This is a genomic window from Nostoc sp. FACHB-152 (assembly GCF_014697475.1).
GTDB lineage: Bacteria > Cyanobacteriota > Cyanobacteriia > Cyanobacteriales > Nostocaceae > Nostoc_B.
Window position 1 is genome coordinate 1 of record NZ_JACJRV010000029.1, and the last position, 57,671, is coordinate 57,671.

40 protein-coding genes are annotated in these 57,671 nt (G+C 39.5%); 22 read left to right on the forward strand and 18 right to left on the reverse strand.

Annotation, left to right across the window (positions count from 1 at the left end; genetic code table 11):
- Nucleotides 1–163: 163 nt before the first annotated feature.
- The 3 genes from H6G76_RS19250 (at nucleotide 164) to H6G76_RS19260 (ending at nucleotide 1,647) form a co-directional block, all read left to right on the forward strand.
- Entirely contained in the window at nucleotides 164–550 is a 387-nt protein-coding gene (locus H6G76_RS19250) for a hypothetical protein (protein ID WP_190704033.1), read from the forward strand.
- Complete coding sequence (locus tag H6G76_RS19255) at nucleotides 550–882, forward strand: hypothetical protein (RefSeq protein WP_190704036.1); 333 nt, start codon at nucleotides 550–552, stop codon at nucleotides 880–882. Before H6G76_RS19250 ends, H6G76_RS19255 begins: the two co-directional genes overlap by 1 nt.
- 213 nt (nucleotides 883–1,095) lie before the next feature.
- Nucleotides 1,096–1,647 (forward strand): alpha/beta hydrolase, encoded by a 552-nt coding sequence (locus H6G76_RS19260; protein WP_190704039.1) that lies wholly within the window; start codon nucleotides 1,096–1,098, stop codon nucleotides 1,645–1,647.
- Here the strand turns inward: H6G76_RS19260 and H6G76_RS19265 are convergent.
- The 3 genes from H6G76_RS19265 to H6G76_RS19275 all read right to left on the reverse strand — a co-directional run bounded on the left by H6G76_RS19265 (nucleotide 1,644) and on the right by H6G76_RS19275 (nucleotide 3,643).
- Nucleotides 1,644–2,084: an NUDIX hydrolase gene (locus H6G76_RS19265; RefSeq protein WP_190704042.1), complete on the reverse strand. Its 441-nt coding sequence runs from the start codon at nucleotides 2,082–2,084 to the stop codon at nucleotides 1,644–1,646. The genes H6G76_RS19260 and H6G76_RS19265 overlap by 4 nt on opposite strands.
- An 8-nt stretch (nucleotides 2,085–2,092) precedes the next feature.
- Complete coding sequence (locus H6G76_RS19270) at nucleotides 2,093–2,545, reverse strand: DUF3531 family protein (RefSeq protein WP_190704044.1); 453 nt, start codon at nucleotides 2,543–2,545, stop codon at nucleotides 2,093–2,095.
- Nucleotides 2,546–2,695: 150 nt separating this feature from the next.
- The gene (locus H6G76_RS19275; RefSeq protein WP_190704047.1) at nucleotides 2,696–3,643 is read right to left on the reverse strand and encodes a Sll0314/Alr1548 family TPR repeat-containing protein; all 948 of its coding nucleotides are present in this window, start codon (nucleotides 3,641–3,643) and stop codon (nucleotides 2,696–2,698) included.
- A 301-nt stretch (nucleotides 3,644–3,944) separates the two neighbouring features.
- Here H6G76_RS19275 and H6G76_RS19280 point away from each other — a divergent pair, with 301 nt between their 5' ends.
- Together H6G76_RS19280 and rsmG are read left to right on the forward strand one after the other, a co-directional pair.
- Nucleotides 3,945–4,619, forward strand: coding sequence for an ABC transporter ATP-binding protein (locus tag H6G76_RS19280; RefSeq protein WP_190704052.1), 675 nt, complete (start codon nucleotides 3,945–3,947; stop codon nucleotides 4,617–4,619).
- Between the two features lie 58 nt (nucleotides 4,620–4,677).
- Complete coding sequence (rsmG, locus tag H6G76_RS19285; RefSeq protein WP_190704054.1) at nucleotides 4,678–5,427, forward strand: 16S rRNA (guanine(527)-N(7))-methyltransferase RsmG; 750 nt, start codon at nucleotides 4,678–4,680, stop codon at nucleotides 5,425–5,427.
- 231 nt (nucleotides 5,428–5,658) lie between these two features.
- On the opposite strand, the gene H6G76_RS19290 is transcribed toward rsmG, so the two are convergent.
- Nucleotides 5,659–6,372 carry a Uma2 family endonuclease gene (locus tag H6G76_RS19290; protein WP_190704056.1) on the reverse strand — a complete coding sequence of 238 codons (714 nt, stop codon included), beginning with the start codon at nucleotides 6,370–6,372 and terminating at the stop codon, nucleotides 5,659–5,661.
- Between the two features lie 156 nt (nucleotides 6,373–6,528).
- Entirely contained in the window at nucleotides 6,529–8,106 is a 1,578-nt protein-coding gene (radA, locus tag H6G76_RS19295; RefSeq protein ID WP_190704059.1) for a DNA repair protein RadA, read from the reverse strand.
- 176 nt (nucleotides 8,107–8,282) lie between these two features.
- Here radA and rpaB point away from each other — a divergent pair, with 176 nt between their 5' ends.
- From rpaB to H6G76_RS19315, 4 genes are all read left to right on the forward strand, one after another.
- Nucleotides 8,283–9,011, forward strand: coding sequence for a response regulator transcription factor RpaB (gene rpaB / locus H6G76_RS19300; RefSeq protein ID WP_190704062.1), 729 nt, complete (start codon nucleotides 8,283–8,285; stop codon nucleotides 9,009–9,011).
- A gap of 94 nt (nucleotides 9,012–9,105) precedes the next feature.
- Nucleotides 9,106–9,759 carry a cofactor assembly of complex C subunit B gene (locus H6G76_RS19305; protein WP_190704065.1) on the forward strand — a complete coding sequence of 218 codons (654 nt, stop codon included), beginning with the start codon at nucleotides 9,106–9,108 and terminating at the stop codon, nucleotides 9,757–9,759.
- Between the two features lie 19 nt (nucleotides 9,760–9,778).
- A complete protein-coding gene (locus H6G76_RS19310; protein ID WP_190704067.1) occupies nucleotides 9,779–10,297 on the forward strand; it encodes a DUF456 domain-containing protein in 519 nt (172 codons plus the stop codon).
- 443 nt (nucleotides 10,298–10,740) lie between these two features.
- Complete coding sequence (locus H6G76_RS19315; RefSeq protein ID WP_190704070.1) at nucleotides 10,741–12,528, forward strand: serine/threonine-protein kinase; 1,788 nt, start codon at nucleotides 10,741–10,743, stop codon at nucleotides 12,526–12,528.
- Between the two features lie 196 nt (nucleotides 12,529–12,724).
- Here H6G76_RS19315 and H6G76_RS19320 read toward each other — a convergent pair whose 3' ends face one another.
- Nucleotides 12,725–19,138, reverse strand: coding sequence for a CHAT domain-containing protein (locus tag H6G76_RS19320; RefSeq protein ID WP_190704073.1), 6,414 nt, complete (start codon nucleotides 19,136–19,138; stop codon nucleotides 12,725–12,727).
- A 246-nt stretch (nucleotides 19,139–19,384) separates the two neighbouring features.
- Nucleotides 19,385–20,263, reverse strand: a complete 879-nt coding sequence (locus tag H6G76_RS19325; RefSeq protein ID WP_190704076.1) for a trypsin-like peptidase domain-containing protein — start codon at nucleotides 20,261–20,263, stop codon at nucleotides 19,385–19,387.
- Nucleotides 20,264–20,884: 621 nt separating this feature from the next.
- On the opposite strand from H6G76_RS19325, the gene H6G76_RS19330 reads away from it, so the two are divergent.
- Nucleotides 20,885–22,693, forward strand: a complete 1,809-nt coding sequence (locus H6G76_RS19330; RefSeq protein ID WP_190704080.1) for a ShlB/FhaC/HecB family hemolysin secretion/activation protein — start codon at nucleotides 20,885–20,887, stop codon at nucleotides 22,691–22,693.
- A 15-nt stretch (nucleotides 22,694–22,708) separates the two neighbouring features.
- On the opposite strand, the gene H6G76_RS19335 is transcribed toward H6G76_RS19330, so the two are convergent.
- The 7 genes from H6G76_RS19335 to H6G76_RS19365 all read right to left on the reverse strand — a co-directional run bounded on the left by H6G76_RS19335 (nucleotide 22,709) and on the right by H6G76_RS19365 (nucleotide 35,386).
- The gene (locus H6G76_RS19335; protein ID WP_190704082.1) at nucleotides 22,709–23,371 is read right to left on the reverse strand and encodes an FHA domain-containing protein; all 663 of its coding nucleotides are present in this window, start codon (nucleotides 23,369–23,371) and stop codon (nucleotides 22,709–22,711) included.
- On the reverse strand, nucleotides 23,349–25,481 hold the full coding sequence (locus H6G76_RS19340) for a substrate-binding domain-containing protein (protein WP_190704085.1): 2,133 nt from the start codon (nucleotides 25,479–25,481) through the stop codon (nucleotides 23,349–23,351). Before H6G76_RS19340 ends, H6G76_RS19335 begins: the two co-directional genes overlap by 23 nt.
- 53 nt (nucleotides 25,482–25,534) lie before the next feature.
- Nucleotides 25,535–26,212 (reverse strand): response regulator transcription factor, encoded by a 678-nt coding sequence (locus H6G76_RS19345; protein WP_190704087.1) that lies wholly within the window; start codon nucleotides 26,210–26,212, stop codon nucleotides 25,535–25,537.
- 11 nt (nucleotides 26,213–26,223) lie between these two features.
- Complete coding sequence (locus H6G76_RS19350) at nucleotides 26,224–27,342, reverse strand: sensor histidine kinase KdpD (protein WP_190704090.1); 1,119 nt, start codon at nucleotides 27,340–27,342, stop codon at nucleotides 26,224–26,226.
- A 955-nt stretch (nucleotides 27,343–28,297) separates the two neighbouring features.
- Entirely contained in the window at nucleotides 28,298–29,428 is a 1,131-nt protein-coding gene (locus H6G76_RS19355) for a YbjN domain-containing protein (RefSeq protein WP_190704093.1), read from the reverse strand.
- Between the two features lie 51 nt (nucleotides 29,429–29,479).
- Nucleotides 29,480–30,163: an SMI1/KNR4 family protein gene (locus tag H6G76_RS19360; RefSeq protein ID WP_190704095.1), complete on the reverse strand. Its 684-nt coding sequence runs from the start codon at nucleotides 30,161–30,163 to the stop codon at nucleotides 29,480–29,482.
- A gap of 39 nt (nucleotides 30,164–30,202) precedes the next feature.
- A complete protein-coding gene (locus tag H6G76_RS19365) occupies nucleotides 30,203–35,386 on the reverse strand; it encodes a DUF4157 domain-containing protein (RefSeq protein WP_190704098.1) in 5,184 nt (1,727 codons plus the stop codon).
- A 202-nt stretch (nucleotides 35,387–35,588) separates the two neighbouring features.
- Between H6G76_RS19365 and H6G76_RS19370 the strand changes: the two genes are divergently transcribed.
- A complete protein-coding gene (locus H6G76_RS19370; RefSeq protein ID WP_190704101.1) occupies nucleotides 35,589–36,188 on the forward strand; it encodes a Uma2 family endonuclease in 600 nt (199 codons plus the stop codon).
- A gap of 176 nt (nucleotides 36,189–36,364) precedes the next feature.
- On the opposite strand, the gene H6G76_RS19375 is transcribed toward H6G76_RS19370, so the two are convergent.
- Nucleotides 36,365–37,591, reverse strand: coding sequence for a DUF4157 domain-containing protein (locus H6G76_RS19375; protein WP_190704104.1), 1,227 nt, complete (start codon nucleotides 37,589–37,591; stop codon nucleotides 36,365–36,367).
- Nucleotides 37,592–37,781: 190 nt separating this feature from the next.
- Between H6G76_RS19375 and H6G76_RS19380 the strand changes: the two genes are divergently transcribed.
- From H6G76_RS19380 to H6G76_RS19425, 10 genes are all read left to right on the forward strand, one after another.
- Nucleotides 37,782–38,015 carry a hypothetical protein gene (locus H6G76_RS19380; protein WP_190704106.1) on the forward strand — a complete coding sequence of 78 codons (234 nt, stop codon included), beginning with the start codon at nucleotides 37,782–37,784 and terminating at the stop codon, nucleotides 38,013–38,015.
- A gap of 2 nt (nucleotides 38,016–38,017) precedes the next feature.
- Nucleotides 38,018–38,530 carry a phage tail protein gene (locus tag H6G76_RS19385; RefSeq protein WP_190704109.1) on the forward strand — a complete coding sequence of 171 codons (513 nt, stop codon included), beginning with the start codon at nucleotides 38,018–38,020 and terminating at the stop codon, nucleotides 38,528–38,530.
- Between the two features lie 24 nt (nucleotides 38,531–38,554).
- Nucleotides 38,555–42,025, forward strand: coding sequence for a hypothetical protein (locus H6G76_RS19390; protein ID WP_190704112.1), 3,471 nt, complete (start codon nucleotides 38,555–38,557; stop codon nucleotides 42,023–42,025).
- A gap of 28 nt (nucleotides 42,026–42,053) precedes the next feature.
- Nucleotides 42,054–42,572 carry a hypothetical protein gene (locus tag H6G76_RS19395; protein WP_190704114.1) on the forward strand — a complete coding sequence of 173 codons (519 nt, stop codon included), beginning with the start codon at nucleotides 42,054–42,056 and terminating at the stop codon, nucleotides 42,570–42,572.
- 39 nt (nucleotides 42,573–42,611) lie between these two features.
- Nucleotides 42,612–44,378: a VgrG-related protein gene (locus tag H6G76_RS19400; RefSeq protein WP_190704117.1), complete on the forward strand. Its 1,767-nt coding sequence runs from the start codon at nucleotides 42,612–42,614 to the stop codon at nucleotides 44,376–44,378.
- A 124-nt stretch (nucleotides 44,379–44,502) separates the two neighbouring features.
- On the forward strand, nucleotides 44,503–45,015 hold the full coding sequence (locus tag H6G76_RS19405) for a PAAR domain-containing protein (RefSeq protein WP_190704120.1): 513 nt from the start codon (nucleotides 44,503–44,505) through the stop codon (nucleotides 45,013–45,015).
- A 141-nt stretch (nucleotides 45,016–45,156) separates the two neighbouring features.
- Nucleotides 45,157–45,564, forward strand: a complete 408-nt coding sequence (locus H6G76_RS19410) for a GPW/gp25 family protein (protein WP_190704122.1) — start codon at nucleotides 45,157–45,159, stop codon at nucleotides 45,562–45,564.
- Nucleotides 45,565–45,566: 2 nt separating this feature from the next.
- A complete protein-coding gene (locus tag H6G76_RS19415; protein ID WP_190704125.1) occupies nucleotides 45,567–47,765 on the forward strand; it encodes a putative baseplate assembly protein in 2,199 nt (732 codons plus the stop codon).
- 134 nt (nucleotides 47,766–47,899) lie between these two features.
- Nucleotides 47,900–48,934: a phage tail protein gene (locus H6G76_RS19420; RefSeq protein ID WP_190704128.1), complete on the forward strand. Its 1,035-nt coding sequence runs from the start codon at nucleotides 47,900–47,902 to the stop codon at nucleotides 48,932–48,934.
- A gap of 94 nt (nucleotides 48,935–49,028) precedes the next feature.
- The gene (locus tag H6G76_RS19425; protein WP_190704131.1) at nucleotides 49,029–50,231 is read left to right on the forward strand and encodes a DUF4159 domain-containing protein; all 1,203 of its coding nucleotides are present in this window, start codon (nucleotides 49,029–49,031) and stop codon (nucleotides 50,229–50,231) included.
- A gap of 62 nt (nucleotides 50,232–50,293) precedes the next feature.
- Here the strand turns inward: H6G76_RS19425 and H6G76_RS19430 are convergent, their stop codons facing one another.
- The 3 genes from H6G76_RS19430 to H6G76_RS19440 form a co-directional block, all read right to left on the reverse strand.
- Nucleotides 50,294–51,559, reverse strand: a complete 1,266-nt coding sequence (locus H6G76_RS19430) for a hypothetical protein (RefSeq protein WP_190704135.1) — start codon at nucleotides 51,557–51,559, stop codon at nucleotides 50,294–50,296.
- A gap of 179 nt (nucleotides 51,560–51,738) precedes the next feature.
- Nucleotides 51,739–53,727 carry an ATP-binding protein gene (locus H6G76_RS19435; RefSeq protein ID WP_190704138.1) on the reverse strand — a complete coding sequence of 663 codons (1,989 nt, stop codon included), beginning with the start codon at nucleotides 53,725–53,727 and terminating at the stop codon, nucleotides 51,739–51,741.
- Complete coding sequence (locus H6G76_RS19440) at nucleotides 53,724–54,998, reverse strand: DUF4255 domain-containing protein (RefSeq protein WP_242056461.1); 1,275 nt, start codon at nucleotides 54,996–54,998, stop codon at nucleotides 53,724–53,726. The genes H6G76_RS19435 and H6G76_RS19440 overlap by 4 nt, the downstream gene beginning before the upstream one ends.
- Before the next feature lie 601 nt (nucleotides 54,999–55,599).
- Here H6G76_RS19440 and H6G76_RS19445 point away from each other — a divergent pair.
- Complete coding sequence (locus H6G76_RS19445; RefSeq protein WP_190704141.1) at nucleotides 55,600–57,603, forward strand: serine/threonine-protein kinase; 2,004 nt, start codon at nucleotides 55,600–55,602, stop codon at nucleotides 57,601–57,603.
- The last annotated feature ends 68 nt before the right edge of the window (nucleotides 57,604–57,671 follow it).

Here is a 57,671-nt window from a genome sequence, read left to right on the forward strand (position 1 = left end):
ATTCGGTTTATAGCTTGGGTTTTCTCTATTAACCAATCTAAATTATCTAAGTTTTATTTAATTTTCTTATATTATTTTACCATAGTTACTCTGGGAGAGCCATGATTTATAGCTTTAAGCTATATTAAAGTAAGTTTATTATTCTGATTCAAAAATTGCTTAAATGGAAATACTCATTGAATCAACTAAAGAATTTGAACAAGATTTAGAGAAATTTACGAATAGAGAAAAATTCAAAGTTATTAAAAAGCTAAATCGGTACGTTGAGCTTATTTCCAAAAATAAAAAACTCTTAGAAAATCAAGCCTTTAAGTTAAAAGATATTAAATTTAGTGCTGAGTATGATTCTTCTCTTTACGCTTTAGTTATCGATAAAAATTTAAGAATAATACTTACTATTGATGACGATCCAATTTTTGATGCAACAGTGGTAACTTTGTTTAGAGTTGTCTGTACTGAAGATGCTTCCAAAGCTTATGGCTCTATAGCTGAGTCTCTCTACCAAGATTTTAGTATGAAAAATCAAGAAATTGAGGTTCACTCTAGCTAATGCCACAGATTAAACCACTTTTAGATGAGCATGGTGTTATTTATGAAGCTATGAAAATTTTACCTGAGAACTTAAAAATTGACTTTTTAGAAGCGTTAGCAGAATTAGAAGATAATGAATGCCATAGAACAAGGAATTTTCCGAAAACTAGACTGCGTAAAGTTAAAGGTATTAAACAAGCAATATACCGTGCTGATATCGATAAGTTATCTGGATGGCGTATTCATCTGCAATATATTGAAGGCAAAATTCATTTAAACGACATTATTGAAGGTCAACGTCATGATGATGTTATTGAAGTGATTAAATCTAAAAAGCATAGATATGAGTAGCTTTATATTTTACAAAATAGAACTGTTGATATTTTTAATATTTTATAAAAAATATTTTAAATCTATTATGCATAGCATATCTACCAAAGGTAGGCTATCTTGAGAAATATAAAAATATATTCTGTCTAACCTTCGACTGATGATTAATTAGATTAATTAAATTAAGTTTTAGGTATTATTATATATAAATTATGTATTAATTTGAAAAAAATAATGAACCACCAAAACTTTCAATTAAAAGTCACTTTTTCTCTAATAGCTAGTGTTACTGCTGTTTTGTTTGCTAACCATGCGATCGCTGCTGAAAAAGTTATCTTTAAATATCAAAGCTTCCGCCCATCTATATCAGTTGATGAATTAACAGATCTTGCCGAGACTGGGAAAGTTTCGCAAAACTTGAATTTTTATTTTAATCAGGCTCGTCAAAACCCAGAAACAGTTCGCAGTATCTTAACAAAAGAAGTAAAAGCTGAACCTGTAATTTTAGATCGTGTATTAAATAGCCGCGTAGGTGAATTGATCCTAGATAGAATTGGTAAGTCCGTTAGTACATCTTCTGGTAAAGCAAACCAGCAGGCTTTACGTTCAGCTATAGTTTTATCCGCTAACAAAGACAACAAAGTGTCACTAATGGAAATTATTCAGAATTACCCAACCACAGAAGTTGTTGTTGATGGCGAACGTTTAGCGCAGACTTATCAGCAACTATACATTCTGGCAGAAAACTTACAAAGAATTTTGCCAAGTCCAACATCTTCAAATTAGTTATCTAGTAAATAATCAAAAAACTCTTCCGGGACTAACCTGAGTTCACCAGACTTAAAGCGGTCAATTTCTAACCACAAAGCCCGGTGATGATGTGTTCCCGATTCCGAAAACATGAGGCTTTCTATTTGGTAAAACTTGGGTTCGGCAAAATCACATTGATAAAGTTGAATGATTTCATGCCCTTGCCGACCATTGTATATAAATATGTTTTCAATACAACCTAAATAGCGGATATTAGTTAACTGGGCTTGAATTTCTTCTTGAAATTCTCGCTGTAAAGCTGTATGACTAGTTTCACCAAAATCAACACCACCACCCAAGGCGCGGTAAAACTTAGACTGCTTAACAGGATCATAGCCTTCAGAAACAAAAATTCGTTCGCCATCTCGAATTAGTCCTAAAGCTATGACCCGAATTTCCCCTGATTTACCCATTTTGACCACTAATTATCGTAAATGGAGTAAGACCGGCTATCGCTGTCTTCGATAGGCCAATCTTCATTTTCGCCGCCAATATACAATTGTTCAATAGTGACATATTCTTCACTTAGCTGGGTGAGGGCGTTGATTAAAATATCTAAAGAGATCGCATCACTAGTTCCCAAGTCAAACCAGCAACGCGCCCATTGTCCTTCGTACTCAATCTCACCCATGTTGTGCATCAGGGCTAACAAGCTTTTGTCATAACCTTGGGGGTCATAATCCATATAGCTGATTTCTAAGCCTGTTTCTTGAATTTGCAGGTTTTCAGCATTAAATGCACCTAATTTGCCCAAATAAAACCAGGAGTTAAAAACTTCTTCTATATATTCTTTTTCTCGTTGCGAAGGTATAGTACTAAACTGCAACCAAATCCATACATCAAAGGGGTTAAATTCACGAAATTGAATGTGCATTCAACTATCTCATTTACTTTTACTCAAAATAAGCATATCAAAGAGAGGGTTAGAGGTTAGGGATTAGAGGCTAGAGGTTACAGGTTAGAAGTAAAGGATGGGCTAATATTTTCACCTAGTCCCTCATCTCTAATCCCTAGCCTCTAGTCCCTAATTTTTAGCCCCTACGCCCTGCTTATTTAGTTGGTTGACAGCACTATTGCGTTCTCGTTCAATTTGTTTAACTAAACTAGCTGGTAGTTGAGATCTTTTAGTCAAAGCTTTGTCAAAATTAGCGATCGCATCTCGAATTAACTGCTGACTTTTTTCTCTTCTACTTTGCTCTTTTAAGATTTGGGCTTTGAGATAATATAACTCTGGATTATCTGGCGTAGCTTTGATCGCCCGATTTGCGTAAGTTAAAGCCTGAGAATATTGTTTTAAATCTCGGTAGCCAATTGCAATCCCTCTATCTGCTAAATACTCAGGCGCAGCATTTCTGTCTAACCTTTCAATTGCTTCATCAGGATTAGCAAAAGGTAGACTGACAGATAGCATTAAATCCATGAAACCTCTAAGTAAATTCAGTTCTGGATCTTGAGGAGAAATTGCTTCTGCTTTATCTAAATATTGGTAAACTTGCCGCAACCGACTTAAAGCTTGAGGCGCACCTTTAACTGTACCCTCACGCGTAAGAATTACCGCCCCTTCAAAAAAATGTCCGACAGCCGTGTATATATTGCCACGTAGCGGGTCATTTGCAATTAATTTTTCTCCAGCTGCTAAAGTTTGCTTGCTGTAGTTATTTACTCCTGTTAAATCTCCTTTAGTGTATGCCAATGATGCTTGCATCGCATAAGCTAGAGGTTCATTTGGCTCTTTCTCTAATGCTTCTTTCAGGTGGCGTTCGGCTTCTGGATAATTACCTTGCTGGAAAATAGCTTTAAAAGCCGCTTCTGTTTTATCGCCAATTTGATGGGGTTGACTACGCCCAAAGGGATCGCCCGCTAGGGATGGAAGCAGCGAAAAATTAAGTGCGATCGCCACTGTAAAACTTGTCTGAGCCAGCCTAGTTAATTTAGTAAATACTATTTGCGAAGCAGTAAATAGTTTAGTCATCAGCACCCTCAGAATAATTGCGGTTGAAATGGTTGTATATGTTACTTAAAATGCAAAAAAGAATTTATGTTTAGCTAATTCTGTTTCAGTGAACACATTCTAAACAGGTTGACTTGGGTTATTTTTTCAAGTTCCCCTATATTGTTGCAGCTCTGATTGAAGGGTTATTCTGCCAAAATAGAGATATAGCCTGGCTGTGAGATCACGCTTGAAAGCAGGTAATATGGCATAAATTCATTCGGAATTCTTCAGTGGTATTTGGTGTAGTTAATTATTCGCCAACTTTTGGTAATCTTAACAAATGCTCTATCTCAGAAATTTAATTTATCATCCCACAGCTTGCCCAACAGCAATTCTCAAATCTATTAATCTAGAATTACCGCCTCAGCAGCTAGGTTTAATTATTGGCCCCAGTGGTTCTGGTAAAAGCACCTTATTAGAAATTTTGTCTGGACTTGCCGAACCAACTTCTGGTGGAGTGTTTTGGAGAGAACAAGAACTCATTGCTGAACAGTTACAACAATTAGCTGGGTTAGTATTTCAGTTTCCCGAAAGGCACTTTTGCGGTGGTACGATTTTAGAAGAATTGCGATTAGGGCATCCTGAGTTAGGGTCAGAGCGAGTCAGACAAGCGTTAAGTGAAGTGGGATTAGAGCATTTATCCCTTTCTGCTGCACCTTATGCTTTAAGTGGAGGACAGCAGCGACGTTTGGCTTTAGCAGTGCAATTAATTCGTCAGCCAAATGTACTGTTGTTAGATGAACCAACGGCTGGGTTAGATTGGTCAATGCGCCAGCAACTAGTAAGTTTATTGGCGAAACTCAAAAAAGACTGGACACTGTTAGTAGTAACCCATGATGCGGGAGATTTGTTAGCGATCGCTGATTGTTGTTGGACACTCAATCACGGCGAACTAAAATCAGTAGATCCGGCAACACTTAGTAGTAAAGTGAAAGAACCCCAACCAGCAGCCTGAGGGCGGATGAGGGTATGCGGGGAGTAACGAAAGACAAATGACCATTGACAAATGACTAATGACTAATTCCACAACTCCCTTGCTGCCAGAAATGGCAGAAATCTGGCAGCAAACTCTCAATTGGCAACCGACTATTCAACAGCAGTCACAATTTCAGCAGCTTTACGAGTTAATTTTAGAAGGTAACGCTCAGTTAAATTTAACTCGCATCACTGAACCTCAAGAATTTTGGGAAAAACATCTCTGGGATTCCTTGCGAGGAATTGCGCCTCAAGGGAAAATTATCCCATCCTTGCAAGCGGGTGCATCTGTAATTGATATTGGCACAGGTGCGGGTTTTCCAGGTGTTCCGGTAGGAATGATTGCACCAAATAGTACAATTACTCTGCTTGATTCAACTCGTAAAAAAATTAATTTTCTTGACCAAGTATTAACTAAACTAGAACTCAGCAATTGCAAAACTCTAATTGGCAGATCTGAAGAAATTGGTCAGCAAACCCAACACCGCCAAACTTATGATATTGCCCTTATTCGCGCCGTTGGTAATGCTTCTGTATGTGCGGAGTATACCTTGCCTTTGCTCAAACAAGGTGGTTTAGCAATAGTTTATCGCGGTACTTGGACAGAAGAGGAAACTAAAACTTTAGACAATGCTGTCAAACAATTGGGTGGCGAAGTTGAATCAATTGAACAGTTCGCTACTCCTCTCAGTAATAGTAATCGTCACTGTTTATATTTGCGGAAGGTGGCAAGTACGCCAAATAAGTTTCCTCGTGCTGCTGGTGTACCTACTCAAAAACCATTATGATTTAGCGATCGCTTTTATAGCAGGGGACAGGTGATAGGTGACAGGTGACAGGGTTAAAAGTCTTTAAGTATCTAAGTTTTCTCGTCTACTGAGGTCTTAACACTACTGGCTATAGCTTTTATCTGGCATTTGAGCAAGTACGATTTTTCTAAATTAACGTGAGTCTCCAACGGAGGCGCACGTTAATTTAAACAGAATTGCGATCGCAATCCTAGATTATTTACAAACAGTCTAATCTTGTGGTTCAATACCTGCTGCTCGTAATTGTGCAGCTAGGCGTTCAGCACGTTGTTTTTCTTGTTCGACTAATTCAGCACCCCAAAGTAGTAATTGTTCGCTTTCATCCCACCAGCGCAACCAATTTCCTGTGCGATTTTCATGTGTACCTTGCCATACGCCCAAGTAGAGATTCATTTCTGCTATCCAATAATGTTGACTATTATTGGGCGTTTGTATTGTGTACCTACCTGTATTTTGATCTAGGCGATAAACTTCTAAGTTGCCACTGGCTGGTTCAAAAATGGCATAATTAGGTACTTTTAAAATGCACTCATAAAAAAACCATTTACCAGGGGGATAGGTAGGTTTAATAGAATATTCCCCACCATCTTTGTCAGAAAGAAATTCCATGACAATTACGGGGAGGTCTCCTTCTAGTTGAGGGGTGTAACTGCGAATTACTTCTTCTCTAGTGACAATAATTTTGGGAATATATGCCCAGTCTGGGGCTTTAACTACTGTTTGACCATTTAAATTAGCACAGATGCCGTAATTTGTTGGCGTAAGCGCATTAGGTGGGAGTTTTCCTGCAAGTTCTAGGCTTTGGGTTAATGCTGCGGCTAAGGCTGGTTGGTTGATGTTGTCCACTGGCTCATCTGGAAGAATGTAATCCTCAGGTAGTTTTTCCCAAGTGATTTGGTAGTTTTGGGTGATGGTGGCTGTCATAAGTAAGGGGTGTAGGGGTGTAAGCAATACGGTTCGGTTAAAGGGGAAAGGCGAAGGGGAAAGGGGAAGAAAAAACCTTTAACCCTTACCCTTTAACCTTGTCCCCAAACAAGGGTTTAGGGGAAATTCTGTAACCTATCCCCTATCACCTGTTACCTATTCATCGTCTGGATCTAAATCGCTTTCTTCTATTGTGTGATGGGGGATGGCTGCAATAATTGCATCAATTACTTTGGAGACTGGTAAAATCTCAATATTATAATCGGGAAATTTTTGACCTTTTGGAACGATCGCTCGTTTAAATCCCAATTTAGCAGCTTCCTTTAACCGCAGTTCCATCTGAGAAACTGATCGCACTTGTCCCCCTAATCCAACTTCACCAATTAATACTGTACCTGGATCAACAATGCGATCGCGGAAACTAGCAACAATCGCAATGGCTATACCTAAATCAACCGCAGGTTCTCCAACATTTAACCCCCCAGCCGAAGCTACGTAAGAATCTAGCTTTGACATCGGAATTCCCACGCGCTTTTCTAATACGGCGAGAATTTGGACTAATCGGTTGTAATCTATACCAGTTCCCGCCCGTCGGGGTGAGGGATAACTCGTAGGACTTACTAAAGCTTGCAACTCAACGACAATCGGGCGTGTACCTTCGCAAGCTACAACAATGGCTGTACCGGGTGCAGGATCGTCACGATTGCCTAAAAATAACTCTGAAGGGTTAGAAACTTCTCGCAGCCCTTGTTCCACCATTTCAAAGATGCCGATTTCGTGGGTTGCACCGAAGCGGTTTTTAACTGTTCTTAATAAACGGTGGGAGGCAAAGCGATCGCCTTCAAAATACAATACTGTATCTACTAAATGTTCTAAGACTTTCGGCCCGGCGATCGCACCTTCTTTAGTAACGTGTCCGACAATTAACATCGTGATATCTTCGTGTTTTGCCACTTTCATCAAGGCGGCGGTACATTCCCGCACCTGCGCTACAGAACCGGGTGCAGAAGTCAGGGCTGGAAAAAACACGGTTTGAATACTATCAATTACTGCCACATTTGGCCTGAGGGAATCTATTTCTCGCAAAATTTCTTCCAAATCTGTTTCTGGCAAAACATACAAATTTGCACCTATACCCTCAGTTGGGACTATTTCTATTTCTGCTGGCAATACTTCAGTATTTACAGGGACTTCTGATTCTTCTGTATCTACTGCTGCTTCAGCTTTTTTTCCGTTCCCATTACCAACCACGCTTAAAGATTTGGAGACACCTAAGCGCAAAGCCCGCAATTTTACTTGTTGTCCTGATTCTTCGCCAGAAACGTAGAGGATGCGGTATCTCTGCGCCAGTTGATTTGATACTTGCAGCAATAAAGTAGATTTACCAATCCCCGGATCACCACCAATTAATACCATCGAACCAGGAACTACACCACCACCCAATACCCGATCTAATTCTCCGTAACCAGATTCCCAACGGGTGACTTGGCGATCGCTAATTTGATCAAATGTTAGAGAGGCTCGTGGTTTTGCTGGTTTTGTAGTAGACTTTCCATTGCTTTGCTCTTTATGCCAACTGCCGACTCCCCCTCTAGTGGGTACATCAACGGATGATTGAATGGCAATCTGTTCTTCTAAAGAATTGTAAGTACCGCAATTAGGACATCTACCAAACCATTGGGAGGATTCTGCCCCACATTCGTTACAAATATAAAAGGTTTTAGGCTTTGGCATTCTTAAATCTTAATTAAGTTAATTAATCTTAATTTTTTCTTAATTCTCAAAAAAAACTAAAGTCGAATAATAGTGGTTTTTACAGCATTTTTCAAATCAATTGGGAGAATGATATCTTAATATTATGGTATTAAAAATTAATCATGAAAAATTTTAGTTAAGGAGCGTTGAGAAACTTGGAAACTCATAAAGAAAAAATCCTAGTAGTAGACGATGAGGCCAGCATTCGTCGGATTTTAGAAACGCGCCTTTCTATGATTGGCTACGATGTTGTTACTGCTGGCGACGGCGAGGAAGCGTTAGATACTTTTCGCAAATCCGAGCCTGATCTGGTTGTTTTGGATGTGATGATGCCAAAGCTAGATGGCTACGGTGTATGTCAAGAGCTACGTAAAGAATCGGATGTCCCTATTATTATGCTAACAGCCTTAGGGGACGTTGCCGATCGCATCACTGGCTTAGAATTAGGTGCGGATGACTACGTAGTTAAGCCATTTTCCCCCAAAGAGCTAGAAGCGCGGATTCGCTCAGTATTACGCCGCGTAGATAAAACTGGTGCTTCCGGAATTCCCAGTTCTGGAGTCATTCATGTAGGAAATATCAAAATTGATACCAACAAGCGGCAAGTTTACAAAGGTGATGAGCGCATTCGTCTGACAGGAATGGAATTCAGCTTGCTAGAGTTGCTGGTTAGCCGTTCTGGAGAAGCTTTTTCCCGTTCTGAAATTTTGCAGGAAGTTTGGGGATACACTCCAGAACGCCATGTAGACACTCGTGTGGTAGATGTGCATATATCTCGGTTACGGGCAAAATTAGAAGACGATCCTAGTAATCCAGAATTAATACTGACTGCACGAGGTACAGGTTATTTGTTTCAACGCATAATTGAACCCGGAGAAGAATAAATAGGCAGAGAACCAGGGGAGCAGAGGAGTAAGGGAGAATAACTTTTGGCTATAAACAAATGACCAATGACAAAGGACAATTGACCATTAACTAATGACAAAACCTGATCCCAATCGAGTTCTGCGCCGTTTACCCATAGTTGTCGGTGGGTTAGGCGCAATACTTTTGCTGATTAACCGTTTATTAACACCAGAACTTACAGAGTCTCAATCTCGTGGTGATGTGTTGGGTGTAATTTTAAGTGCTGTGTTAATTTTAACAGGTTTAATTTGGCAGCAAGTACAGCCGCGATCGCCTGATGCTGTCGAACTAATTGGGGAAGAAGGTTTTGTGCTGGCAGCCGAATTACCAGAAGCCGTGAAAACCGAACTAGCTTGGGCATCTCATTTGATATTAACTAACACAGTCACGCGATCGCTGATAGTGATATATCAAGGCCAAGTTTTGTTACGTCGCGGTATTCTGGGTTCTAAATCTGAAGTCGTACCTGGACCAATCTTAAAACGTGTATTAGAAAAGCAACAACCAGTTTATTTAGTTGCTTTAAACGTTTATCCCGGCAGAATTGAATTTGATTATTTACCCGAAAATACTCAAGGCGTAATTTGTCAACCCATTGGCAATCAAGGTGCAATGATTTTAGGAGCAAATGCGCCGAGAAGTTACACCAAACAAGATGAAAATTGGATTGCTGGCATTGCTGATAAATTAGCGGTAACTCTCCAACAATTAGGAATAAAAGCTTAATAATTAAAAATTAAAAATTATGCTAATTATTTATTGGTTATTAGTTGCCTTAATGGTTGTCGGAATTATCGGTGCTGTAGTGCCGGCAATTCCTGGGAGTAGTTTGATTTTAGCAGCAATTATTATTTGGGGACTTGTTAGTGGTTCTTTTGCAGCGATTAAGATACCGTTAATAATCACAGTGATTGTTTTGCTTTTAAGTGTCGGAGTTGATTTTTTAGCGAGTTACATAGGAGCAAAACAAGCAGGTGCTAGTAAATGGGGACAAATTGGCGCAGTTGTCGGGTTAGTTTTAGGAATTTTAGGCTTATTACCAGCTTTACCCTTTGGTGGGCCATTATTAGGAATGTTATTTGGGCCTTTAATAGGAGCAATTATTGGTGAATTTATTTACCGTCGAGAATTATGGCCAGCAGTCAAAGCCGGTATTGGAATTGTCGTTGGTACATTAGTTGGTAATTTGATTCAAGGTTTGTTAGCAGTTGCAGCCGTTGCAGTTTTTCTCGTCACAACTTGGCCGCAAATATATGGCGGATAGCCTCAACTTAAACCCCAGAAAGCAAAGCTTAACTTTGAGAATCTTACTTATTTTTATCAGCTTGCTCAATACTCTGCTTAATTGCTTCTTCCGCTATCCGAATATTCTCTTCAATTGGTGTACGAAGCCATTACACTCACCATGTACACTTCTTGTTCTTCACTGCACATAGACCATCTGAGGCGATTGCTTTGAAGTAGAAGCACATCATCAATAGTGCAGTTAAGTTTCGAGAATCGGTTGTTGTCTCCGAAGCTGGCTTAATCTTGAAGGGGGGACTGAAAACCCAAAGAAAGCTCTATTTCCTGATTAATTCAGAATTTCTAGAGATTTTAAATGAGGTTAGTTCAGAAGAACCATTACCTGAAGCATTAATTTTTACCAGCTTAAAAGGAAAATTTATAATGTGTTAAAATTATCTGATCAGTGGCAGTAAAATTACCATGAACGGTCAACTCTTGGACGGGCGTTATGAAATAGTTCAAGTCTTGGGCGAGGGGGCTTTTGGAAAAACGTTTTTGGCAAAAGATCTCAAGCGTCCCGGTCATCCCGAATGTGTGGTTAAACAACTGATCTACTCTAGTAATGACACACAAGCCTTAGAAGCAGTCCGGCGTTTATTTAAAGCCGAAGCAGAAACGCTCGAAAGATTAGGGCAACACGATCGCATCCCTACACTGTTAGCTGAATTTGAATATAATCACGAGTTTTACTTAGTTCAGCAATTTATTCATGGTCATACTTTAAACCAAGAAATTTTACCTAATCAACCTTGGACAGAAGAACAAATTCTTAAGCTGTTAACAGATATTTTGCCAATCTTAGCATTTGTCCACGGACAGGGTGTGATTCACAGGGATATTAAACCAGCTAATTTGATGAGACGCACCTCGGATGGTAATTTAGTGTTGATTGACTTTGGTGCAGTTAAAGAAATTGACTCTAAAATTTCCCAAATACAATCAGACCCCAGCGTTGCTATTGGCACAGCCGCATATATGCCTGTGGAACAATTTCAGGGGTTTCCCAAATTTAACAGTGATATCTATGCTTTGGGAATGATATGTATTCAAGCACTGTTGGGTGTAACCTCTAATCAGCTAACAAAACTTATAGGTAATAGTATTACCAACACAAACCAAACCCCTTGGCGTAAACAGGCCAATATCAGCCCTGCGTTAGCAGACGTGATTGAAAAAATGGTGGTTTTTGATTGGCGACATCGCTACCAATCAGCAGTGGAGGTCTTGCATGATATTAGCGAAATTATTCAACAATCAGAAAATTTAACACCAGAACCTGTCTTAAGTTCTCAAAATATTGTTGTACCAAAGACTAAGCCAGCACTTCCTATAAAATTGCCACTTTTGTTAGGAATAGCAGGATTAATCATGGCTGGTGGTATAGGTTTTATAGTTTATAATCAACTACCTCAGACTAAAGCTATAGGGTTTTTCCAACAAGGGCTGAAAAAGTTAGATGAAAAAGATAAACAAGGAGCAATTCAAGCGTTAACCGAAGCAATCAACATATATCCTGAGTATGCTGAAGCTTATTATCAAAGGGCAAATGCTCAATTTCAGTCTGGTAACTATCAGCAAGCAGTAGAAGATGCAACTAAGTCCATTGAATTGAAAAGTAACTATGCAGAAGCTTTTACTCGTCGTTGCGCGGCTCATGTGCTTTTGCAAGCTCCTCAAAAAGCGGAAGAAGACTGCAATAAGGCTATTGACATCAACCCCAAGTATGGAGATGCCTATCTTAACCGTGCCAATGCTCGTCGCAACTTAGGCAATAAAAATGGAGCTTTAAATGATTTGAGCGAGTTAATCAACATTGCGCTCTCTGATCCACAAGCTTACATCAACCGAGGTGTGCTTTATATTGAACAGTTTAAAGATTACGACAAAGCGATCGCTGATTTTAACCAAGCACTCCAACTAGCCAGCAACAAACCAGAAATTGCTGCTGTTGCTTATGATGGTCGAGGTAATGCCCTAGCTGCTCAACAAAAACTAAATGCAGCATTAGATGACTTTAACAAAGCTATAGAAAACAAAAAAGATTTTGCCCAAGCCTATTTTAACCGGGGACTTATCCATGTTCAATTGGATAATAAGCAACAGGCAATTGAAGATTTTCAGAGAGCTGATACACTTTGTAGTCAACAAGGACTGACGAATTGCTCTAAATTAGCACAATCTGCTATTGAACAGTTGCAAGAGCAATAGGCGTTATCCCAATTTTTTATGAGGCTGCATAGCATTCTATCCCCCTTAGCCCACGCCAGTCACCTCAAGTCGGGAAACTCGCCCACGGTGCTGGCTGCCTTTATTAAAGGAAGCCACTGCGTTGCGGGGGTTCTCCCCGTTGTAGCAAGTGGCGTGGATTTAGGGGGATCGAGATATGTGCAACTTCACATTAAATTTACCAGGGGCTACCAATCATAGTGAAGGATGCCCAGAAAAATGGATGTTTGAGATTCAACTGCTTGGCTTCTGTAGGAGTAACAGCAATTTTTTCTAATGGAATACTTAAACTATTGTTGTCAGTAATTAAGTTTTTACCATCTTGGTCTATGCCAACTGCACCGCTAATCATGGCTAATTGTGCTTGTCTGAGTGCTTCTACTTTAATGGGTTGTTTCTGTAACTGGCGATGAAACTCAGTCATTAGCCCTAAAGTTCCTGTATCTGAAACCTGCCACAAACTTGCGACCACAGATTTTACACCAGTTTTTACTGCTGACCCTGCCAACCCCAACTGAGAGTCTTCATCTCCATAAGCTGTTTGACAAGCACTTAAAATTAGCAAGTCTACTTGGGGATTATTCCAACCTAGCTTTCTCACATTATTTAAAGTTAACTTGCTATCGTACAGTTGGATATATGAGTTCAGAGGGTCGCCAGGAGTAAATACTGCGTGGGTTGCTAAATGAATAATTCCAAAGGGTTCTTTAGGGTTGCGTTCTTTTTCGAGACGCGGAAGGGTAAAGTCTTTGTTGATTAAAATTTTACCTCGCCCTTGCCAAACTTGATTGACGATGGTTTCCGCTTCTATAGGAGCAGCCAGCAATTCTGTGATTTGGTTACTATTATCTGGGCCTGGATCAAAAGTTTCCGCTCCCATTGCTAAAACTTCTAAATTCTTAGAAGGAACATACTTCGGATTGATGAGACTGAAAGTAGGGATTATCGTCACACCGTACTTCTGAATCAAAAACTTTTCTTGCTCATCCATGAGTGCAGCTATGGGTAGCGATCGCAAACTTGCATCACGCATCACAAACATCAAGTTGTCAATGCCTTGATTTTTTAACTCTACTTCTATGGGAGAAATTAACCATTTATACAGTTGTTGCGCTGATTGTTTGTAGCTAGTGGACTTCAGTTTTTGCAGATCAGGAGGAGAGTCCAAATCTTCTTTAAGAGAAACTTCCTGATAAAATTTATCAGCTATTTTTTTGAAATTGCCGCGAGTCACACCAGGTACTTGATGACGAATAAGTTGGCCATCAGGAGAAACCATAAGCAACACTAAAGGGTCGCTATCTTTGATATCTTCCTTGGGTTTAGCAGTATTAAGTGTGTAACTTTCGCTACTAAATTCCACATAAACTAGCCCTGTTTTAATCCGAGTTTTATTTTGAATTTCTTTCAGATCAGCAATAATCTCTTGTTGCGATTTTCTTCTGACTCTACCTAGGTTGAGTTTTTGTTCAAACAGGCTCGTTTCAGTATCTTCTATGTTGACAATAGCTGATGCTACTGGAGAAGGAGTGTTATTGATGACGACTTGATTAGGCAGTTGTTCATCCTTTCCTGGTACTACCTGTCCTTGAGTGATAATTTGAATATTGCCTCTATTTTGAATACTGCCTATGGTTTCGCTATTAGTAAACCCTCGCAGAGGATCAATGAAATTTGCCTCGGTAGTAATTCTAGCAGCAGTACCGTTGGTTTTAGGGTCACCTATAGAGAATGGAATGGTACTATCACCACCGTGATCTATTTTGACAGTACCGCCATTACCAAACACTCCTCCAATAGTCGAAATACTTGCAGCAGGTGAATCTTTAGCATTAAACTGACCTTCAGCACGGAAGAATCCGTTGGTTTTAATATCTACGTCACCGCCGAAGTTTCTTCCTTCGGCATTGATCGATTGCACTACAATAGAGTCGCGGAAATCATTAATATTTTTATATTTATCTCTTGGAGTTTGAACCGTTATTGTTACATTACCTCCGTTCCCCTGCCTAGAACTACTATTAATCTCTCCAGCCTGAATTTTTACTGGATTCTCTCCGCCCGATTGAAGAGTGATATTACCGCCATTATTAGTTCTATCATTATTATTAGAATCTAATTTTTTAGTTGTAATATTGCCATTTTGACTAGTAACAGTAATGTCCCCTCCTTGCGTAATTAAATCGCCGGTTGTGACTGTGTTATTAGCAGCCAGAGAGATATTACCAGTAGTGTTGATATTGTTAGCAGCAGTATTGCCAGCACTAGTATTTAATGTTTGAGTCGTAATATTGCCATTTTGACTAGTAACAGTAATGTCTCCTCCTTGCGTAATTAAATTGCTGGTTGTGACTGTGTTATTAGCAGCCAGAGAGATATTACCAGTAGTGTTGATATTGTTAGCAGCAATATTGGCAGCATTAGTATTTAAACTATTTAATCTTGTAGTTCCACCTATCTCATTTCTAAAGGAAACGTTTCCTCGGGTATTTACTGTTAAATCGCTACTACCGTTAATTGTGTTGTTAAAGTCAATGTTATTACCAGCACTCAAGGTAGCGTTACCAGTTAGCTGAATCTGACTATTAAAGGTTTGATTCCCTGTGGTGGTGATGTTGTTGGCAATGTTGGTGTTGGCGGATGTGACAGTTAAGCCTGTTAATGGAGTTGTATTCCCAATAGCACCACCTAAAGTAATGTTACCTGTGCCTGCGTTCAAGGTTAAGTTGCTTGCACCATTGACTGTGTTGCTAAAGTTGATATTTCCAGCAGCAGACCCAGTAGTGATATTTGTGGCACCATTAGCCAAGTTAACAGACCCTGTGAAACTAATATTGCCGGCGGTGTCATTACTATCGGAGTCGGAATTTACATTTCCAGGATTAATTTGTCCACTGCTGCTAGTAACACTGATATCACCACTTTGTGTCTCAATATTACCAGTAGTGATATTTTGATTTGCTAGTAGAGTGATTGAAGCGTTGTCTATACCGAAGATATTTCCGGCAGTGATGCTTCCTGCACCTGCTGTTGCTTGAATTGTCACTGGATCTTGGAATGTGACTGGGTTAGTAACTGTAATCGCACCACTGCCATCATTACGCCCAATGGTGATGGAACTAAAGCCATCTGTTAAGGCAGACAGTTCACTGCTAGTCAGGTCTAAAGTGGTTGTACTGCTACTATCACTAGCTGCACCTATAGCCATGTTAAGGCTAGGTGTCGATGGTTGTAATACTAAGTTGCCAGTGCCTGTGATGGAGTTAGTTCCACCATTGAAGTTGATTTCATCTGCTGTCAGTATCAGGTTGTTAGTACCTGCGTTCACATTATTAAAAGTGATCTCTCCTGTGCCTGCGTTGACTGTGAAATCGCTATTAGTGGCTATAACTTGGTTATCAAAAGTGATGTTGTTGTTGGTCGTGGTGAAGGTTTTGGCATTTGCACCTGTGAGATTGACTTGACCACTATATTGTTGAGTGCCTGTGGTGGTGATGTTGTTAGGAATATTGAGATCGTTGGCGGCTGTGACAGTCAAGCCTGTTAATGCAGTTGTGTTACCAACAGCCCCACCTAAAGTGATATTACTGCCACTCAGAGTTAAATTTCTAGCTCCATTGATGGTGTGTATCGGTTCAAAATTAATGTTGCCACTGCCTGCATTAATTTCGGTGTCAGCAATCAAGTTGACATTACCATTGAGGGTGATGTTGTTATTGTTAGTGCTAATTGTGCCTTGAGTATTGAGTTGACCTTCGGGCGATTGAATCGTGATGGGGTGGAAGAAGTTAATGGGGTTGATATTAAAAATCCCACTGCTATTGTCACGTCCAATGGTGATGGAACTAAAGCCTTCTACAGGAGATTCACTTCTCGGTTGTAAGGCAGACAGTTTACTGCTAGTCAGGTCTAAAGTGCTTGTACCACTATCACTAGCTGCGCCTATAGCCACGTTAAGGCTAGGTGTCGATGGTTGTAATACTAAGTTGCCAGTGCCTGTGACTGAGTTATTTCCGCCATTGAAGTTGATTTCATCTGCTGTCAGTGTCAGGTTGTTAGTACCTGCGTTCACATTATTAAAAGTGATCTCTCCTGTGCCTGCGTTGACTGTGAAATCGCTATTAGTGGCTATAACTTGGTTAGCGAAAGTGATATCGTTGTTGGTCGTGGTGAAGGTTTTGGCATTTGTACCTGTGAGGTTGACCTGAGAGTTAAATTGTTGAGTACCTGTGGTGTTGATGTTGTTGCCAACATTTATGGTTCCGGTACCTGCGTTCAAGGTCAGACCACCTGCGCCAGTTACTTGGTTAGCGAAAGTGATGTTGTTGTTGGTCGTGGTGAAGGTTTTGGTATTTGTACCTGTGAGGTTGACCTGAGAGTTAAATTGTTGAGTACCTGTGGTGTTGATGTTGTTGCCAACGTTGGTGTTGGCGGCTGTGACACTCAAGCCTGTTAATGCAGTTGTGTTACCAACAGCACCACTTAAGGTAATGTCGCCTGTGCCTGCGTTCAGGTTTAAGTTGCTTGCACCATTGACTGTGCTACTGAAGCCAATATCGTTGTTGGTCGTGGTGAAGGTTTTGGCATTTGTGCCTGTGAGGTTGACTTGACCAGTATATTGTTGAGTACCTGTGGTGGTGATGTTATTGCCAACGTTGGTGTTGGCGGCTGTAACAGTTAAGCCTGTTAATTGCGTTGTGTTACCAACAGCAGTGCCTAAGGTAATGTTTCCTGTGCCTGCGTTCAAGGTTAAGTTGCTTGCACCATTAAGTGTGTTGCTAAAACTGATATCTCCAGCACCAGACCCAGTGGTAATATTTGTGGCACCATTAGCCAGGTTAACAGGGCCTGTGAAAGTAATATTACCGCCAGCATTACCAGAGGAATCAATACTATTGGCAATAGTAATGCTGCCACCTGTTGTGCTAAGAGAAATTGCTCCTCCATTATTGGTGCCAATGGCAGAAGAATTTAAATTACCTGTAGTTATGTTACCTGTAGCTGAAAAACTTATAGGGCCTCCATTAATACCAGCTGTTGTCGATGAGGTATTAATATTGCCTACCTGAATACTTCCAGGTGGTAGTAAAGGAGTTCCTGGTGTTGTAAAGTTAGTTCCTGCTTGGTTGGAAGGAAAATTTACAGGAGTAACTGAAGCTAAACCAGCCCGTAAAATTACAGCTTGACTGGTTGTTAAGGCTGTAAAATCTGGGTCGGTATTTGGAATACTACCGCTAGTATCTGGTGAAGTAATGGTAATATTTCCACCGGTAATACTTGCTGTTGTCTCTACTTTGAGTGCTGCACCAGTGTAGTTACCAAATGTAACATCTCCATTGGCTCTGATAATCGGATCGTATAAACTAACAAAATTACCAGGTTCACCTGACAAATTTAAAATTTTAAACTGCCCACCACTAGCAAAGTGAGCATCGCCAGAAATAATCCCATCACTGACTAAACTCAAATTATTGCTGCTGACAAAGGGTGTCGGTGGATGATTCAGGGCTAGGATATCGATGCCTTGATTGCCTTGAATGTAGAGGTTGCTGCCTGATTGTGCAAGGAAGGGATTTGTTGCAGTATCGCGCACACGCACTGTATCTCTAGCTAAGAGGTTTAAATCTCCTTTTGTGTTGAGTTGACTTGCTGGCAATGTTAAATTGTGGGCGGCTGATAGGGTAGCACTACCTGCTGTTATTCCGGTTGCGACTACATCGCCAGAATTGATGGGGAGACCAGTATTTGTTAACTGTACTTGTTGGTTGCTATTAACTGTCAAACCACCAGTATTTTCTAAATCAACATTAATTAATAACTTGGGCAAGGTGGCAACTGAGATATTTCCAGATGCAGAGGCGTTGGTAGGAATTTCTAAACTCAGGAGGTTTCCTGATTGGCTAATGCGTAATAAGTTTTCACCAGGAACGGCTGCAATGGTGATATTTCCACCTGGTGCTGATAATTGTCCAGTGCTAACTACTGTACCACCGATTAATCTTAAGTTAGCTTCATTAGCTACCGCCAAATTACCAAAGTTGACGATGCTTCCTGGTTGAGATGTATTGAAATTAAAGCTTGTCGGTGTGCCTACTAATGTGGCGTAGTTATTGTCTGCCAGCGCATGAAACCAATTTGTACCAAAGCCTATACTATTGGCTGTGCTGGCAACAAAGTCTGCGGGTAAGTTTAAACTGGCATTAGGGCCAAAGACGAAGCCAGATGGGTTGAGGAGAAAGAGGTTGGAGTTTCCACCGGAGACTTGAATTAATCCGTTAATCATGGAAGGATCTCCACCCTTTATCCGCCCTAAAATATTTTTGATGTTGGGATTAGATAAAAAGTTGGCTATTTGGTTGGTATCTAAACCAAATTTTTGGAAGCTATGAAAGAGGTTGATCTGATCTGCGGAAAGGGTACCACCACTAATATCAATCCGGTTTCCATTGGTGTTGATGATAGTGTTTGTGTCGTTATTCGGAGTAGGGGTAATTGACTGTGCTTGTACAGGGAGGATGGGGTAAACTCCACCGTAGGCGATCGCACCACTCGTAATCAGTACTAATATTTTTTTTATACCGCAGAAGTTCATAACATTCCTTTAATCAAATTGCAGTGCAAAACCTCCCCCGAAATAACTTATGGGGGAGTTTTTATTACTGAGTCAAGAATAAGGGTGTGGGGTGTAGGGGTTGGGGGCTTGAATCCTGATTGGTTTCGTTTCTGGGTGTACAAAAATATACCTTTTTTGTTTTTTTCTTACATCCTTACACCCTCATACCCATTTTTAAGGCAGGTTTATGGATGACTACTTAATCAGCCTCTGACTTGGTATGGACTATTTACTCACAGTCTCAATATCTTTTTCTTTGATGATTTCGGTAAAGTTAAAGGGGTTACGACCTCTGAGAGAAATTGTTAATAGTGGTGGTGTGGTTTGCAATCTAATTCGATATCTTCCATAGTTACGTAATATACTAAAACCTTTTCTTTTGCTACTTGCTTTTTGTTGAGTTGGAGTTTGATTGTAAATGGTTACAACTCGACCAGCATCATCAAAAACTGGGCCGCCTGTGACTCCAGCAAAATCATACTCACGCGGCGATAAGTTACTATATGTTTGTGAACCATTCTGTTCTTTTTTCCGCAGTTGGGTGATATGAAAAACTCTGTCTTTCACATCTAACCGAGAGTTAACAAATCCTGCTACGTACACACCGTTGCAAAGTTTAGGATCTGATAAAAAACATTCTTGGGGTTCAGGAGTTTCTATTAATTGGGCGGTTTGATACTTGCGATTACTACGAAAAGTAATTAAGGCTAAATCTTCACCCGCTAATTCTTCAATGTCCTGTTGTGTGGAAATCCTGATTTTTTGGCGTTTTGTAGTTTTGCCGTCTAGAGGTATGGGTGTAACAATATCATAGGTAGCATTCTTGTCTTGCACCAGTTTTTTAGCTGTCAATACCACATACTTGCCTTCTTCTGGTACGGTACTAATTATCACTCCCGAACCTGGAGTACCAACACTAGGTTCAATTCTGACTACTGTAGCTTTAGCGATCGCTACTATTTTATTAGGCTGCAATTCCTTTGCTGTTTCCGCAGTCTGTACAGGTGTTAAAGGCTTTGTGGGTTGCTGACTAAATACTGGCACGTTCAATGTCAGCACTGCGGCACCTATTAAACAACTTGACAATAAATGGCGGTTTAACATGGTACTCCGTCCTTATAAATATTAATTTAAGTGAATTCTGAAATTGGTTAGTCTTTACTTTTACAAGTATTTATGGTGTATTACCTATTCTCTGTATTATACAATTCCGGCATGGGTGATTTCGGTTTTCAATATTATGAACTACATTAACTTTTTTTACTAGTAAGGTATATTTTAAGACTTATCGAACTATTGATCAATTATTATAAAATTTTTGTAAAGCATTAAAAAATAAGCACACTTAAGTATAATATTCTGTTTGGATATGGAATATTTATTTTTTTACTTATAGGAATTAAAAAGTTTATTGCCACCATAAATATTTCCATAGGTGCAGTTACTCAATAACTATCTACTAGAAGTTTGGGTACAGGTTAATCAAGGCAAAAAAGAAACTGTAAAAGCTGTTTCTTTGCTTCCCATAAATTCAGTTGTGGGGAAGAGACAATAATATTATCACCAGCATATGCATCTAGATGTAATCTTTTGTTGAGTGCGGTGGCTCTAAAAAATTTTATGACCCAAATTACACTAAAAATAATTAAAAATAGTGTATTGTTTATTACATAAAGTCTGCAATTAAATCTTAAGTTATTTCCAGAAATACCTAACATAATAAAGATGCGCTTAATCTTGGGAAATAAATTATTGTGGTGTGTGTTACTGATATCAAATATTACTATTAATGCAACCACCTTTGCCAGTTATGCTAATGCCGAGTCGCTACCAGAAGTAGAAAAACAGAAATCGTCAGACACAGATATAGTAACTAATAGTTCTATATCTTCATTGATATCTGAATTAGCAACAGACAAAACAACTGCATCTGATTTAATTCCATCGTTGTCAGCAGCGAATGACAATGAGCAAAATTCATCGTTGCAAAGCACACCCAACTCCCCAAGGTTGCTAAGTCAAGAAGAATCTCAAAAAATCACTGTTAAGAAAATTGAATTGACAGGTAGTAGTTTTGCCAACTCTCCAACATTGAGGAAGTTGATTGAGAGTGTTGAAGGAAAAACAGTAAGTTTGGCAACTTTAAGAAATCTAGCTGATCAAATTACTGGTTGGTATTTTGAGCAAAACTACATCACGTCTGTAGCAATTTTAGATGAGTCGGCAATTCAAGATGGTATTGTACCGATTGAGGTGATTGAAGGTACGATAGAAGAAATTAGAATTGAGCCACCGACAAGACGCATCAATCCTAAATATGTGCGATCGCGCGTTGCTTTAGGTGTGAGTAAACCTTTCTCGCAAACAAAGCTAGAAGAACAGTTACGACTACTACAACTTGATCCTTTATTTACCAAAGTTGAAGGTAGCCTCCGTCCTGGTACCAAGCAGGGTCAAAGTATTCTTATAGTCAGAGTTACCGAAGCACAACCTTTTGAACTGATTTTAAATACAGATAATTACTCACCACCCAGCATTGGTTCCGAGAGATTAGGTGTGGATGCAGTGTATCGTAACCCTATAGGTTTGGGTGATCAACTGAGTGCGTCTTATTATTTCTCTACTCATGAAGGAGGCTCAAATTATTACGATTTTAGCTATCAGGTACCCCTAAATCCGATGAACGGCACTTTACAATTAAGGACAGCAATTAATAATGTGAAGGTCGTTCAGCCTCCCTTTGATGTCTTCGATATTCGTGGGGAATCAGAACTATATGAAATTAATTACCGTCAACCTCTGTGGCGATCGCTAAGAGAGGAATTTGCTTTATCCTTAGGCTTGAGTGTGCAGAATGGTCAAACATTTACTTTTGCCGGGCCAACTCCTTTTGGTATCGGGCCAGATGCCAACGGTAACAGCCAAACCCGTACCATTCGATTTGCTCAAGATTACGTAAAACGAGATACGAGAGGTGTTTGGGGGTTGCGTTCTCAACTCAACTTTGGAATTGATGTGTTTGACGCTACAATTAATCCTGAACCTAAACCTGATGGCAGGTTTTTTAGTTGGTTATTCCAAATCCAACGTCAACAACGCTTGACTCAAGATAATCTTTTCATTGCTCAACTTGATTTTCAACTCACGCCAGATGGTTTGTTACCATCTGAACAGTTTGTCATTGGTGGTGGTCAATCGGTGCGTGGTTATCGACAAAACGTTCGTGCTGGCGATAATGGATTACGCTTTTCTGTAGAAGACCGCATCGTTTTACAACGAGATTCTAAAACGAGGGAAGATTTATTACAGATAGCACCATTTTTTGATTTAGGCTTAGTTTGGAACGTAGATAACAATCCCAACATCATTCAAAGACAAAAATTAATCGCTGGTTTAGGATTGGGTGTGTTATGGAAACCTATACCAAATTTAAATGTGCGTCTAGATTATGGTTTTCCTTTAGTTGATTTGGAAGACCGAGGTAGAAACGCTCAGGATGATGGATTTTATTTCAATGTCGGGTATCGGTTGTAGTTTTATAGCATTTAATTACATCACATACACTGTAAAACGCACTAGATTATCCTGGCCAAACTGTAATAAATCACCATTCATCAGACGATACTGCACACCAGGACTCAAAGCGGTTCCGTTCAAATACATCCCATTTGTACTCATATCAATAATCATGTAGCTATTTTGCGACCAGTCCCAAGACACTCGCCCATGACGACGAGAAATTATTCCTTCGTGGGGAATACCAGTCAAGTCAATTTCTGGTGGAATATTCATAGCTTTGCTGCGACGACCAATAAAACCGGCTTCTCCTGACCATTGAAATTCTTTACCTGAAGTGTGGATAAATTTCAGGAGTGGTAATCTGGGAACCTGCGGGTTATAGGGTGGTGAGACTGGTTGTGTGGGTGGACGTTGCTGATAATCTGTTGGATAATCGGTGGGCGGTTGATAAGTAGGCTGGGGTGTTATCGGTCGCGATGGTACAACAGGTTGCTGTGGTGTGATAGGTTGTGATGGAGTAGGTTGTGATGGAATATATTGTTGTGGAATAGGTTCAGGGGAATTAGGTTTATTAGGTGTAGGTGCTATTACATTACCCAAAGGGGTAGAACACCAAGGGCAAACCTTAGCATTATTAGGTAGAGCGCGGTTAAAATATTCACAACTGGGATTAGGGCAGCGATTTGCAGGCATAGTTATCTATAACATCAGGTATAGGTTGTAAAGGGACAAGACCTACTTTGTTAAGTAAACATTGACCCTGACGAGTAATTAATAACTCAGAAAATTTAAAACCAGCTGGTGGACGGCTGTTGTCTTTAGGGTAAACTACAAATATAGGGTATCCTAAAGGATAACTTTTAAAATTATTGACATCAAAAAAATAGTCATCATGTTCGCATAAGTCATCTGAAGTTTTGATAGGACGGCGATCGCGCTTTTTAAATAAAGGTTGAATCGCTGGTTTGTTATCATCAGCTATCGCTAATGGATAGCCCGTACACTGACCTTTAACTTTACTGATAATTCCAAAAGCAATAGTCCCAATTCTTTTTTCCTTATCGCTTTCTTGACGAATCTGGTTTTGGGTACTGGTGGTATCTAATGAGGTTACTTTATCTGTAAATAAAGCTATATCCTGAGGATCATTTTTGAGGACGATTTCTTTAAATTTACTGATAGCTTCTGGTTCAGTTGGCTTAAAAGGGATAATTTCTATGTTTGGCAGCTTACTGCTAATTTGCCGCCAATTCGTAATTTTTTTAGTGTAAATCTGGCGCAATTGTTCAAGAGTTATTTTTTCATTAAGTTCATCCACTAGATTATCATTTTGCTGATCAAATGCAACATAAACCAGTAACCCATCATAAGCTACAGGCTTTTTATCTAACTGACCTGGGATATTATTTGTCAAACTTGTAATGGCAAAATCTTTCTCTCCTTTTACTACTGCTGCTATAGGTTTATCGGGATTCTCTAAATTTGAAGATACAGGAGTATATTCAAAAAATGCTTGTGCTTCTGGGCTAGGGTTTTTAAATAAATCATTGAGAACAATATTGTCCACTTGCTGCTTGATAATATAATTCCATGTTCCCCGATTTTCTCCTGTATACCCAAATTTACCTGAAGGTATATTAGGTACATCTAAAAATTTATTATTCAGTCCGTACCATGCTAAATATCTATTGCTATCTTCTCGTTGATTATTTAACAATAAATAATAAAATATTCCCCCTCCCAGCAATAAACAACCTAAAACTAATAACCAAAGATACCATTTTTTAAAATTTTGGTTTGCTGGCTCAGTTTCAGAGGATTGAGATAGATTATTTATCTGACCTTCTTTAGGTAATTGCATAAGTGCTTGACGAGCAGCTTCCGCACTGATAAAAGGTTTACCTAAACCTATTAATCGTTCAATAAACTGTTTTAGATGAGTATCTTTAGTAGACCATTGTTGATTGTCTCTTGGGTTAAAGGGCTGATTTGAAGCATAATCTACAGTCCGCCCTGCTAGTAAATAAGCAGCTACCAACCCTAATGATTCTAAATCTTTTTCTTTTTGAGCCGGTGCAGGTTGATGAATAGCTGAAGGAATAAATAAGTTCTCCCAGATTGCTAAATCACAAAGATATATAGAGAAGTTTTGGTTATTAGTAAATTTAATTAAAATACTATGCAAATTTATATTGCCATGAGCTATTCCTGGCTGTACTTGATTGGAGGGAAAACGTAATTTTTGACTGTGGAGAAATTCTAATGTTTGTAAAGCTTGGTTGAGTAGCTCTCTAACTTGAGAGGCTGTCATTTTACCTTTTTCTGTGATGTATTGGCTTAATGTTTGAGATGCGTCTATTTTTTGAGTGATTAAATAACAGCGTTCTGCTTTTTCATCAGCAATCGCTTCTATAGTATTAACTAAGCGAAAATTTTGGATTCTACTATCTGCTAATTTTACTCCGCCTACTCTTTGGAAAATTTGTTTACGATCTAGAGTTTCTTGTTCATTAAAACAACGGTTAGGGAGAAGATATTCTTTAATTTCTACAGGTTGTTTATCTTTAACTTGCACACCTGAGTATATACGCCCATAACCTCTTACGCCTAAATAATTATTTGCTTGATAAGTACCCCAATTGCCTTTAATTTCTATTTCTTGGGGTAAAGTAGCAGGAAAGCCGCATTCTAAACAAAATTTAGCACCTTTGAATTCTTGTGCCGTATTTAATGGGCGATCGCAATTTAAAGGATTATTGTATGCACAGGAATATTCTGGATAAATAGCACCAAATGAGGTCATATATAGATATTTGGCAAGATTTTGGCGAAATTATATTTATCATCATGCCGTATTTAAGCCTTTACTAGCCCTAGTTTCCAGGCAGTAACAATAGCTTGAGTACGGCTATTAACCTTCAATTTTTCAAAAATACTAGTAAGATGAGCCTTAACAGTTGCAACTGTTACATATAAATGCTTGGCTATTTCTTCATTAGAAGCACCTTGAGTTAACCAGTATAAAACTTCTTGCTCTCTTTCTGTTAAGTGCATCTGATGACAAGCACGCAAGCAAGAATCTGAATAAGTCTGAAAAAACCGGAAAAATCGACTAGCAACTTCTGAAGGTAAATAAATTTCTGACTTAGTTACTGTGTTAATGGCTTCAAACAGTTGAGTTCCTACATGATTTTTAAAGACATAACCAGATGCGCCTGCTTGCATAGCGCGAAAAACCCATTCGTCTTCTTGATGAGCCGACAAGACTAAAACTTTTCCAGGGTAAGCAATTTGTTTGAGAGAAACTAGAACTGTAATGCCATCACAGCCGATTAATTGCAAATCTAGTAAAATTAAATCAGGTAATTTTTCTTGTGTTAACTTTAATACCTGATCTAAAGATTTAGCCTCACCTACTACCTCTAAAGGTAATAAACTATTACTAGTATAAAAACTCAAGAGAGTACGTAAACCTTGGCGAAAGCGTTCGTTGTCTTCTACTAGTAAAACAGTCAGAGGATTGCCATCAGCCATTTTTGACACTCCTAAATATTTTTGGTTCGAGGCAAAATTATGTTAAATTGCGCTCCACCTTCTAATACACTTTGCGCCCATAAGTTTCCGTGATGGTCTAAAATAATCTTCTTAGCAATAGTTAAACCTAACCCTGTACCTCCCGAACGACGAGTATAAAAAGGGGTAAATATTTTCTGCATATCTTCTGGTGACAGCCCTTGACCTTGGTCGGAAATTTTAATTAGCACTTCAGTTTGAAAAATCTGCCAACTACAGCTAATCGTGCTAAATTCAGGGCTAAAGTATACAGCATTACTAAATATATTGTTAAAGACTTGTTTAATTTGCAATGAGTCTATTAACAACGTCGTCGAAGTTTCAGGAATTGAGATTTTAATTTGCTTTTGATTAAGTAAAGGTTGTAGTGTTTTGATACTTTCACCTACTAAATTTCGTAAGTCTTGTGGAGCCACTCTTAATTTTTCAGCTTGACCACAATTAATCAGTTCTGTAAGATTAGTATCTATATCTTGAATACTTTCACGAATAATTGTGGCTTGTTCATACTCTTGACTTTCTTTTAAGCTGAAGCATAAATTATTTGCATACAACCCTATTAAAGATAGATGGCTCCGCAATTGGTGTCCAACTCGATGCAGTACTTGTTCTAGCAGCCTAATTTCTGATTTTTGCCTAGCATAGTCTAAATATATCTCTGCATAGTTGCTCAGAAGCATCGCAGATTTTTTGATGTACTCCTGTACATTTTTGGCGAGGGGTTGCGCTGCCAATATTTGAATATATTCTGGTTTTTGATTCCTATATCCAGTGAAACAAATATATGAAAATAAATCCAAATCCTTTAAAGGAATCTCATATATTTGCCCAACAGGATAAAAATCTACTAACCATGATTCTGAGCGTAAATATGTTAAAGCCCTGAATGATAATGGTGATTGGTTTTCTGCATATTTAAGTACTTCTTGATGTTTCTTAGCAAAACAATCATAGTAGAAAATCCGAGCCACCAGTATTGGATAGCAATTCGTTAGTTGCTCAGACTGTAATTCGCAAAAGGATTGAATATTTGATTGTTTTAAACCATGAATATCATTTTTTTCTTTTGGTAGAAGATTTTCCCTGTTCATAGCTTGGTTAACCTTTACATACCCAAAAATTACTGACCTACTTCTACTGCCCAATAGTACAAGTCAACACCTAAATATGTAGAGATGGTATTTGATTTTTGACAAAAATCAGTATATAGCTAGTTACCTTCTTTACTGTTTTTTCTCTATCTACTCAGGTGTATCTGGTAATCAAACCGGGTTCCTATACGCTAAATCAATTGACATAATTACACGAGATTACGCCAATAAAAGTAAATTGAATACCTACCTCTTGCTGACAGTTATCTAAGTCGTCACCACTAACCAAATTTGCGCTAATCTACTGATTGCAGTCATTAGTTTTGGTATGGCTAAAAATTACTAGTTAATAGCTACCAATTAAATACACTACGGCTATTAGCAATTTCTCATGAGATAGAATAAATTTATTCTAAAAAAATAATTTCATTTTTTATTCAATTGAAAATATAGAGAACTTTGTTGATTGCAGAAGTAAGTGCGTAGGCAGAGATTACACAACAGTAAGAAGGTAAGTTTCAAGTTACTGAATCTTTTCAAAAATCAAATAAGTTTCCTATATTGATTTTGAGCTTTCCAGTAAGCAGGTACAATTACTATTGTAAGTATACTGATGACTAGTTATAAACACAACAGTATTAATTGCTGAAAACTGAAGATTATAAGAAAATATACAATGCTAATCATAGCAGCCAATAAAGAATAGACTCAAAAGCTGCTTGCTATTAGACTTTTATATGTAAGTTATAATTTATTCAGTAATTGTTATAAAACTCAAAAGTGTAAATTATTAAAAATAAAATTAAATTTATATGAACAATAGTTAAATTTGATGAAATATTTTTCCAATTAAATATTTTTAATCTTAATAAAATCTTAAATAGTTGGTGATTATTTATAGCGCGATCGCTTCATCTCCTGGAGTAGTAATATTCAAAAAATCTAGATTGATAGCCTAAGGTTCAATTTGGGCGATCGCTTCCTCTGGCGATACATTACCATAGATAACAGACAAAATCCCCGGCAAATACTCATCCATCATCATCACATTGGCGTAAACCAACCGTTGGATAAGTGCGGTGGTGAGTCTGTCACCTTCTACATCAATACTGGTTTTGTAGCTAATCTCGCCATCGCTAAAATCTAGCTCAAAGTTGCCAACCATCATACCAGCATTAGCTCTCGTGATAAACTCTGCTACAGCCAGTCGCTTTTCTACTGGTGCGTTGACTGGACAAATTGAGTAAAAAACAAATTGTTGTTGTTCCTCTCTAGCTCTAGCGTAACAATTCCACTTGCCATTCTCACCTTGAAAACCTATTTGTAAAGCTGACTGTCCTGGAAGTTGCACAAACGGCCACTCATTAGATGTGAAGAAATTAATCATTTCTTCATAAATATTGCCATCTGTAGAATCAGGTGGTAGATTTGCCTCTAATTGCTGGCTAATTTCCTCTGGATTAATATTATTTAATTCTGTTAAAAACTTATCAATTCCTTCCAGCATTCTGGTAGCAGATTTTTTAGTTTTCGCAGATAGATTAGCCTCACTCCAATCTTGAAAAAAATTAATAATTCCCTGGGCAATTTCTTCACCAGAATTTGCTGCTTGCGTAAGATTTGCTGGACTGATATACGACCAAAGAGTGCGGTAGCCGACTTCCCCTGATTCCTTTTGCTGTTTGACAGATAAAGCTAACCAACTTTCGGTAGATAGTAGTATATGGTCTGGTTCTTCTTGGCTTAATTTGAGAATGTAATTTGCAGGTTCTTCAGCATTGGTGGCGTGTTCTGCTAAGAGTGGTAATAAATCTGGTTTAAGGCTGGTTTCTATAGTAATTTCAGTTTCAGGGATAAATTTTACTGACTCAAAATTGCGGATATCTGGTTTGAGACTAAATAATTCTTCAGTTTCTATACGATTGTAGACTTGTGAGTTTACTTTAAACGTGAGGCGACAGTCGATAAGTTCGTTGTTTTGTTTGGTTATAGATAGGGCGATCGCATGAATTATTATAGGCAGGGATATTTTATACAAAAAAGTTAATTTGCTATTTATTTGATAAATTTCAAGCTTTCCTTGCATTAGCTATAATATTTAGTATTTTTATTTTTAATTATTCATACTTTAGTTATTTTATTTGTTTACATTCGCAAATCTATCAAAATATTCTTTATAGTCATTATTTGGAAATAATTTAGGTAGTATATTTAACATTTTTTCTAATTGGTTTCGTGCTGTAGCGAAGTAGTAATCTGATAAATCAACTTCACAAAATAAATACTGCCAGCCGTAAAAACCTTTTGTTTCTAAGGTTTTTTCCAAATAACTAGGATAATCTAAAAGCATTTTATGGCACATACCATTGCTATCATAAAGCCAAACTTCTGGAGAAGCTTCTCCATTTTCCATTTTAAAAACGCTCATAACTCCATCACCAGTATTGGGATGATCATCAAAAGGAACTAATTTTTTATAAAACTCCTTTTCTTGATCTTCCATTTCTTCATACCATAATTCAGCTTGATTACTGCTAATAATATGATAAAGGTTACTTAACCTAAATTCTCCTCCATTCTCATATTCATTTTCTTCTAACTCATAACCCCATGATAAAGAAATCTCATCAGTTATAAATAAGCAATCTTTTAGCTTCTCATCTAATTTATATCCTAAAAAATTTTCTATTTTCGTAAATTGATCATTTATTTCATCTTGACTAACTTTAGGAATTTCATCCTTTATCGCAGTAATATCAATTTTTGAGCAAGCTTTTATTTCTTTAAACATACCTAAAAATCTTTCTCGATAGGCATTCATTAACTTTACTCCTTGCTTTTACAATTTTAATCAATTACTTTAGCTAAATTTTATTTTTTTATTATTGTGAGCGTCCTTAATTTTATTCATATCTTCATCAAATTTATTAGCATCTCTTTTAGTTTTTCTAGCATTCATTTTCAAATTAAAATCTACTAAATTTTTAAATTTTCCATCTGCCTCTCTTACATAGACAACTTTTCTAGCAAACGATTGTCTTACACCAATTATATTTTCTATCTGTACACGACCATCTGAAGAATTTAATTCAATTACGGTAGTTTGAGTAAAATCAGGTGGTTGAGGAGCTTCTTCAAACTTTTCAGAAGAGGCTGGTTGTGCTTCCCACTTGTTTGCTTGGTTGACTTGATACTCGCCCCAAGTTGCTTTTACGTAACTTATATAATCTTCATTAGGAGAACTGTGGTAAGCAATATCAACTTTATACCAGATCATTTTTCCTTGGTTTACTGCATTTATTGCTGATTTCTCGGCAGTTCTGTAAAATTTGCTATTTGTTTGAGTTTTAGCAGGTGTCAAATTAGAATCAGTTGCCATTCCACCTAGCTGCTCTGTCAACAAGTGCATTTTTACCCAAGCGGCATTTTTAGTCATACCTTGTGCCTGAAGAGCATCCCAGCCTGCTAAATTACCGCTATGTTGATTAGAGTCTTGCCCTGGCGGAAAACTGCCCTTACTGATAAATTCAGCTTTGATACTCTTAGCTTTTACATTATCTGAAAATGGCGGCATAATAGCTGGTGGAAATTCTTGAGCATTAGGAATAAATAAGTTCTTCACAATTCCAGCCATTGTATTTATATTTTGAGTTAAATCGCCATATAATTTTTTATTTTCATCGTATGATTTTGATTTTTTACTTGCTGGTTTTCCTTTATTAGATTTTATTAAAGCATCTTTTTGCTTTTCTATTTGAGTATTTAGTTGTTCTGCTTCTTGTATATATTTATTCTGCTCTTTTTGCGACTTAACATCAGTAATTTTCTTGATTTCTTTCTTTTTCTTATTTAAGAAATTGCTTATTTCAATTGGCTCTGATGCCACGCATAATTTGGCATTTTCTGCTTTACCTTTAAAAAATATAGTGTGCTTTTCACCATCTTGGGCTTTGAAATTCTTCTTAACTTTCCACCATTCTATTATTGCTGCTAATTTTTCCTTACCTTTATTTACAGTCTTGTTATACTTGTCTTTTAAGGCTTTTTTCTTATCTTCAACCCATTTTTTAGCGGCTTGTTTCTTCTTACTACCCCAAGCTTTTGCTGATTCAAACTTCTGTCCTAGCTTGCTTTTATTAAATTTATTCTTGACACTTTGTTTCTTATCACTAACCCACTGCTCGGCAGCTTGCTTTTTATCATTAACCCATTTCTGACCAGCTTCTTTCTTATCCTCAACCCACTGCTTACCAGCTTTATATTTCTCCTTAGGCGCATCTTTAGCAGCGTTGAATTTATTACCTACCTTGCTATTGTTGAACTTGTTACCAATTTTCTTAAACGCCTTCGCGCCCTTATCAATGATCCAATCAACTGCTTTCTCCATTGGTTTCCGCAGTTTCTGGAAGATAGCTTGAATCTTACCAGCAATACCACCCAAGCCTAACAGGCTAGCTAGGAAACTGATGACTACAGGTAAAGATTTAGCTAGGGCATTTTCCACACCTTTGATTGCTTGGTCAATAGAACCAGATGCGATCGCCCCAATTGCATCCAGTATGGCATTAATTAGATCAGCAATCTGCGCTGCGCGTTCAATGAAGAATTTGACAATCTCATAAATCGCCTTCGCAGCTTTGATGAATGCTGACGCTGGGGTTAACAGGCTCAGAATCCACTCAATCCCTGCTGTAATTACTTTTTCAATGACGAAGTTCTTGATAGGTTCAATCACCAAGGTATTGAGGTCGCCAATTCTGTCTTGCACAAACTGCCACATCCCAGCTATTCCTTGACTAGCTAAGACTCTAAATACCTCAACACTTTGTTCCATCCGGCTAACTTTCTTCTCACCCAATCGTTTCACGGCTTGGGCGCGAATTACTTCATAGGTAAAGCCCAAAAGCTGCATTGCTAGGCTAAAAATACCTTTGATGTCAAGATTTTCTGGGATTTGAAGTCCACTTGCTGCCATAGTCCCAGTCAGCCAGCCGATTAAACCTGCCTGGAGATGCTTCCCAATATTCTTCATAAAGTTGAGGAAGCCTTGCTTCACTGCCTGAATCAAGTTACTCAAGAAACCAATCGGGTCTTTGAGGATTTGCCCAACGACACCAGCAACCCGTGCTAGTACTTGAAGCAGCATTTTTGTCAGTTCGATGATCGTCTTAATCACGCCGACGATGAAATCTAAGGCTTTCTGCACCAAACCTTTATTTGCCGCCTTCATCTCTTCAATGCGGGCATCCACAGCATCCAGGTTTTCTTTATACTTCTGGGCTAGGGTATCAATTAGCTCATCTTGCTTGCTGTCAACAGTCTGCTGTAATTCGGCAAATTTACTCTCGATGTCTGCGGCTGCTTGTTGACCAACTCCTTTCAGGTCTTGGGGTAGTTTGTTGACGTAATTTTGAATTTCCTGCTTACCAGAGGCGATTTCCGCTTTGGCTTGGGTCAGACCTTTACTGATAATGGCGACAACATTGTTGATTACACCATCCATCTGTTTGATGTAAAGATTGCGACCTTCTTCATAGAAAGCGTTCACCTCTGAGGGCATACCGAATAATTTGTCTCCCAGCCATTTTGCTGGCCCCAAAATGCCACTGTAGCGATCGCTCTTATAATCATCCATCCGCTTGCCGACGTAATCCTCAAAGGCCTTCTTCGCTTCAGCAGCACCACTATCAAAGGCTTGGATAACTTGACCGTCTAATTCACTGAGGGTTTTCTCAACTTTGACTTTAGTTTTCTCATAAATCTTGTTAATATCACCTGCAACTTTGGCCCGTGCTTGCTCATCCTTACCTTTGGCTCCCACCTGATGATCTGCTACCTGACCCAAATTTTGATTACGGGTATTGTGCATTGCATCTAGATGCTGTTTAGCTGTAGTTTCCGCCGTAGCTTGAGCCGTTGCGAGGATAGCTTGTTCTTGCTGACGATATTTAGGTGGTGCTTCTACTGCATTGGTTTGGGCATCCTTCTTGACCGCCAGTGCTTCTTGGAACTGCGGTTCATTGGATTTTGCTAACTGTTCCTCGGAAACATCCGCCTGACTCATCTGCTGCTCAAGGTGTTGACTATCGACTTGCAGAGGTGCTTCCACTTCACCTTGCCCTTTAGATTTAGGTGCGGCTTGCTCTGCACCTACACCTGATGGCGGTGTACCTGGCTCAGTGTTTGGCAATGGCGTGACTTGTTTCGCTTCAATACCGCTAGTATCTGGTTTTTCTTTGGTCTTCTCTTCTAGTGGTTCTTGAGTAGCTTTCTGCTCTTCTTTCACTTGACCACTCAACTCACCTTTAACTGAGTCAAGTTGGTTATTATTTTTAAAATTGTCAGCATCTTCTAATGTCTTGGGAGCCATGTCAGCAATTCGCTGCATCAATTTGGCTTTAAAAGCGGCTGCATCAAATGCGGGAGTTTCCGCCTGTCCCATTTCACCAACTTGATTAGCTTGCGCCTTACTATCTACTTCATTTCCCGGAGGTTCTGCTGCTGCTTGGGCTTCCCCTGCTTTCTTATCAGCAGGTGCGTGTTTTTTCTCCTGGTGTGCAACTTCTTTAGTTGTGTTGACTACCCCTTGAAATGCTGGGTCTTCTTCAGGGGAAGCCGGAGCCTTTTCACCATTATCAGCGATCGCTTCACCACCTACTGCTGTTTCAGGTATAGTACCAGTGTTACTAGCTACATTTGACGCAGGTAAATTACCTGCCGCTTGATTTGCTTTGACTCCCGGTAATCCTGTCGCAGCCTTTGGTAATTCAGGTTTATCTTTATCTTGTGCCTGGGGAGCGACTTCCTGATTATTAGTCTCTTTTGATACTTGCTTATTTTCTTGATTTTTCGGAGCCTGTTTCCCAGATGTATCATCTTTTGGCTCTGGCTGTTTTTGTGGATGCTCCTCAGCCTGTTTCTTAGTTGCAGATTTGGTTTGAGAAGATGCTACTGTTGCATCATCTTTTTTTGTCGGGGGTGGATCTGTTCCGGCATTTCCCTCATCTGCTGGTGGTGGAGAAGCAGTTTGCTGCTTTTGTGTCGGATTTTGATTTTGTTGTTTCCCTTCTTCCGTATCAGTTTTTACTTTTACTTCGTCTGTTTTTTGTTCAGTATTGCCCTCAGTTGGCTTTTGCGGACTCTCCCGCATTTGGATGGCTTGCCCAGATTCAGCAATATATTTTGTTTGAACTTTGTTTTCTTTTGGTGCTATGTGCAGCGATTTTGGCTGTAATGAACTGCTATTCTGCTGGATGACGTGGGTTAACTCATGGGCGAGTAATTCCTTACCTGAATTACTTCCTGGTGAATATTCGCCTTGGCGGAAGAAAATATCTTGACCTGTAGTAAATGCACGAGCTTGTATAGATTTATTTAAACTATCAGACTTGGCACTAGTATGAATACGTACACCGCCGAAATCAGCCCCAAATGCTTGCTCCATTGGTTGCTTGATATCATCTGCAAGCGGCTGTCCACTACCACGGGACTGTTGAATAGAAGTTTCTAAATCGGATGCGGCAGTTTTTTCAGCCCCACTAGGACGACGCTGCACCATCGGCTTCATTTGTAATTCTTCTTCCTGTGGTGCTTGTTGGCGTTGCAGCCAGGAAGTAGAAGAACTAGCCAGCGATTTCATTTGTAATTGTTCTTCTTCCTCTTCCTGTGGTGCTTGCTGTCGTTGCATCACAGGCGTGATGGAATTAGCCAGAGGTTTCATTTGCAATTTGTCCTCTTCCTCTGGCATTTGCTGAGGTTGCACATACTGGCGTGCAGGTTGGGCAATTCTTCGCATTACCTGCTGTGCTATGTTATCCGCTTGCTGTTCGTAAAAATCTCCTGGCTGGCTAATTGAGAGTTTGGCTTGGGGACGCAGGGAAATTTTACTGATGTCGTGGCCTGGAGGCTTGTCGAGGAGTTCGGTTTCGGTAACTGTTTGGGGTGAAGCTTCAGGCGACTCTAAACCGAACCCGCGCGTCGGTTGTTTGAGAGTGGGTATAGAGACAGTGGTGGTTTTCTTCCCCTGGCCTAGGTGTTCTCTCATGATGATTCTCCCGATGCCCAAGCAGTAGATATTTTGCCAGTATAAACAATTAGGTTACGGCGATCGCTCTCACAACGCAATTCTCCTAAAGTCTAAATTATAGTCATCGCACACAAATCATCCAGGCGATCGCATTCAACTAGCAATTCTTACTCCTGTTGCCGATAATAATTTTAGAGGTAATTGTTCAAGAGGTCTGATTGTGGTCTTTGCTCAAACTAGTCCCCCAGATGTGATAACAACTCACCTCACCTTAGACGAGTATCGGGCAATGGAGGAAACTAACCCAGAACGCCACGAATACCGCAATGGAGAGATTATTACTATGTCGGGAGGTTCAGAAGCCCACAGTGCCATCTCTAGTAACTTATTAATTTACCTGGGGTTTTTGCTGAGAGATACCGATTTTCGATTGTATAACAGCGACTTGCGTGTTTGGATTCCTAAATACCAGTGTGGTACTTATACCGATTTGATGGTTGTGAATGGTAAACCAGAGTTCAACGGAGAACGCAATGATGAAATTCTCAATCCATTACTGATTGTCGAAGTTCTATCGCCCTCTACTGAAGCCTATGACCGAGGCGAAAAGTTCAGAAAATATCGTTCTATTGCCAGCTTTTGTGAATATCTGCTGGTGAGTCAAACTGAACCTTACATTGAGCAATATTATAACCAGGATCATCAAAGTAGCGATCGCTGGTCATGGCAAGTTTACTCTGATATCCAGCAAGCGATCATTCTGCACAGTTTAAATATAGAAATTCCTCTGGCTGAAATCTATCGTCGCATCGATTTTTAAGGGTGGATAACTCTCTTAATAATCATACAAAAAGCAGGCGATCGCACTATACTTCGTTAACGCACCTTACAAGAGCAGGCGATCGTACTGTGGCTGAAATCTATCGTCGCATCGATTTTTATGGGTGGCTAACTCTCTCCATCATACAAAGAGCAAGCGATCGCACTCTTCTTTGCTCACGCAATCCCATCGAAATGGTGCAGGATAAAACCACCTGCACCGTTCGGTATAGCATCATAATAAAAATGATTGTTTATGGTTTTTCCCTTTTTAACTCTGTTCTTCCCGTCGTAACTGAACTCAAAAATCTTATAAGAATTGTCGGTTAAGAACTGGTTGTTGCCTGTTGACGGATTGACAACTCTATTGGCTGCAACTGCATGGTAGCCATTAGTTTCTCGATTATTTATTTCGCTGCGAATACTGCTCAATTCGTCTATTGAAATTACATGACATGCGCCTGGAATTGTGCCAGCCCGTTCTTGTGCAATATCTTGCGCCTTTTTAAAGTTACCCATATGTTGCTGTCTAAACAAATCAGAGATAACGCTGGCTGCACCCGATTTTCGTAAGGTTTTACCCAAGCTTGCTCTAAAGAGCGATTGCTGCACCGCCCCCCCATTCTGCTGCACAACGTGGGTCAACTCATGCGCCAACAACTCCTGACCCCCGCGACTCCCTGGATTATATTCCCCCTGCCGAAAGAACACATCTTGCCCTGTCGTGAAAGCCCGCGCCTGAATTGATTTATTCAACTGGTCAGATTGAGTATCTGTGTGAACCTTCACCCCACTAAAATCAGCCCCAAACGCCTGTTCCATCGGTTCTCTGATATCGTTCCCTAGCAGATGACCACCGCCCCTAGCTTGATTAATCGAGGTTTCTAAATCAGATGTAGCCGCCATTGCACCTCCACCTTGACGCTGTACCAGAGGCTTCATCTGCAATTCTTCTTCTTCCTGCGGCACTTCTTGACGTTGCAGTATGCTAGAGTCCAAAGATTTCATCTGCAATTCTTCTTCTTCCTCTGGTGCTTGCTGACGTTGCAACGTGTTAATCTCCAGAGGCTTCATTTGCAATTCTTCTTCCTCTGGTGCTTGTTGACGTTGAATAGACTGGCGATTTCCAGACTGCGCTATTCTCTGCATTACCTGCCGCGCTACACTATCAGCTTGTTGTTCGTAAAAATCTCCAGGCTGGCCAATTGTCAGTTTTGCTTGTGGATGATGCAGTGCAATACGGCTAATATCGTGACCCAGAGGCTTATTCATGGGTTGTACCTCTGTCACTGCTGGCGGTGAAGCGTTCAACGACTCTAAACCAAAGCCGCGTGTTGGTTGTTTGAGAGTCGGTATGGAGACAGAGGAAGTAGTTTTTTTCCGTTGAGCTATACGTTCTCTCATATTATGCTCCTAATAATTCAGCAGTGAATACTATTTTTGCCAGTATAAAGATAAGAATACAGCAATCATCATCATCACACTATTCGCTAAAAGTCTAAGACAGCAAAAATCAAGTTCGACTTTTGGCTAATTTTGATTCTCATGCAGTCCGTTTAGCCTGGATCTGAGGACTAATTTTGAGTTTTAGTTTATGGACTCAACTGGAAAGGAAAAGTTTTTCACACCCAGTAGTGATATCGGCGGTACGGCTGGTTATGCAGGTTCGGCGTTTGCATCCAATGCAAAAGGAGTAGGGAAAACAGCCGATAAATATCTTAATGATTCGTTGCTATTAAATCAGCTAACTGAACGCGTATATCAACTTTTACTAGAAGATATGCGTATCCAGCGAGAAAGAGTTAACTATGGTCATCAAAGGTGGTAGCTATGGCTGGAAACAATAACGGTAACGTGACTCATGAATTAAACTACGTCACTACTAATAGATTTTATGTAGAAATAGACAAAGCGATCGCTGCATCTTTTACGGAGTGTTCTGGCTTAAGCGTCCAAATTAAAAAAAATGTATTTTACGAAGGTGGAGTCAACGACCAGCAGAGAATTTATTTAGGTCAAACAGAATTTGCTGACGTAACTCTAAAACGTGGAATCACAGATAACCAAGGTTTTTGGAAATGGATTAGTTCAGTTTTTACTAAAAAATCAACTCGGCGTAATGTGAATATTTTAGTATTCAATCAAGCCGGAGAAACCATGATGAGTTGGACTTTGATTGGTGCTATTCCCATAGCCTGGAAAACTCCTGGACTGCAAGCTGATGGTAATGCAGTTGCTATTGAAGAATTAACTTTAGCTTATGAAGGTTTGGAAGTAGGCAAAGATAAAGGTGGCGGTAATCCTACATCACGTATGTCAACGGGATTTTTCTCATCGCATTAGGTATAACCTAATTTATATAAGAATATGCCAATTATTCAATCACTATTGGGTAGTCAAGGGAATCCACTTGGGCAAAAATCCTATCTTGGATATCAGCACAATATATCTTCACAATCAAACACTAACTCCCTGCATTATCGAAATAGCAATTTTATTAAACCTTTAGTTACAACAAAACCAATTTTTCAACCATCTAAATTTTTATTAGCCCGTAAACGTCACCCCTTTATAGATACACTAATTACAGATGGAGATAACTTTGGAATTCCAGAGATCGATTCTGATTTGCCAGCAATAGAATTAGACAAATCTAATTCTATTGCACAGGCAAATATTCCCGATGGAGGAACAAAGATAAAATTTGATATTAGCAAGATGTCAAATTTATTACAAACTCAAATAGCAAGTAATTTAGATAATAAGATATTAACTGAAAAATCTTCTCAAATAACAGCACCAAAAAATACAGCTAAAACTAAAAAATCATCACAATCAAAATCGGTTCACAAACCCAAAGCCCAAAAATCACCCAAGTCATATAATTCTCAAAGAAAAACAAAAATTATTGATAAAATTTCTAATAATAGTGATGGTAATTTATTAACTACAGATGGTTTGTACAGCGAAATAGATAATACCTCAACAATACAACCACTTAATTTAAATAATAGTGCGATCGCTATTAATCCAACCGAGACTATAATTAGTGATTCAGAAGATAACTTATCCTTGCTTAGAAAGTTGAATAGTGATAAATCATCAGTAATTACTGATTTACCATCTAATTCAACCGATATTTTATCTGATGTTGCTCATGCTGACAAAGAGGAAATATTAAATCAAAATAGTGAACCATATATTGATAGCAGTAATCTAATAGAAGATAAAATCTTAGAACTTGAATCATATCAGAATAGCCAAGATATTAATACAATAGATGAATTTTCTAATCAGCCCCAAGCACTAGATAATGAAACACAGCTAGATAATGATCCTTTCATTAATCCTGGGTATTCAAAAAACAATGAATATCCAAATTTTACGCAGCCAGATGCTTTAAGAGAACCTAATAAAATTTCACCATTATCAATTTCTCCCAAAACAGAATCACATCTATTTTATAGTCATAGCAATATAGATGAAGTTCCTGAAGAATCATCAAACACAGTCTTGGAAACAAACCAAGATTCTTCATCATCAAGTAATACCAATAATAGTAGTTTACTAGAAACGGAACCTTTAGTTTCAGAAATTATCTCGCCTAAGCTTGAGAATATACCAAATTCATCTAATTATTTAGATAATACTCAGGAACAACCGATGATTTATGATATAAATTATTTTGACAACAAAGCTAACTCTGTAGATGAGGTTATTGCGTTAGATACCAAAAAAAATATTATTAATATCCCAAAAACACAATCTATAAATACTGAAGATATTGAATTAAAGTCAACATCACCTATTATTGACAGCCAAACTAATTTATTCATAACGCGTGAAGAAGTTAGTACACCAAAACCAAAAAGAGTTACACCTGATATCACATCGACAGATTCATCAGATATTCAGGAAGATAACATCATACAAGCAACGACTATTCACCCAGAAATTCAATCCTCTATATCATCACAGGAAAATCTCGCACCGTTAATTACGATTCAACCTGACACTACATCACCAGCAGCACAAGAGATTGAAGATACTAATACATTAGAATTAACAGCAGTTACACCTGTTACTAATTCACCCATATCCCCACAATCTGAGGAAGAATATACACCAGAATTAACTACAATTCAACCTGATACCACCTCAAGCACAGCACCAAATATTGAAGATATTCACACAAAAGAATTAGCTACAATTACGCCTGATATATCACCTATATCACCGCAATTAGAGGCAGAATCTACACCAGAATTCACTGCAATTCAACTTGATACTATATCAAACACATCACCAGAAATTGAAAATCAAAACACAGCAGGATTAACAGCAATCACGCCTGCTAGTACATCATTCATATCACCACAGTCTGACGAAGAATCTACACTGGAATTAACTAAGATTCAAGCTGACGCTACCTTAATCACATCACCAGAAATTGAAAATCAAAACATAGCAGAATTAACAGCAATTACGCCTGTTGCTACATCTCCCCTATCACCTCCATTGGCGGAAGAATATACACCAGAATTAACTAAGATTCAAGCTGATACAACCTCAAATACATCACCAAATATTGAAGATATTCATCCAAAAAAATTAGCAGCAATTACGCCTGCTAGTACATCATCCATATCACCACAATCTGAGCAAAACTCTACACCAAATTCAAATATAGTTAACTCAGAGACTGCTGATATATCATTAAAAAATATCACTGAAGCTGAGAATTTGGCGACTTTCAGCAAGATGATAGAAAATGAACAACCAATTCAATCAGATGCAAGTTTAGCAATTAATAATTTTGAACTGTCCAACTTTGTACCTAATTTTAATACATCAGAAAACACATCTCCTCCAGACAATGTAGATAATACTTCCAGCATTGACATTGAGCCAGCACCTATCTTAAATAATTTACCAGCACCTAAAGGTTATGCTACTGGTGGTCATGTTACCGCAACCTCAGTAGAAAATCATCAACCAGTAGCACCCTCTGATACTGTACCTGCAATGCTGACACCTGGAGAATTTGTGATTAATGCTAAAGATGCACAAAAAAATCTCCAGATACTCCAGCATATCAACACCGGAGGTTCAGCCGAGGAGATGATATCTCCTAGTTTTGAGGAAAGTTATCTTCAAACCCCGGAAGCCAGGAATTTGCTAGAACATACGACTAAAGTCGATTCTTTTTTAGAGACTCCATTACAACGCCAAACTGCTGAACCTGATATATCTACAGAACCGACTCCTATAAGTTCGCCTTCTTTGGGTATGGAAATTGGGAAGCAAAGGCGATCGCTACTTAACCCTCCACAAATTAATATGGTGGAAGAAACAACAAATATTTCTGATCAATCTTCACCACATTATTCTTCACCTTCCCTGATTTTCCGTAAGACTAATTCAACTACTAACACTCACACCCCCTCTCAATGGTCAAGTGTTGAAGAATTATTAAATGGTAGTAATGATGAATTTACTAACTTTAACTTCGGCGGCGTAGAAAATAATTGGCAAAATAGCCCATCTTCTCAGTTTGCATCATCTTCCACATCAACACAGATTTTGACTAAGCGACTTCCTACACCTCAAGGTTTTGCTAATGGAGGTGAAGTAATAGCACCCGATATATCACGAGACATTGCACCCATCACCGAAACTATACAAAGCCCATTATCATCTTCAGCAACAGAAAATAATGATGATCATGATGATGAAAAAATTGAAGCTTTAGCCCAAGCAATTTATTACAGGTTAAGGCAAAGAATCGAACTCGAAAGGGAGCGTCAAGGAATATATGTAGGTCGCTTACCTTGGTAAAGTATTTAATAATTTGAGGAGCAATATTATGGCAAACCAGACACTTGTAAAAGCGAAACTCGTAGCCTATAACGGTGAAGCCCCAGACATAGAATTCATGTTTAATCCTAGCGATATTAGTTTTTCGCGCACAGTAAATTGGTCAAGTAATCAAGGTAATAGAGGAACTACTTTACTTCCGAAAGTAAACTTTTCTAGTGTGGAGCCTTATAAGTTTACTTTAAAACAGTTACTTTTTGATACTTATGAAACTAAAGAATCAGTAATGAATAAGTATATCAATAAGATAAAAAAAGGAGTAGAAACTATTAATGGTTCCCCAGACCAACGTCCACCAGTTTATATATTAACTTGGGGAAGTGAATATTTTTATTGTGTGATGACAAGTTTAACCTATACATTGAATATGTTTTTGAATGATGGTACACCAGTTAGAGCAATAGTAGAGATAGCTTTACAAGAAGTAGATAAAAATAATATGCCTGGAGGAAAAGAATCAGCTTCTCAAGGTGAGGCTCGGACAGCAGATCCTAAAGTAACATCATGAGATAATTATCAATAAAAATTTATAAAATCATTAATTATTATGCCAGACCGTAGCCTTTATTTAAGTGAACCAAAAATTCAGATAGAGGGGCAAGATGCTTCTCCAGAATTAGTCAAAGATATATTACAAATTACCGTTGAAGAAAGTCTGCATTTACCAGCAATGTTTACGCTGGTAATACATAATAGTTATCTGCCTACTGTTAAACGTTCAGAATACAAAGAGTGGCGACACCAAAAGCTATTTGAAATTGGCAAACAAATAAAAATCGGCTTTGTTTCGAGTACAACTCAAGATAGTAACTTTAAAAAAAAATTAGAACATGGCTTAATTGAGGGAGAAATTACAGGTATAGAAACTCACTTTAATGAGAAAACAGAAGCACCCATTATTATTCGTGGTTATGATATTTCTCATCGGCTGCATAGAGGGCGTTATAATCGTTCATTTTTGAATCAAACTGATAGCGATATAGTTAAGAAAATAGCCAATGAAGTGGGTATATTGTTAGGGAAAATCGACGCTAGTGGCGTAAATCATGAATATGTCTTTCAAGAAAACCAAACTAACATGGAGTTTTTGAGAGAACGGGCGGCTCGGATTGGATATGAATTATTTATCGAGGATGGAAAACTAAATTTTCGACAACCAGAAAGTAAAGAATCTCTAAACCTAAAATGGTTAGATGAAATTAGTAAATTTAGTGTTCGGGTGACAAATGCTGAACAAGTAAATGCTGTAGAAGTGCGTAGTTGGGATTATACTCGAAAAAAATTGATTGCTTCAGAAGCTAAATCAGAAAAAGTAATTACTGAAACAGGTAATGGCAAAGGGAGTAAAACCAGTACAGCATTTAAAGGTAAACCTCCCAGCCCAAAAATGATAGTTGTAGATCAACCAGTGGCGACAGAGAATGAAGCTAAAAAGATGGCTCAAGCTTTGTGTGATGAACTGGGAGGAGAATTTGTCTATGCAGATGCTCAAGCATACGGAAATCCGCAAATTCGTCCAGGGCGGATTATCAATCTTGAAGGTATGGGCGATCGCTATAGTGGTAAGTATTATGTAACAGAAACACGCCATTTCTACACTCAAAGAGTGTATACAACAGATTTTAGTGTGCGGGGTTTACGTCCAGGCAACTTATTTTCTACCTTATCCACACAAACACACCTGCAACCAGGGCAAACATTCTTAGTAGGAATTGTCACCAATAATAAAGACCCCAAAGGTTGGGGAAGAGTAAAAGTCAAGTTTCCTACCCTAACCGAACAAGATGAAAGTCACTGGGCGAGAGTAGTCGCCATCGGTGCAGGCCCTAATCGTGGTTTTGATTGTTTACCAGAAATAAATGATGAGGTCTTAGTAGGTTTTGAACATGGCGACATCCACCGTCCATACATACTTGGCGGTGTGTGGAATGGTAAAGATGCACCGCCAGAAAAAGTAGATGACTCAGTTGTTAAAGGTGTCCGATTACGTACCTTTAAAACTCGTACAGGGCATACTCTACAGTATATCGAAGAAGATAAGGCAGCGAGTAAAGCAGGTATTCGTTTACAAACAACTAAAGGTCACAAAATTTATCTTAATGATAGCGATCAGTTCATCGAGATTAAAACCACTGGTGGTCATAGTATCAAAATGGACGATAGAGGTAAATCAATTACTATAGAAACAACAGGTGGACATAGCATCAAAATGAGCGATGCAACTCAATCAGTCACCATTAAATCAACAGGCAATCTCGATATTAACGCAACTGGCATAATTACAATCAAAGGTTCCTTAATTAAACTCAATTAATCTCCATAAAATCTCCGCGCCACTCTGTCTTGAAAAGTTTGCTCAACGGGGGAAACCCCCGCACGCAACTTTTCGCTGCGCTAACCTCTGTGTACCTCTGCGTTAAAAAATCATTCAAATAATCATGTCTAAACCAGCCGCCAGAATTACCGATAACGTCGCTCATCCCTTACCCCCAGTATTAACAGGAGGCCCCGGTAGCCCTAATGTACTGATTGGCAATTTACCAGCGTGGCGGGGAATACCCGCAGCCGCCCTTCCCGCTTTACAGTCTGCCAAACAAGCATCAGATATAGCTGTTCAAACGGCTGAAGCCGCCAGCAAAGCCGCAACTGGTACTCCAGGCGCACCAGCAGCCATTGCGGCTGAACAAACTACAAAAGCCACCGCCGCCGCCACTATGAGTAGCATGATTTCTGCTGCTGCTGCTTCCTCTCCTCCCTCGATGGCGGATATTCACCAATGTGCCACTCCCTTACCTATCCCACCCCACGGGCCGGGTGTGGTAATTGATGGTAGTAAGACGGTTTTAATTAATGGTCTACCCGCCTGTCGTCTGGGTGATACTATTCTCGAAGCATTGGGGCCTACTAACAAAATTGTGAAAGGCGAGCCTACGGTGTTGATTGGTGGTTGAGTGAGGGGTTAGAGGCTAGAGGAATGACCTCATTGGGATGAAAACTGCTGTAAGAATTATTGTTCGACTTTTGGCGAATAGGCTTATGGCTATTGTGTCGGTATCTTTTTAAGGTATAGATGTAATAGCCATATCATACCTATGGTTTATGATCAGCGAAAAGATTATCTAGGGACTGGTTGGGCTTTCCCTTTGCAGTTGAGTTTGCAAGGGGGAATCCAAAAGACTAGTGAAGACCAAAAAGTTAGAGAGTCTATCTGGATTATTCTCCGGACGGGAGTTGGTGAGCGCGTTTATCGACCTAATTTCGGTTCGCGCTTGTCGGAGTTGGCATTTGCACCTTTGAATACCGATACTCTGCTGCGAATTCGTCTTTATGTCTTGGAAGCTTTGGAAGTGTGGGAACCACGAATCACTATTGATGAAGTTCTGACGGAACCCGACCCTATACGTGGCAGAGTGAACATCATCATCAATTATCGGTTGAAAGATTATGCCGATATTCACAGCTTTGTTTATCCATTCTATTTGCTGGCTGCTGGAGAGTAACTGTGAAATTTGACTTTTTGCCACAATTACCTTCTTCTAACTTAGACGATCGCACCTTTGATGACTTAGTAGAAGAAAGTATCATGCGTATCCCTCGGTACTGTCCGGAATGGACAGACCATAACCTCAGTGACCCAGGAATCACGCTGATTGAATTATTTGCTTGGTTAACAGACCAAATGTTGCTGAGATTTAACCAAGTACCGCGTAAAAATTATGTAGCTTTTTTAGAATTACTGGGTATTCGTCTTCAACCACCAGCCCCAGCCCATACAGAATTAACTTTTTATTTAAGTTCTGACTTACCTGAAGCCTATACCATTCCCGCAGGTCTGGAAGCTTCCACAGTACGCACTGAAACTACTCCAGCTATTACCTTTAGTACCGATTCACCTCTAATCATCGGTAAACCCCAGATTCAGCACTTTTTAACTGCCCAAACAACCGAAGAAATCCCCCAATCTCTGCGCGAAAGGCTGGCTAATGTCTGGACTCGTCAATCTAATGGCTTGTGGGCGGGGAGTGAACAATCTATATTTAATGAACAACCCCAACCGGGAAATTGTTTTTATTTAGTAATTAATTCTGATGATTCTCTTGATGGTAATGTCTTAGAAATTACCTTCCAAGGAGCAGCAGCCACCCCTACAGGAATTAACCCTAATCAACCGCCCCGCGCTTGGGAAGCTTGGGATGGAGAAAATTGGCAGCCAGTTTTATTAAAAGAAACCGACGACTATACCAAGGGTTTCAGCTTTTATGAAATTGAACAACAGGGTACAAATCCCGCTCAAGGTGCTGATGTTCGCCTGCATTTACCGCAGACTTGGCCTGTAACTAACTTCACCGTTTATCGAGGTCGCTGGCTACGCTGTCGATTCACTACCCCGCCAAATCAAGAGGGTTACAATCGTCCACCGCAAATTACGGGGTTAGCTGTACGGTCAATTGGTGGTACTGTCAGGGCTACCCACAGTACCCTGATTCAAGATGAGCGTTTAGGAATTAGTGATGGTAAGCCAGGACAAAGTTTTCAGTTATTGATGACACCAGTTTTAGAACGGCGAGAAAATGAGTATATTGTCGTGACTCCTCCCGGTGGTTTACCGCAGACTTGGCATGAAGTCAGAGATTTCGCTGATTCTAGCCCCCAAGACCGTCATTACACGATTGATTCCATCACTGGGACTGTGCAGTTTGGGCCGTTGATTCGGGAACCTGGACAACTCAAACGCCAAACAAAAATGCGATCGCGGATTCAAGAATCCATCGTCACAGATGAGACAGTTGTGCAAGCATCTGACCTGGAAAACGCCCAAGAACATCAGTATGGGGCTGTGCCGCCACGAGGTTCAGAAATCAGAATGTTAGCCTATCGTACTGGTGGCGGTAGAGAGGGGAATGTGCAAACTGGCTCAATTCAATTTTTGAAGTCTGCATATCCCTACGTAGCCAGTGTGATTAATTATCCACCAGCAATTAATGGTGCAGATGGGGAATCTTTAGAACAGGCAGTGATTAGAGCGCCACGCATCCTGCGTACCCGCGATCGCGCTGTCACAGCCGAAGACTTTGAAGTTTTAGCACAACAAGCAGGGGCTGGTGCGATCGCACGAGTTCGCTGTTTACCAGCCGATGCTCATAGACAAGCTGGTACAGTGGGTTTACTGCTTGTTCCCTATGCCAATACAGATGGTATTGCACTAGGCGAAGGTATTGCACCACAACAGTTTGCCCTCAGTCCGGCACTGCAAGAGCAAGTCCTGAAATACTTAGATGAAAGAAGATTACTAGGAGTACAAGTACAACTACAAGAACCAGATTACGTAGGCGTTTCTGTACAAGCAGAGGTAGTCTTAGAACCTACCTATAACAACCCTCTAGCAAGAGCCGAAATTTTGCGTAATCTGAGAACAACTTTGTATAGATATTTAAACCCTCTAACTGGCGGTATGGAGGGTAAAGGGTGGCCTTTTGGAAGACCCGTTTATATATCTGAAATTATGGTGTTACTGCAACAAACTCCTGGTGTAAGGCACTTAGAGTCAGTCTTACTCTTCGCCATCCGCAAGCAAGGAGATACATGGAGGCGGCAATCTTCTCCTGAACAAATAATAGATCCTGGGACTCAAGGTTTAATCTGTTCTTGGGCTGATAATAACCTGCGTTCTGGCCATGACATTCAAATCAGCAATCGCTAAAAGCAATTAGAAAGCCGTAGGCTGAATCAGTTATCAGGTGATGTTCACTGTTCACTGATAACTGTTCACTGATAACTGTTCACTGACACTCCCACTCCCCTCTGTAATTTTAAATTAATATCAGGTCACATCCTATGGTGCAAAGTCGTTCTAGTCCGGCTGTTCGCATTAACTTAACCCCGATGCAAATTCCAGAGGCTGTACCTGGTGCGGGGTTAGCATTCACCAAACCAGAAAGCATGGATGCAACAGCACAGAGTTTAGTTCTGCATCCAGGGGAACCGAGCGAGATGATTGTGCAAGTGCAGAACTTAGAACAACGTCCGATCACAGTAACTCTCAAAGTTGAAGGTAACTTTCCGGCTGAGTGGTGCCAAATTGGTACAGAAGGAAATGAAATTCCGCCACGGGGACAGATGGATGCTGTTCTCTATTTCACAGTTCCCGCCAGCTTTTTTGAGGATCAACAAGCTATCATTGCTGGGCAAAAAGATAAATTAAATCTTGACTATCGTAGCTTAGTTGCGATCGCTATTAACTCAGGCACAGACACAGAACAAATCCAGCACAGCGAGTATTTTAATTTATATGTGCGTCCTTACAGTGCCTACATGGAATTTTTGCCAGTTTTATATCGAGAAGTAGACTTTATCGGTCGCTTTATGAAGATATTTGAACAGGCTTATCAACCTGCGATCAATAGTTTTAACGCCATGTGGGCAAATCTTGACCCCTTAACAGCACCAAAAGCACTATTACCATTTTTAGCTCATTGGGTCGCATGGCAAATAGATTCTGTTTGGGATTTGCAGCAACAACGGCGTTTAATTCGGCGTGCAGTTGAACTTTATCGTTGGCGAGGAACTCGTAAAGGGTTGCGGCTATATTTACATCTTTATACAGGCTTACCTTTAGATGAGGATATATCTAATGAAGCTGACAAACATATTAGTATCACCGAACCCTTCGGCCCTAGTTTTGTTTTAGGTTCAGCACAATTAGGTAGCGCAGTTTTAGCAGGTGGCGACGCGTATAATTTTCGAGTCTGCTTACGCCCTAATCGTCCTAACATGAACCTCAATGAACAATTAATCCGCCGAATTATTGACCAAGAAAAGCCTGCTTTTTGTACTTATGAGTTGGTAATAGAAAATTTTAGTAACTCATAAATTATTCAAATAACAGACATGATTACTGAATTGGTCTATTTAAAATTATTAATATTTTTTCTCTATTTTCGTGCCAAAAATTAGGAGCAAAAACGTGACTCATCCTTTCCCACAACCAGAGATTCAACCGTTTGAACGTTTACATCCTACGGATGGTTTACTCATCAATGCTGAACGTTGGAGTAAAGCTCATGAATATCATCGTCTGCGGCAAAATACCCATTATCAAAGTTTAAATCAACCTGGAATTGTCTGTGGTTTAGGTGTGCGTTCAATTCCTGCACCGCGTCAAGTAGAAGCAAAATATCGAGATGGACGTTGGCTACAAATTCAGCCGGGAATTGCTATTGATGTCATGGGCAATTTAATAGTTGTGACTGCATCTTATGATTTTCCCATTGATTTAGAAGTAGCTAGTTCTGAACCACTCACGATTTACTTAGTAGTCAGCTATGTAGATCCTGATGAACTGCGGCGAGGACAGCAAAGAGATATTGTGCAAGAAACCTATCGTATTGACCAAAAAAATTCAACACCAGAAGCTTCGGAAATCGAAATTTGCCGCATACTTTTGGAACCAGGACAAAATGTAATTAGTCAAGCAGCAGATGCTTTTTATCCTGGTTATAACAATATTGATTTACGCTATCGTCGTTATGCACAGGCGCGTCCTCAAGCTTTAGTGAGAATAGCACAAGTTTCTCACGGTGAGGATGGTGAATATGCCCGGAATTTTTTCAATCTTGCTTACTTACTACAATCAGTTGAAGCTTTATATCCACGTTTACGCGGTGCTGATGAACCTAGTGAAGTGCCGTTATCAGAAAATATTCAAGAATATGATTTACTTTATCTGACAGGTAAAGAGTCACTATTTTTAAATGATTTTGAATTTAATGCACTCAAAAATTATTTAAACTTAGGCGGTATATTATTAATTGATGCTCCATTAGATGCTAATAACTTAATTGAAAGTACTCATGCCTTAGCTCAACAATTAGAAACTCCGTTAAAACCATTAACAGAGTTACAAAGAAGTCATCCATTGCGAACCAAGCCTTTCTTATTTTCAGCTTTACCCATTATCAACCAGCAGCTAATTCAATTATTTTTAGGAGGGGGAATAATTTTAATAGTTGGTGATTTAGCCTCTGCTTGGGGAATAGATAGAGAATTTAATTTACCCAGGTTAACTATTCGCACAGCACAGGAATTAGGAATTAATATATTGAACTATGCTTGGAAGCGGCGACAGTTGTTAGGGTTGCAACAAGAGGATAATTTAGGGAAGTGGTAGTATCCCAAAGGGCGCAAGGTCTTGCGCCCTTACAAGCCCACTGTATTTATTAGATGAAATTATTAACTTGCATTATTTGAATTTATTTCATTCCTGGTATTGTTCTGCACATCTCTCATCAGAGATTCTAAATCGCTATTATTATTACCACCTCTGCTTAATAATTTCTTGATTTGATTGGTAATTGAATTCATCTCTTTAGCTAACCATCTACCTAGGTTATTGATAAAGTTCTTCAACTTTTCAAACATACCTAATTCCATAGTTAAATATTCATTGCCACGCGGATAGACAACCTTACCCTTTTCGGTTTCATAATATTCTCCTTCTGGCATCAGCATAGATTTTAGTGGTTTTTCTTGCCTTGCCATGTCAGCTTCAGTGCGTTTATTGCTCAGGAATAAAACATCATATACTTTGTTGTTCCAAGTAGCCCAATAATGATTTTGGAAAAACCACCGTTTCCCGTTATCACAATTGCGTTTTCTGCCTTGATATAAAGTTTCAGGAGCTTCACTTAAAAAAGGTTTCTTAATTTGTTCAATGGCAACATTCTGAATGCCGAAATATTCTTGGGCTACTGTTTGGAAAGCTTCAGCTAATGTCTTACAATCTCCTTCTCTGGTTCCTTTTAATAGAGTTACACCTTGCTTGTAAGTCATGGTGTATTTGAATGATATATTTTTAAAATTGTTCAAGAGTTGATCAAGTATTTTTTCCTGTGGTAAAGTGTCATCTATTCCATGAACTAATTCTTTGGCTACTGCATAGTTACTGAGAAACGTTTGTTTTGGGTCAGAGGCGTTACTGTTTGCGCCTTCAGCATTACTTTTTTGATTTTGTTCAGTTGTAGTTTGTGATGTCTCTTGTTTTTGGATAGTTTTTTGATTAATTTGGTTAACTACAGTAGCTGCAACTTGATCAGCTTGCTGCTCGTTTTTGTCTCCTGGTTGAGCGATCGCTAACTTTGCCTGTACAATTGGCGACGGCATTCTGTCAGGATGATGCAGCGCGATTTTCTCTAAGTTATGACCAAAACCAGACCCTTGTTCAACTCGCCTTTGCAATACGTCATTCATCTTGGCTTGTAATAAGGTCAGTTGTGTCTGTCCTTCTGGGGTAATAGTGCCATGTTTAGCTTGAATTGCTAATTTTGTCGCCTCAAGTTGCTGCTGTTGAAATTCTTGATTTTCAACTTCCGTTTGCGAAAGCGGCGTATTTGTCTGCTGTTGCGTTTTGTGCTTCAATGGTTGCGATTGAAACTGAGCCTCTTCTGACACAGTAGCGGATGAGTCAGCCTTTTGAAGAATGTGCTGCCGTTGTTTCATCGCTAACCTCACAAATCAACAAGGTAATTAATTAAAATCTTATTATCTCACTCAGCTATAGGTAAGTTTTTCGACTTTAGTCTAGTTTTTGAGGTTTGCTGACCAGTGTTTTTTGGCGATCGCATCAAGGCGATCGCTCTCGACTAAAGTATAAAGTCATAAGCTATTATCCTTTCTTCTCAAACCCAACCGCCGATTTCTGCTTCTGTCAGCGATTTCTCTAACTTGGCATATTCTGTACGCGCTGCTCGTAATAAATGTTTCATTTGTACTGCTTCTTCGGCATCAGCAGCAAGGAAGGCAGCATTTAAGGCTATGTTGCGAATATTACCCCCTGCTACACTTAATTGTGATAACTTCTTCGCATCTAAGCCATCAGTAGGAGTGTTAGTTGGGTAAACGCGCCGCCAAATTTCGGCGCGTTGCGCTGCATCAGGGAAGGGAAACTGCACTACAAAACGAATGCGTCGTTGAAAAGCTGTATCTATGGAACTCTTGAGGTTGGTTGTCATAATTGCCAAGCCGGGATAGCTTTCCATTCTTTGCAATAGATAGCTCACTTCGATGTTGGCGTAACGGTCATGGCTATCTTTAACTTCGCTACGTTTACCAAATAAAGCGTCTGCTTCGTCAAATAACAAGATAACTCCACCTTCTTCGGCAGCATCAAATACCCGACGCAGGTTTTTTTCAGTTTCTCCAATATATTTACTAACTACTGATGACAAATCAATTCTGTATAGGTCAAGGTGCAATTCCTGGGCTAAGACTTCCGCCGCTAGGGTCTTACCTGTACCACTAGACCCAGCAAATAAGGCACTAATCCCTAACCCACGGCTATTTTTCGCAGCAAATCCCCAATTTTGATACACAGTAGCGCGTTGACGCACATGAGCGGCAATTTCTCGCAACATTTCTGCTTGGGCTGGGGGTAATACTAAATCCTCCCAGGTGGCGGTGGGGGGAATGCGTTGGGCTAGTTCATCTAAGTGAGGACGGGCTTGCTTACGACAAGCATCCCAGATGATTTGACCTACATCTTGTTCCTGTCCTGTAGTTAATTGTCCTAAAGCTTCTGCACAAGCAGCACGAATAGTGTTGGGGCTGAGGTTGAATTGAGTGGCTAATTTTTTCACTTGCCCATTTAATTGGGGCTGTATTTGGGCTAAACTGCTTTGCCAGAGTAAGCTTTGCTCTTCAATGGTGGGTTTGTGAATATCAAAACTGACTATAGGGCGTTGTTGTATTGATACTCTTTCTCGACTAGTGACAAACACTAAACCTTTGATGCGTTCGAGAAAACGTCCAATAGTATGTGTACGAGCTAAATCTGTCAGGTCAATTTTGTCACAGTCTATTAGTAAAGCACTGTTACTTAAAATCGACTCTCGCTCCCACAGCCGTGAGAGGGTTTCCATCTCTGCGGGTGCAGATGGCACAACTTGAACTGGCATAATGTGTAGTGTCACACCTAGCATTTTACAGACTGTGGTGGCGATCGCTCGCTTACTTGTCGGCTCGATGCCACATAGCTGTAAGATAGGTAACTTTTCTGTCTGGGATGACTGCATCCAGACGGCGGCTATTTGCTCGGCTATTTGCTGTTGGGAGTGGACTAATTCTCCTACTTCTGGTACAGGTTCGACAATTCCTGTTAGTCTTTCATCAATGTATTGTCTACCAATCAAATAGTGTAAGATTCGCTCATCAATCCGTAGAGGGCTAAGAGTTAAAGCTCTACCCTCACCTAACTCAATTAACCGCCAATATCGTAATTTAGCATCAGGAGCGATCGCATCCCAATGGGGATTAGGCAACGCGGCTAGAGCTAAACTTAAACTCGGATATGCTCTTTGTGTGTCTCCCTGAGCTAAACCACATAAAGCTGCAAAATCGCCATAAAACTCCATACAGGCGCACATCAGTAGTATATCCCTCTCAAACTGGGATAACCCGAATAGCTGACATATCCGCTCTAATAACGGTGGTGCTGTCATAGCCGCCATTGCAGCTTGTAAAGCTTGTTGTTTGTCCTGTTGTGCTTGAGATGTAGATGGCTGCGTTTTGTGTGCATATCTTTCAATCACATCACGTACCATACCTAAAGCAGCTAATAAGTAGCGTTCATTGGCCTCATGCCAATTGTGATTAACTGTTGTCGCATTCATGGAATTGTTACCTGTGGCGAATGGTACTCACCTGCTGGATTTGTTTCTAATGGACTAGCTGCACCGTCTACCTGTACTCTGACAAGATAAGTTCCTGGTTTGATATTTTTTGCAGTAATACTCATCACGTCTGTATCTGCTTGAGGTGACGGCACAACAATAGATTGGGCTAAAGTATGAGGACTAGATATTTCATTAAGTAGCAAAATTACTCGTTGGGTTTTAGCAAGTTTGGGATAAAACTTAACAGAGATTTCTACTGAACGGAAATCTGCGGTACTCTCTACCACCTGATGCGATATTACTAAAATTTTGGGATGTATAATCAAAGCCGCTACATTAGATATTAAATTTTCTTTGTGTCCGGCATTAGCCATAGTTAAATGCACAACTTGTATAGGTTGCACTCCGGCAGACAAATCATCTGGTAACTTCAAGCTAATTTGCGTTTCTTTAATATCTTCGGGTACTAATAGTTTTTCATTATGACCCAATCGAATACGGGTGATTTCACCGCGCAAGCGTTTACCGCGAATGATGACTATGCTACCTGCAAAAATTAAGGGCTGTGTCTGTTTTAGTGCTGTAACTTGCTCAATACTTGGTTCACTCCAAAGTCCTGTGTAACCATCTTCTGATTGATTTACGTTTTGACTATCAATTAATACCATCGAAACCTGATAACTAGCTGATGGTCGATAATGGGTTTGTAAGGCAGACCAGACTTTAGAATTGTCTTCCATGCTCAAAAATTCTGGCGAAAGTTTAATCTGCCCAATTTGTTCAGCCAACTTAGATATAGATACGCCAGCTAAAGCTTGTGAGAGACTGGTAGTATTGCTTTTTGAGGCGTTTTTTAAGGCATTTTCGATGAGTTCCGAGGTGATAACCGTGTTGGTGTGCAGTAATTGCATAGCATAACCTAGCAGCAGTTCTGCCTGGAAATCTTTAGCCCCATAAGCGGTTAATAAATAGTGTAAGTCTAAAGCTAGTGGTGGATTTAGAGAACGTTGACTTTTATTAACTTGTGAGTGCTTGTTCCGCAAATCTTGAGATACCCAATCAACGTTGCGATTCTGCGTCACATGATAGAGAAAGAAGTTGAGTTGCGCCCGCTCATCAGTTCCCACTTTAATTACGTCAGGTGGTAAGGCTGTAACCATAACATCACCAACGCTGGCAGTAATAGAGTCATTAACTAAACCATTTTCTAGCAAATCTTTTAGCACTGCTGTCACAGCAACTATAGAAAGCGCGTTACTCATCATCATCCTTGACGCACCTGCACAGATTAATCATAGACCCTACCAGATTTCACCAATACTTTTTGCTAAAAATTTAACATTCAAGTTAGTAGCAATCACAGTAATTTACCTATGAACTTATAATTTAACTGGTAAAAAATTACTCCTATATAAATAAAAAATAGTTTTGAAAACTTAGTAGGAGAACTCTAAGCCATAACCGGACACGAAACCAGCTAAAAGCAGAACAAGATAGTTAGAACAAATTGGATGTATAGGAATCCGGTTTGATTACTGAACATACTTGTGTAGTCAGGCAATAGGCAATAGGCAATAGGCAATAGGAAAGAAGGAATAAAGGTATACTGAGTTTTTTTCAGAAATCAAATATGAGTCCTATATAAACTCTTTTGGAGTTTCTAAATATTTTTTTGAGAAAAAATTTTAATTATTTATTAAATCTTCTTATTAAAACTATAAATTCGGCTTGACTTAGGTAATGATAGAAGATGAAAATCAAGTTAAGTGAAACTTTATCAGTATTATATCATTCAATATTTATTACAATTAATATTCTTTTTGTTAGCAATTTAGTAACTAAAATTAAACATAGGATGGCTGTTATCAGATGAACTCCCAACCTTCTTCAAATTATTGGAATGGACACTATATAGGTGAGAATCAGCGATACCGAATAGAAAAACCTTTGGCTGCTGGTGGTATGGGAGAAGTCTTATTGGCGACCGATACCCGTATTGGTCAGCAGGTGGTGTTGAAATTACTCAAAGATACTCTGGTAGCATCCCAAGAAATGAGAAAACGCTTTGAACGCGAGGTGGCAGTTTGTGCAGCGTTACAGAGTGACCATATTGTCAGAATTAGTGATTGCGGGGTGACTCCAGAAGGATATCCATTTTATGTAATGGAATATTTGCGCGGTCAAACATTGCGACAATTATTGCTGCGCGAACGGCGATTATCTGTGGAACGAACGGGGAAAATTATCTCTCAAGTTTGTCAGGGTTTACAGATGGCGCATCAAGGGGTGACTTTGCAAAAAGATGGAGGCCATGAACATATTCGGGTAATCCATCGTGACCTAAAACCAGACAATATCTTCCTGGTGCCTACAGATTTGGGAGAGTGGGTGAAGATTTTAGATTTTGGTGTCGCTAAAATCCGGAATGATTCTTCTGAACAGACAAATATAACTAGTACTTTTATCGGCACATTTCGCTATGCTGCACCTGAGCAGATCCAAAACAAGCAAAATCTAGATGCTAGGGCAGATATTTATAGTTTAGGAATCATTCTGTATGAAATGTTAAGTGGAGCAGATCCTTTTGGGTTCAGCACTAAGGGTAGTAATGTTAGTGAGGCTTCTTGGGTTTTAGCCCATGCCTATGAACCACCGACACCTTTGCGATCGCAACCCGGATGTGAGCAATTATCATCTGAAATAGAAGCGGTAGTATTAAAATGTCTACACAAAAACCCCGATAATCGCTTTGCATCGGTAGCCGAACTAAATCTAGCTTTGCAAACAGCAGCCCGTCTCGCTACAGCAAGTAACGCCACTGCACAGCCTGAACAAAATTTGGCTCACCCACAACCTAATTTCGGTCAGGAAACAGTTCTCCGACCACTACAGCCAGCCCAACCAGAATCACCTGTATATAATCAAAATTTAAATAACGAAACAGTTCCGCGACCACTACAGCCAGCCCAACCAGAACCCCCTGTATACAATCAAGCTTTAAATAACGAAACAGTTCCGCGACCACTACAGCCAGTCCAACCAGAACTACCTGAAGGGACAATTTTTCAACTACGTCCTTCAGCAAGTTCGGCTGGAAATAACGATACAGTTCCCCGCCCGCTACAGCCCTCAGAACCAGACCAACCTGAGGGGACAATCATGCAACTACGTCCTTCAGCTAGTCCTGGTGGGAATAACGACACAGTTCCCCGTCCGCTACAGCCCTCAGAACCAGACAAGCCTGAGGGAACAATCATGCAACTACGTCCTTCAGCTAGTCCTGGTGGGAATAACGACACAGTTCCCCGTCCGCTACAGCCCTCAGAACCAGACAAACCTGAAGGGACAATTTTCCAACTACGTCCTTCAGCTAGTCCTGGTGGGAATAACGAAACAGTTCCCCGACCACTACAGCCCTCAGAACCCGACAAACCTGAAGGGACAATTTTCCAACTACGTCCTTCAGCAAGTTCGGCGGGGAATAATGACACCGTTCCCCGCCCACTACAGCCACCCCAACCCGACCAACCTGAGGGAACAATCTTACAAATACGTTCTTCATCTAAGCCAGAATCTCATCAAAACTCCGCAAATTGGCAAAATAACAATCAGCCAACTAGCAATCCGGAAAATACGCTATATCAGCAAAGACCTACTGATTATCAAAGTATAAATAACACACAAGATAACACCATATTTCAACCAAGAACACACAAAGTAGTTGAATCAAAAAATGCTCCTATTTTTGGACGAAATCTTTGGGTTGGGATAGCAGTTGTCCTAGCTTTTTTTGCAGGAATGTTAATCTTTCAGTTACAAAGCAATCAGAGTTCTCAAGATCAGCCTAGTGTACAGGACTCAAGCCAAAATTAGAGGCTAGGGGCTAGATAGGAGATGTGAGGAATGGCTATAGACTGTAACCTATGAGCAAAACAGGGTTA

Excerpts from the sequence above, each read along its gene's own strand:
- H6G76_RS19360 (WP_190704095.1), bottom strand. The coding sequence starts at position 30,163 with ATGAATGCCTATCGAGAAAGATTTTTAGGTATGTTTAAAGAAATAAAA.
- H6G76_RS19260 (WP_190704039.1), top strand. The coding sequence starts at position 1,096 with ATGAACCACCAAAACTTTCAATTAAAAGTCACTTTTTCTCTAATAGCT.
- H6G76_RS19440 (WP_242056461.1), bottom strand. The coding sequence starts at position 54,998 with ATGATGATGAGTAACGCGCTTTCTATAGTTGCTGTGACAGCAGTGCTA.
- radA (WP_190704059.1), bottom strand. The coding sequence starts at position 8,106 with ATGCCAAAGCCTAAAACCTTTTATATTTGTAACGAATGTGGGGCAGAA.
- H6G76_RS19350 (WP_190704090.1), bottom strand. The coding sequence starts at position 27,342 with ATGAACAGGGAAAATCTTCTACCAAAAGAAAAAAATGATATTCATGGT.
- H6G76_RS19395 (WP_190704114.1), top strand. The coding sequence starts at position 42,054 with ATGGCAAACCAGACACTTGTAAAAGCGAAACTCGTAGCCTATAACGGT.
- H6G76_RS19275 (WP_190704047.1), bottom strand. The coding sequence starts at position 3,643 with ATGACTAAACTATTTACTGCTTCGCAAATAGTATTTACTAAATTAACT.
- H6G76_RS19255 (WP_190704036.1), top strand. The coding sequence starts at position 550 with ATGCCACAGATTAAACCACTTTTAGATGAGCATGGTGTTATTTATGAA.
- H6G76_RS19390 (WP_190704112.1), top strand. The coding sequence starts at position 38,555 with ATGCCAATTATTCAATCACTATTGGGTAGTCAAGGGAATCCACTTGGG.
- H6G76_RS19330 (WP_190704080.1), top strand. The coding sequence starts at position 20,885 with ATGCGCTTAATCTTGGGAAATAAATTATTGTGGTGTGTGTTACTGATA.
- H6G76_RS19405 (WP_190704120.1), top strand. The coding sequence starts at position 44,503 with ATGTCTAAACCAGCCGCCAGAATTACCGATAACGTCGCTCATCCCTTA.
- H6G76_RS19305 (WP_190704065.1), top strand. The coding sequence starts at position 9,106 with ATGACAAAACCTGATCCCAATCGAGTTCTGCGCCGTTTACCCATAGTT.
- H6G76_RS19345 (WP_190704087.1), bottom strand. The coding sequence starts at position 26,212 with ATGGCTGATGGCAATCCTCTGACTGTTTTACTAGTAGAAGACAACGAA.
- H6G76_RS19380 (WP_190704106.1), top strand. The coding sequence starts at position 37,782 with ATGGACTCAACTGGAAAGGAAAAGTTTTTCACACCCAGTAGTGATATC.
- H6G76_RS19280 (WP_190704052.1), top strand. The coding sequence starts at position 3,945 with ATGCTCTATCTCAGAAATTTAATTTATCATCCCACAGCTTGCCCAACA.
- H6G76_RS19355 (WP_190704093.1), bottom strand. The coding sequence starts at position 29,428 with ATGCAAGGAAAGCTTGAAATTTATCAAATAAATAGCAAATTAACTTTT.
- H6G76_RS19310 (WP_190704067.1), top strand. The coding sequence starts at position 9,779 with ATGCTAATTATTTATTGGTTATTAGTTGCCTTAATGGTTGTCGGAATT.
- H6G76_RS19315 (WP_190704070.1), top strand. The coding sequence starts at position 10,741 with ATGAACGGTCAACTCTTGGACGGGCGTTATGAAATAGTTCAAGTCTTG.
- H6G76_RS19445 (WP_190704141.1), top strand. The coding sequence starts at position 55,600 with ATGAACTCCCAACCTTCTTCAAATTATTGGAATGGACACTATATAGGT.
- H6G76_RS19325 (WP_190704076.1), bottom strand. The coding sequence starts at position 20,263 with ATGTTAAACCGCCATTTATTGTCAAGTTGTTTAATAGGTGCCGCAGTG.
- H6G76_RS19435 (WP_190704138.1), bottom strand. The coding sequence starts at position 53,727 with ATGAATGCGACAACAGTTAATCACAATTGGCATGAGGCCAATGAACGC.
- H6G76_RS19430 (WP_190704135.1), bottom strand. The coding sequence starts at position 51,559 with ATGAAACAACGGCAGCACATTCTTCAAAAGGCTGACTCATCCGCTACT.
- rsmG (WP_190704054.1), top strand. The coding sequence starts at position 4,678 with ATGACTAATTCCACAACTCCCTTGCTGCCAGAAATGGCAGAAATCTGG.
- H6G76_RS19250 (WP_190704033.1), top strand. The coding sequence starts at position 164 with ATGGAAATACTCATTGAATCAACTAAAGAATTTGAACAAGATTTAGAG.
- H6G76_RS19270 (WP_190704044.1), bottom strand. The coding sequence starts at position 2,545 with ATGCACATTCAATTTCGTGAATTTAACCCCTTTGATGTATGGATTTGG.
- H6G76_RS19420 (WP_190704128.1), top strand. The coding sequence starts at position 47,900 with ATGGTGCAAAGTCGTTCTAGTCCGGCTGTTCGCATTAACTTAACCCCG.
- H6G76_RS19340 (WP_190704085.1), bottom strand. The coding sequence starts at position 25,481 with ATGACCTCATTTGGTGCTATTTATCCAGAATATTCCTGTGCATACAAT.
- H6G76_RS19400 (WP_190704117.1), top strand. The coding sequence starts at position 42,612 with ATGCCAGACCGTAGCCTTTATTTAAGTGAACCAAAAATTCAGATAGAG.
- H6G76_RS19410 (WP_190704122.1), top strand. The coding sequence starts at position 45,157 with ATGGTTTATGATCAGCGAAAAGATTATCTAGGGACTGGTTGGGCTTTC.
- H6G76_RS19290 (WP_190704056.1), bottom strand. The coding sequence starts at position 6,372 with ATGACAGCCACCATCACCCAAAACTACCAAATCACTTGGGAAAAACTA.
- H6G76_RS19385 (WP_190704109.1), top strand. The coding sequence starts at position 38,018 with ATGGCTGGAAACAATAACGGTAACGTGACTCATGAATTAAACTACGTC.
- H6G76_RS19265 (WP_190704042.1), bottom strand. The coding sequence starts at position 2,084 with ATGGGTAAATCAGGGGAAATTCGGGTCATAGCTTTAGGACTAATTCGA.
- H6G76_RS19375 (WP_190704104.1), bottom strand. The coding sequence starts at position 37,591 with ATGAGAGAACGTATAGCTCAACGGAAAAAAACTACTTCCTCTGTCTCC.
- H6G76_RS19320 (WP_190704073.1), bottom strand. The coding sequence starts at position 19,138 with ATGAACTTCTGCGGTATAAAAAAAATATTAGTACTGATTACGAGTGGT.
- H6G76_RS19335 (WP_190704082.1), bottom strand. The coding sequence starts at position 23,371 with ATGCCTGCAAATCGCTGCCCTAATCCCAGTTGTGAATATTTTAACCGC.
- H6G76_RS19365 (WP_190704098.1), bottom strand. The coding sequence starts at position 35,386 with ATGAGAGAACACCTAGGCCAGGGGAAGAAAACCACCACTGTCTCTATA.